This window comes from Myxococcus sp. AM010 (assembly GCF_013372585.1).
In the GTDB taxonomy this organism is placed as follows: Bacteria; Myxococcota; Myxococcia; order Myxococcales; family Myxococcaceae; genus Myxococcus; species Myxococcus vastator.
Genome location: NZ_JABXEO010000066.1, coordinates 1 through 51,897, shown reverse-complemented (window position 1 = coordinate 51,897; position 51,897 = coordinate 1). Strand labels below are relative to the sequence as shown.

Below are 51,897 nucleotides of genomic sequence, written 5' to 3'. Positions count from 1 at the left end.
GCTCGCGCTCGGCCATGCCCGCGCTGGACCTGGGCGCGCCGTCCGTGGCCATTCCCATGCCGCCGCCGCAGCAGCGCCCGCCGCTCCCGCTCCGAAGGGCTCCGAGCTGGACCTGCGCTACCAGAAGTTCGACCCCATCGGCACCGGTCCGCTGGGCACCGTCTTCAAGGGGCGCGTCACCGCGCTGGGCCTGGACATCTGCCTGAAGGAGCTGAAGGACATCTTCGGCTACTTCTCCTTCCTGCAGCGGGGCGAGGTGCTCAAGCGCCTGAAGAAGGAGCTGTGCGCCCAGGCCCAGGTGCGTCACCCGGGCGTGGTCCAGGTGGTGGACCAGAACGTGGACGCCGCCCGGCCGTACTTCGTGTTGGAGCTGATGCAGGGCAGCCTGCGTGAGCGGCTGGACGCGGGCGGTGGCAACGGCGTGCCGGTGTCCTTCGCGCTGCGCGCCTTCCTGCAGCTGGCCTACGGCCTGCGGGCCGCGCACGCCGCGGGGCTCACGCACCACAACATCAAGCCGGAGAACGTGCTCTTCGACACGTACGGCAACGCGAAGCTGGCTGACTTCGGGCTGGGCCGCGTGGTGGAGGTGGACGCCACCAAGGGCATGCCCCAGGTCTTCGTGGGCACGGGCGGCATGGCCTATATGGCGCCGGAGCTGATGAACCGGGGTGGCAAGGAGCCGGGCGCCTCCGCGGACGTCTACGCGCTGGGCATCCTGCTCTACGAGATGCTCACCGGGCAGATTCCGGGCCGCCGCTCGCCGTTGCCCTCCGAGGTCAACCCGGAGGCTCCCAGCGGTCTGGATCAGCTCTTCGACAAGGCCACCCAGGACAAGCGCGAGCAGCGCTACCCGGACGTGGACGCCATGTTGGAGGACTTCTACAAGGCGTACCCGGACAAGGAGTTCCTCTCCAAGGGGGACCTCGTCATCTCCTCGGATACGCCGAAGGAGTGACGGGCAGGCGGCCGGGCCCTGGGCGCACTCGGGGCTCGCCGCGCACGTTGGGGGCTGCCACACTCCGTGGCGCCATGACTCCGCCCCCGTCCGAAAGCGTGCTCATCACCGTCACCGGGAAGGACCATCCCGGAGTCGTCTCGCGCCTCACCGGTCTGCTGGCGGAGGCCGGCGCCGAGCTGCTCGACGTGGAGCAGGTGGTGGTGCAGGGACGCCTCACGCTCTGCCTGCTGGTGCGGCTGTCTCCGGCGAGCGGCACCCTGGAGACGCTGCTGTCCGCCGCGAAGACGCTGGGCGTGACGCTGGACTTCCAGGCGGTGGAGGCACCCGCCGCGCCAGCCGCGTCCTCGCGCCACGTCGTCACCGCCGTGGGCCGCGCCCTGGGCGCGCGGGAGCTCCATTCGCTGACGCAGGTGCTGGCGGAGCATGGCGCCAGCGTGGAGCGAATCACGCGCCTCAGCGAGCCGCACCTGGGCTCGGTGGACCTCCACATCCGCCTGCCGCCGGGCCAGCCGCCCGACGCGCTCAAGCACGCGCTGCTGGAGCTGTCCATGCAGTCGGGTGGATTCGACGTGGCGCTGCAGCGCGAGGGCCTGTTCCGGCGCGGCAAGCGGATGGTCGTCATGGACATGGACTCCACGCTCATCCGCATCGAGGTCATCGACGAGTTGGCGCGCGCGCATGGCGTGGGCGAGCAGGTGTCGCGCATCACCGAGCGCGCCATGCACGGTGAGATGGACTACGACGAGTCGCTGCGTCAGCGCGTGGCGTTGCTGCGGGGCCTGGACGCGTCCGTGGTCCACCAGCTCGCGGCGAACCTGCCGCTGACGGAGGGCGCGGAGACGCTGGTGCGCGTGCTCAAGCGGCTGGGCTACCGCACCGCCGTCATCAGCGGCGGCTTCTCCGTGGCGGCCGAGGCGCTGAAGGCGCGCCTGGGCATCGACTTCGCGTACTCCAACGAGCTGGAGATTCAGGACGGGAAGCTCACCGGCCGCACGGTGGGCCGCGTCGTCAACGCGCGGCGCAAGGCGGAGCTGTTGGAGTCGCTGGCGCGGGAGGAGGGCATCCTGCTGGACCAGGTGGTCGCCGTGGGAGACGGCGCCAACGACTTGTTGATGCTGGAGCGCGCCGGGCTGGGCATCGCCTTCCGGGCGAAGCCCAGGCTGCGCGCCGCGGCCGACACGTCCATCTCCGCAGGCGGCCTGGACAGCATCCTCTACCTGCTGGGACTCACCGGCCGCGAGCTGCTGGAAGCGGGCTGAGGGGCCGGCTGAGGGCGCGCCCTACAGCCGCATCCGCGCCGCCAGTTCGCGCTGCTGGAGCTGGTTCTTCTCCAGCAGCAGCTCGAGCAGCGCGCGCAGAATCTTGGAGCTCTTCTCCTGGTTCTGCTGCACCGTCTGCAGCCGCTTCAGGTCCTCGTCCGTCCACTCGTTGGTGGGCGCGCCACCCGCCAGAATCTCGTCGAGGATGTCCGCGGCGCTGGCGCCAGCGCCTGGCTCAGGGGCGCGCTCCGGCGCGCGAGGCGCGGGCGGAGGCGCCGCGGGCGGCGTGATGTCGGCGATGCGCTTCACCACCGTGTTGCCGCTCATGTCGACGACCTTGAGGTCGTCCTCGTCATCCTGCGCGTCCGAGCTGCTCGGGCGCTTTTCGCCGCCGAAGCGCGTGCTGATGACGGGCTCCTGGCCGCGGTAGTGGCGGAGGATGGCGTGCTCGATTTCACGCTCGCCCGCCACCATGACGACCACGCGGGCGCGGCTCTTCGCCGCGACCTGGTCCAGGGTGCCGAGGTCCGTGGGGTCCGCCATGGCCAGCACCAGCGTCTTGCCGTTGTCCTTGAGCGACACCGGGAAGACGGCCTTCTGCTCGGCGAGGCTCACGTCCACGCGCGAGAGCGCGCCCGCGTCGCGCGTGACGTTGCCCAATTGGATGCGCTGCATTCCCAGGCCCTGGCAGATGGCCTCGGTGATGACGTCGTCGGTGGCCAGCCCCAGGTCCGCGATGATGCGCGACAGCCGTCCGCCCCACTGCTCGTGGGTGGCCAGTGCGCTGCGCAGCTGCAAGTCGTCGATGACGCGTGCCTTGACGAGGATGTCGCCAATGCGATTCCGGGAAGGAGAGGCCATGGCCCGGCATTCTACCGTCTAGATGCGCGGACGCTGCGTCCGTGATGAGGAGGCCCAGCCATGCAGCCCTTCGCGGAAGCCGCTACCCAGCTCTGCCCCTACTGTGGTGAGGAAGTGGAGGTCGCCGTGGACCCCATTGGGGTGGCCTCGGAGACGTACATCGAGGACTGCCCGGTGTGCTGCCGTCCCTGGACGGTGCAGGTGTCCCGCGACGAGGAGCGCTTCGCCGTGCACCTGGGCCGCGACGACGACTGAGGCGGCCTGGAGGGCGGGCAGGCGGGCGTGAAACGCGGCGCCGGCGGAAGCCGCCGGGGCGTTGCTTGACACGCTCCGAAGCATGGTTCTCTTGAGTCTTGTGAGGCGGCGCTGGAGCCCCGGTGGGGGGCACCGCGGCGACCGCGAACCAGAACAACCCAGGCTCATTCATGCCGTGCGTCCGCGAGGACGTCACGAACAGGAGACGACCATGCAGGCTCGCAATCCGTTCAACTCCGCCGTCGTGGTGAACCCGCTGATGCGCGATGTCGACGCGCTCTGCCGCGAGCTGACGCAGCCCATGTGGCGCCAGGCCCCGCGTGAGCGCACGCCGGCCGCGGACATCACCGAATCCGAGAGCGGCCTCACCCTGCAACTGGACATGCCCGGGCTGGACGCGAAGGCCATCCAGGTGACGGTGGAGAAGGACATCCTCACCGTGCAGGCCGAGCGCAAGGCCGAGCCGCGCGCGGAGGGCGTCAACGTGCGCCGCCAGGAACGCGCCTTCGGGACACTCGCCCGCTCCTTCGCGCTGCCTGACACGGTGGACGCAAGCCGGGTGGAGGCCCGCTACGAGCAGGGCGTGTTGACGCTGACCCTGCCTCGGCGCGAGGAGTCCAAGCCCCGCGTCATCGAAGTCAAGGTCCAGGGCTGAAGCCGCGGGCGCACACCGCGGGCCTGGGAGGTCACCTGCCTCCCACTGAAATCCCTGCCCAGGGCTTCCGCGAGCAAGGCGGAAGCCCTGCCTGTCCTACCGCTTGGCGCTGAGCGCCAGCGGAACGCGGAACAGCTCCAGCACCTGCTGCACGTCCAGCGGCTTCGCCATGCACGCCAGCGCGCCGGCCTGCTTCGACTGCTCCACGACCTCGGGCGTATGCGCGGACGTCATGGTGATGAGCCGCACGCCCTCCATCTGCTTGCGCGCGCGGATGCGACGGCAGACTTCCAGGCCGTCGATGTCCGGCATGTTGAGGTCGATGATCATGCCGTGTGGCTTCTGCTCGGACACGAGCAGCAGGGCCTCCACGCCGCTCGTCGTCGTCTGCAGCTCCACCTGGGCCGCGAACGGCTTGAACGCGCGCTTGATGGCGTCCAGCACCGGGCGCTCGTCATCCACCGCGAGCAGGCGCACCGTGCCGCTGCCGAGCTCCTCGGGAACCGGCATCTGATGGGTGATGAGGAACGTGCGCAGGTCCGCCGACCGCACGCGGCGGTGGCCGCCCGGCGTCCTGAACGCCATCAGGATGCCACGGTCAATCCACTTGCTCACCGTGGACGGATCCACCTGAAGCAAACGACTGATGTCGTGCGTCGTGTAGAGCTGGTCCGTCATCGCCGTACTCCCCTCTTGCTGCATCATTCCGCTGCCCATGGAACTATTCACCTACCTTGAACACGGGTTTTCTTCAACCTCACTGAGTACCGCGCCTATCAGACCCTCTCATCAGACCCACTGCGTCGTCCCAGCGGCCACTGGCCTTGAGACACAGCTCCACGAGCTCCCGAGCGGCGCCTCGGCCGCCAGGGCTCTGGGTAACGAAGTGGGCCTCTCGGCGCACCTCGGGGACCGCATCCGCAGGACAAGCGGAAAGAGCCACCATTGAAAGTGGACCCAGGTCGTTGTGGTCGTCACCCATGTAAGCGCAGGCGTCCAGGGGCACGTCCAGCTGGGTGAGCAGCTCTTTGAGCGCGGCCGACTTGTCACGGCGGCCTTGGAACACGGCCGCCAGGCCCAGCTCCTGCCCGCGCTTCTCCACGATGCCGGAGGTGCGGGCGGTGAGGATGGCGGCGGGCAACCCGGACAGCCGGGCCATGACGAGCGCATGGCCGTCCTTGACGTCGAAGCGCTTCATCAGCTCGCCGTCCTGGCCGTAGTAGAGGCCGCCGTCGGTGAGCACCCCGTCCACGTCGAAGACGAGCAGCCGCACGCGCGCAGCACGGGACGCCAGCTCTTCCGTTCCCAGTCTGGAAAGGGCGTCCGTCACCATGGCTTGCTCGACTCCCTTGTTTGCTGACGCATCAACCCGGCTCGTGTCCCAACACCCGGCGGATGCTCAGCACGTTTCGTACCACGTCTTCAAACATCTGTGGATTCAGCGAACAGGGACCGTCACACAGGGCACGATCCGGATCTTCGTGGACTTCCGTGAACAACGCGTCAATCCCGGCGGCCGCGGCGGAGCGGGCCAGCAAGGACACGAAGCGGCGTTCGCCCGCCGTCTCGCCGTTTCCGGCGCTGGGGAGCTGAACGGAGTGGGTGGCGTCGAAGCACACGGCGAGGCCGGCGTCGCGCATCTGCGCGAGGCCGCGCATGTCCACCACCAGGTTGTTGTAGCCGAAGGTCGAACCGCGCTCGGTGACGAGCACGTTGGGGTTGCCGGCCTCGAAGGCCTTGCGCGCCGAGTGGACGATGTCCTTGGGCGCCACGAACTGCCCCTTCTTCAGATTGACGCCCTTGCCAGTCCGCGCCACGGCTTCCACCAGGTCCGTCTGCCGGCACAGGAAGGCCGGTATCTGGATGATATCCACAACTTCCGAGGCTGGCCCGACGTGGCTCGTCTCATGGACGTCCGTGAGAACGGGAACTCCCACTTCATCCCGGATTCTCTTCAGGATTCTCAGGCCTTCCTTGAGACCCGGGCCTCTGAAGGACTTGCCGCTGGTGCGGTTGGCCTTGTCGTAGGAGCACTTGAAGGCGTACGGGACGCCGAGCCGGCCGGTGATTTCCTTCAGGAGGCGGGCATGGCGCAGGGCCATGTCCTCGGACTCGATGCTGTCGGGGCCGGCGATGACGAACAGCTTCTGGCCTTGGCCGACCTTGAAGCCACACAGCTCGATGGGGTTGGGGGCGCTCATGCGGACACCTGGCCGGCCGCCGTGTCCCGCTGGGCGAGCGCCGCGCGGATGAAGCCGGAGAAGAGGGGGTGGGGTGCGAAGGGCTTGCTCTTGAACTCAGGGTGGAACTGGCAGCCGACGAAGTAGGGGTGGTCCGCCAGCTCAATCATCTCCACCAGGTTGAGCTCGGGGTTGGCGCCGGAGATGACCAGCCCCGCCTCCTGCAGCTTGCCCCGGTAGGCGTTGTTCACTTCGTAGCGGTGGCGGTGGCGCTCCTGGATGGTGTCCTGTCCGTAGAGCTGGTGGGCGAGCGAGCCGGGCTTCAGCGCGCAGGCGTAGCTGCCCAGGCGCATGGTGCCGCCCTTGTCCTGCACCTTCACCTGGCTCTCCATGAGCGTCACCACCGGGTGCGGCGTGTGCTCGTTGAACTCCAGGCTGTTGGCGGTGGACAGGCCCAGCACGCCGCGGCTGAACTCCACCACGGCCATCTGCAGGCCCAGGCAGATGCCGAAGAAGGGCACCTTCTTCTCTCGTGCGTAGCGCACGGCGGAAATCTTGCCCTCGGTGCCGCGCACGCCGAAGCCGCCAGGCACCAGGATGGCGTCCACGCCGGCCAGCAGCTTCTCCGCGCCCTGCTCCTCGACGTCCTGGCTGTCGACGAAGTGCAGGTTCACCTTCACGTCGTTGGCGATGCCGCCGTGCAGCAGCGCCTCGTTGAGGCTCTTGTAGCTCTCCGTGAGGTTGACGTACTTGCCCACAATGGCGATGCGGACCTGGCCGCGCGCGGGCTCGTACACCTTGCGGATGATGTTCTCCCAGCGCTCCAGGTGCGGCGCCCGGCTCCAGATGTTGAGGACCTCCGCGAGCCGCTCGTCCAGGCCCTGGCGGTGCAGCTCCAGCGGCAGCTCGTAGATGCTGCGCACGTCCGGCGACGTGAAGACGCTGCGCGTGTCCACGTTGCAGAACATGGCAATCTTGTCCTTCAGCTCGCGGGACACCTCGCGGTCGGTGCGGCACACGAGGAAGTCGGGCTGGATGCCAATCTCCCGCAGCTTCATCACCGAGTGCTGCGTGGGCTTGGTCTTCACCTCGCCGGCCGCGCCGATGTACGGCAAGAGCGTGAGGTGGACGTAGACGACGTTCTCACTGCCCACGTCGTAGCGCATCTGCCGGATGGCCTCGAGGAAGGGCAGCGACTCGATGTCGCCCACGGTGCCGCCGACCTCGACGATGACGACGTCCGCGTCCTGCGCCGCCTGGCGGATGCTGGACTTGATTTCGTCGGTGACGTGCGGAATCACCTGGACCGTCTTGCCCAGGTACTCGCCCCGCCGCTCCTTCATGATGACGGCGTGGTAGATGCGGCCGGACGTGAAGTTGTTGAGCCGGCTCATCCGCGCGTTGGTGAACCGCTCGTAGTGGCCGAGGTCCATGTCCGTCTCACCGCCGTCCTCGGTGACGAACACCTCGCCATGCTGGAACGGGCTCATCGTGCCCGGGTCCACGTTGATGTAGGGGTCCAGCTTGATGAGGGTGACGGCCAGCCCACGGTTCTCCAGCAGGGCGCCAATCGAAGCGGAGGCGAGGCCCTTGCCGAGGGAGCTGACCACTCCGCCCGTCACGAAGATGAACTTGGTTTTCTTGGAGCGCATGTCCCGTTCTGCCAACTGAGGCAGGGATGCGTCAATTATTCTGTTTCCGGTGGACGGCCGCCCGCTGGGGACCGAGGGGCGGCGTCAGTTGCCGTCCCAACCACCCGGCCGGGCGACCGCGAACTCCTGGGCGGTCGGCTGCCCGACGCGAAACTTGCGCAAGTCGCAGTTCCGGCAGCTCCAGCCCTCCCAGCCCCGCTTCACCACCAGGTGCAGGCAGGCGTCGTAGTTGGGGCAGAAGAGGTTGCGCTGCGAGTCCACGGACTCCTCGTCCCGGAGGGCGGTGGGCAGCGGGCTGGGGCATGGGGTGATGGACACGGCGGAAACTCCCGGATGAAACGTGTTGGGTCGGCCTCTCCCCCCGGCGCGCTCCGAACAGGAGGGGGGGGCCGGCATTCCCGAGCCGCCGCAAAAAGGCCCGTCCCCCTCGCGGGAAACGGGCCCGGAACTGCCAGCGTCTGCCACCGCCTCGGCGCCTTCTCAGGCCAGCGAAGCGGAGGTGGACGCCTTGGAGTTGCTGTCGTTCAAGGCATCACCTCCTTTCGGAGCCCCAGACTTAACCGGGAGCCCGCGGGCGCGCCACTGTCGCCAGGTGCGTGGCGAGAGCCGTGTGGGCACCAGGCGTTCAGGCTGCGACAAACTGCCGCTCCACCAGTCGCCGGTACAGGCCCTCCTGGCTCATGAGGGCGGCGTGGGTGCCGCTCTGGATGACGACGCCGCCGTCGAGCACCAGCACCCGGTCCGCGTTGGCCACGGTGGACAGGCGGTGGGCGATGATGAGCGTGGTGCGGCCCTTCATCAGGCGCTCCAGCGCATCCTTCACCAGGTGCTCGCTCTCCGCGTCCAGGGCGCTGGTGGCCTCGTCGAGGATGAGCAGGCGAGGGTCCTTCAGCACCGCCCGGGCAATGGCGACCCGCTGCTTCTGGCCACCGGACAGCTGCACGCCTCGCTCGCCCACCTGGGTGCCGTAGCCTTCCGGAAAGCGCTCGATGTACGCGTGGGCATTGGCGGCGCGGGCGGCCTCCTCCACCTGGGCGTCGGTGGCGCCGGGCCGGCCGTAGCGGATGTTGTCCGCGATGGAGCAGGAGAAGAGCTGGGGCTCCTGCGCCACCATGCCGATGTTGCGGCGCAGCCACTCCGGCTCCAGGGCGGTGAGCGGATGGCCGTCCAGCAGCACCTCGCCGTTCTGCGGGTCGTAGAAGCGCGACAGCAGGGAGGCCAGCGTGGACTTGCCCGCGCCGGAGGGGCCCACCACCGCCACCACCTCTCCCGGCCGCAGCTCCAAGTCCAGGCCCTGGAGCACCGGCACGTCGGGACGGCTGGGGTAGGCGAAGTGCACGCCGCGGAACTGGACGTGCCCGCGCAGGTCGGTCAGTTGCTCGCCGCCGGCGCCGATGGCGGGCTTGCGGTCCAGCAGTTCGAAGACGCGCTCGGCGGCGCCGCTGGCGCGCATGAAGTCCGCCCACAGCTCCGCGATGCCGCTGAACGAGAAGGCCACCAGCATGGTGTAGATGAGGAACGAGGTGAGCTCGCCCACGGAGAGGCCGCCGTCCACCACCAGCCGGCCGCCGTACCAGAGCACCGCGGCGATGGAGCCATACCCCGCGATGGAGGCCACGCCCATGAAGACGGAGGTCTGGAGCGCGCGCTTCTTGGCCAGCGTGAAGGAGCGCTCCACGGCGACGCTGTAGCGCTCCACCTCGTGCCGCTCCGCGGCGAAGGAGCGCACGGTGCGGATGCCGGACAAGTCTTCCTCGGCCACCTCGCCGCTGGCGGCGAGCGCGTCCTGGGCCTGACGGGAAATCACCCGGACCCGGCGCCCGTAGAACACACCGCCAATGGCCACGGGCGGGATGACGGCCAACATCACCAGCGTGAGCTGGACGGACGTGTAGAGCAGCAGGCCCACGCCGCCCAGGGCCGTGACGACGTAGCGCAGCATCATGGACACGTTGGCCGTGACGGTCGTCTGCAGGACGGTGGTGTCCGAGGAGAGCCGGCTGGTGAGCTCGCCCGTGCGGCGCGAGTCGAAGAAGCCCACCTCCTGGGACAGCAGGGCGCCGAAGAGGTCCTTGCGCAGCCGCGACACCACGCGCTCGCCCGCGCTGGTGAAGAGGTAGATGCGCAGCGCCATGGCGAGGCCCTGCACCGTGAACACGGCGAGCATCAGCATCGCGAGCCGGTCCACCACATACCGGTCGCGCGCGGTGAGGGCCTGGTCCACCAGGTCGCCAATGGCGCGGGGGTAGGCCAGCGTGGCGCCGCTGTTGATGAGGAGGAAGAAGGTGCCCGCTGCCAGTGGCAGCAGCTCCGGGCGCGCGAGCTTCAGCAGGCGCCCCAAGGTGACGCCAGGGGAGGCGCTGCTCTTCGAATCGTTCACGGGGGAAGACACCGGCGGAGACTAACGCGAGCGTCCAACCCGCGCACCGGCCGCCTGCGTGTGCGTTGATGCAGTATTAATCCTCTCGAAGCAGGCCATACGCGGAGTCAGGGGGAGTGCCATGGAGCAGCGTCCATTTGGAAGCACACGGGTGTCCGTGCCCGTCCTGGGCCAGGGGACCTGGCAGATGGAGGAGGACGACCGGGCAGGCGCCATCCGCGCCCTTCGCGCCGGGTTGGACCTGGGAATGACACACGTGGACACCGCTGAACTGTACGGCCACGGCAAGGTGGAGGAGTCCATCGTCGCCGAGGCCATCGCGGGCCGGCGTGGCGACGTCTTCCTGGTGTCGAAGGTGATGCCGTCCAACGCTTCCTACGCGGGCACGCTCGCCGCCTGTGAGCGGAGCCTGAAGCGGCTGCGCACGGACCACCTCGACTGCTACCTGCTGCACTGGCCGGGTTCGCACCCCCTGGAGGAGACGGTGCGCGCCTTCGAGAAGCTGGTGGCGGATGGAAAGATTCGCGCCTGGGGCGTGAGCAACTTCGGGGTGGAGGACCTGGAGGAGGCGCTCGCGCTCGCGGGGCCCGGGCGCATCGCCTGCAACCAGGTGCTCTACCACCTGGAGGAGCGCGCCATCGAACACGCCGTCCTGCCCTGGTGCGAAGCCCACGACGTGGCGGTGGTGGGCTACAGCCCCTTCGGCAACGGCCGCTTCCCCCGACCCGACAGCCGGGGTGGGAGGGTGCTGGGCGCCATTGCCCGCGCGCACGGCGTCACGCCGTACCAGGTGGCGCTCCGGTTCCTGGTGCGCGGGCCGTCGCTGTTCGCCATTCCCAAGGCGAGCCGGGAAGCCCACGCGCGCGACAACGCCGCCGCCGCGTCGCTGGCGCTGACCGCCGACGAGCGGGCCCTCCTCGACGCGGCCTTCCCGCTGGGGGCCGAGCCGGCGTCGCTGCCCGTCATTTGATGCCGGCGGCGAAGGCCTTGCGGAAGGCGGACACGGTGGGCTCACCCGGGCCCACCGTCACCGTGCCCGTTTCGCCCTCCACGGTGGCGCGGGTGCCCTGGCCCTTGAGGAAGCGCACGGAGGTGATGCGGCGCAGCACCTCGCGGCCCTGCTCCTGGGCCAGGGCGCGCAAGGCATGGCTGGTGACATTCACGGCGGACTCCAGCGCGCGGCGGCCCGGCTCGTCATCCAGGCCCACCCACTCCACCTCGAAGCGCAGGGGCTTGCCGCCCAGGGACGCCTCGCCCGGCCAGAACTGCTCGGTGAGGGCGTGGGGCAGCTTCTCCAGCAGCGTCACTACGTCCTGCCGCGTGGGGTTGGGCCGCACGAGCTGCGTCAGCTCCAGCAGCTTCTCCGCGTTGCCCACCGCCACCGCCACCACCGTGGACAGGTCCACGTAGGCCACCGACTCCGAGCGGCGCAGCCCTTCCTTGCTCAGGGCCATCAGCACCGATTCGCGGGGCACGTAGTCCACCACCTCGCCCGTCATCGAATGGCCGTGCGCCAGGTGGAGCGTGACGGTGATGGTGGGGACTTCCTCGCCCGAGCGCGCCCGCGTGGCGAGCGTCCCCAGCTGCTCCAGCACCCGCTCCACCTTGCGCGACACCAGCCGCTGAACGCCCTCCATGTCCTCGTCCTCCTGCTGCTGCCTGCGGGTCTCTTGCGCGCGCTGTGGTTTCGGAGGCGCGGGTGGTTTCGGTGGCGCGGGCTCCCTGGCGACGGTGGGGGGCGCCGTGGGGGCCTGGGTGGCCGCTTCAAGGGTGGGGGACGCCGCGTCCGCCTTCGCCTCACCACCGCCAAAGACGTTCTTGAGGAAGCCCATGGTCAGCCCTCCCTCGCGCGCATGAGCGCTTCCACCTTCTCCACGTCACCGGGGAGGTCGACGGCCACCGTGTGCGAGGTGACCTTCGCGCAGCGGATGGGGATGCCGTGCTCCAGCGCGCGGAGCTGCTCCAGCTTCTCCGCCTCCTCCAGCGGCGTGGGCGCCAGCTTCGCCAGCGACAGCAGCACGTCGCGCCGGTAGCCGTAGAGGCCGATGTGGCCCCAGCGCTGGACGGGCGTGCCCGGCTCGCGGGCGTGGGGCACCAGGCCGCGGCTGAAGTAGAGCGCGTCGCCGTTGAGGGCGAGCACCGCCTTCACCACGTGCGGGCTGGCGGCTTCGTCCGCTTCGAGCGGGCGGACCAGGGTGCCCATCCGCACGGACGCGTCCTGGAAGAGTCCCGCCAGCCGCTGGAGCGCGGCGGGGTCCACCAGGGGCTCGTCTCCCTGGACGTTCACCCAGATGTCGATGTCTGGACGGCCGAGCGCCACCTCGGCGACCCGATCCGTCCCCGTGGCGCAGGCGGGGCTGGTCATCACCGCCTTGCCGCCGAAGCGCTCCACCGCGGCGCGAATGCGGTCGTCATCGGTGGCAACCCACACCTCGTCGAAGGCCTGGGCCTCCTGACAGCGGCGCCAGACGTGCTCAATCATTGTTCGGCCGGCGATGTTCGCCAGCGGCTTGCCCGGGAAGCGGGTGCTGGCATGTCGGGCGGGAATGACTGCAACGGTCCGGCAAGATTGCATGACCCCTCCGTCTATCAGGTTCGCGACGAACGCCTGCCCCCGGGATTGGACATTCGCATCATGGGACACTGGCCAGCGCGGCTCCAGTGCCTAGCTTTGGTCGCAACATGAAGAAGGTCATTCATATCGTTGGGGCGCGTCCGAACTTCATGAAGGTCGCGCCCATCTATCGCGCCATCGCCGAGCGTACTCCCCTGGAGCAAATCCTTGTCCACACGGGGCAACACTACGACGCCAAGATGAGCGACGTGTTCTTCTCCGACCTCGGCCTGCCTGCCCCGGACGTCCATCTGGGCATCGGGTCGGGCAGCCATGCGCAGCAGACGGCGCGGATGATGGTGGAGCTGGAAAAGGTCTTCCTGGCCCACCCTCCGGCGCTCGTCTCCGTGGTGGGCGACGTGAACAGCACCATCGCCGCGGCGCTGGTGACGTCGAAGCTGGGCATCCCCCTGGCACACGTCGAAGCGGGGCTGCGGAGCTACTCGCCTCACCAACCGGAGGAGATCAACCGCCTCGTCACCGACCGCCTGTCGGACCTGCTGCTGACGCCGTCCCGTGACGCGGACGCCAACCTGCTCAAGGAAGGCACCGACCCGGCCCGCATCCACTTCGTGGGCAACGTGATGATCGACTCGCTCTTCGCCTCGCGCGAGAAGGCCGACAAGCTGCCGCTGCTCAAGGACCTGGGGCTCATCCCCCACGGCTACGCGGTGTGCACGCTGCACCGGCCCTCCAACGTGGACGACCCCAAGATTCTGGGTGGCCTCTTGTCCGCGGTGGCCCACGTCGCCACGCGCCTGCCGGTCATCTTCCCGGTGCACCCGCGCACGCGGAAGGTGATTTCGGAGCAGGGCCTGGGCACGTGGTTCGAGCGCACGCCGAACCTGCGGCCCGTGGAGCCCATGGGCTACCTGGACTTCCTGGCGCTCACGTCGAAGGCGCGCCTGGTGCTCACCGACTCCGGCGGCCTCCAGGAGGAGACGACGGCCATGGGCATCCCGTGCCTCACCCTGCGCGAGCAGACCGAGCGCCCCATCACCGTGGAGGAGGGCTCCAACGAGGTGGTGGGCACCGACCCGGTCCGCATCCGGCTGGCCGCGGACCGCGTGCTGGATGGTGAAGGCAAGCAGGGCCGCGTCCCCGAGTACTGGGACGGCCGCGCCGCCGAGCGCATCGCGGACCTGTTCGCGAGCTTCCTCGGCGTCGAGGACCAGCCGATTCAGGCGGCGTCGGCCTGAGGGCGATGGGCGGGTGGGGGGCCTTGGCACTTGCGTGGGCCCACCCGCGCGTCCGTCCCCACCTGTGCAGGAGGGCCCGCCGTGGTAGAGCGCTGGCAGGCCCATGCACCGCGCACCGCAGGAAGAAGCCCCGGAGGGCTATGTCGACATCCGCTACGTCGTCGAGCCGAACTACGCGGGGTGGCGGCTGGATGCGTACCTGGGCGAGAAGCTCCGCCGGATGACGCGGGAGCGGCTCCAGGGCGTCATCCTGAGGGGCGTCATCTGCGAGGAGCGGCGCCTGAAGCCGTCCACGCCGGTGTACCCGGGGCTGGCCTTCCGCATCCGGCGCCGCGCCAGCGAGGAGCCCGACACGCCCACGGAGTTGCCCGTGGTGTTCCAGGACGACTGGCTGCTGGTGCTGGACAAGCCCGCGGGGCTGCCCATCCACCCCACGGCGCGCTACCACAAGGGCACCCTCGTCACGCTGCTGCGAGAGCGCTTCGGTGAGCGCTTCGCCGAGCCCGCGCACCGGTTGGACCGGGAGACCAGCGGGCTGGTCGTCTGCGGGCGCACCACGGCGTCATGCCGGGCGCTGGGGCGGCTGTTCGTCTCGCGTGACGTACATAAGGAGTACCTGGCGCTCTGCGAGGGGCACCCGCCCGAGGACGCGTTCACCGTGGACGCGCCCATCGCGGAGGGCACCGAGCTCATCCGCATCGCCGTGCGCATCGACCCGGTGGAGGGCAAGGAGAGCCGCACGCGCTTCCAGGTGCTCCAGCGCTTCACGCGAGACGGCGCGCCCTTCGCGCTGCTGCGCTGCTTCCCGGAGACGGGGCGCCAGCACCAGATTCGCATCCACCTGCACCACGCGGGCTTCCCGCTCGTGGGCGACAAGATGTACGGGCCGGATCCGGGCTACTTCGACCGCTTCAGCAAGCACTGCCTGGAGCCCGAGGCGTGGCCGCGGCTGCGCCTGCCCCGCCATGCGCTGCACGCCGCGCGCATCGCCTTCCCACACCCGGGCTCCGGTCAGGCGGTGGTGTTCGAGGCGCCCCTGCCCGCGGACCTCACGGCCTTCATCGAAGGCCCCCGGCCCGGAATGGAGCGGGCAGGGGGCCAGGGGCGTGAAGCCGGTGGTGACGTCAGGCGGTGAGCTTGCTGGGCTCGGCGCGCTGCTCGGCGAAGTCGCCGATGAGGTACTTGCCGGAGAAGCAGGCGGTGCAGAAGCTGCCGCGCTCCGGGTCGCCTACCGCGCGACCCAGGCCCTCCTGGGAGATGTAGCCGAGCGAGTCCGCCGTCACGTACGTGGCAATCTCCTCCACGCTGTGCGTCGCGGCGATGAGCTCCTGGCGGCTCGGCGTGTCGATGCCGTAGTAGCAGGGCCACTTCGTGGGCGGCGAGGAGATGCGCAGGTGCACCTCCAGCGCGCCCGCCGCCTTGATCATCTTCACGATTTTGCGGCTCGTGGTGCCACGGACGATGGAGTCGTCCACCACCACCACGCGCTTGCCCTTGAGCACCTGCCGCACCGCGGAGAGCTTCAGCTTCACGCCGAAGTGGCGGATGGACTGCTGCGGCTCGATGAAGGTGCGGCCCACGTAGTGGCTGCGGATGAGGCCCACGTCGTAGGGGATGCCGCTGGCCTGCGCGAAGCCGATGGCCGCTGGGACGCCGGAGTCCGGCACCGCGATGACCAGGTCCGCGGCGGGCGCGGGCTGCTCCTTCGCGAGCTGACGGCCCATCTCCTTGCGCACCTCGTACACGTTGCTGCCGAACAGCGTGGAGTCCGGCCGCGCGAAGTACACTTGCTCGAAGATGCAGCGCGCCTGCCGCGGCGGCTCCGCGAAGGGCTTGCTGGTGCGCAGCAGCCCGTTCTCGATGACGAGCAGCTCGCCCGCGTCCAGCTCGCGCACGATATCCGCCTCGATGAGGTCCAGCGCGGTCGACTCGCTGGCCAGCACGTAGGCGCCCTCCTTCATCCGCCCCAGCACCAGCGGCCGGATGCCGTGCGGGTCCCTCACCGCGACGAGCTTGTTCTCCGTGAGCACCAGGAGGCTGTAGGCGCCCGTCACCTTGCGCAGCGCCTCCACGAGCTTCTGCTCGAAGGTCGCCTGCTTGGAGCGCGCCAGCAGGTGCAGGATGACCTCCGTGTCCGCGTCCGACTGGAAGATGGCGCCGTCGGCCTCGAGCTGCTGCTTCAGCTCGGCCGCGTTCACCAGGTTGCCGTTGTGCGCGATGGCGCACTGCCCGCCCGCGTACTGCACGAAGAGCGGCTGGGCATTCTTGAGCCCGCTGCCTCCAGCGGTGGAGTAGCGCACATGGCCGATGGCCGCCTGCCCGGGCAGGGTGGCGAGCACCGGCGCGTCGAAGATGTCGGCGACGAGTCCCAGCTGCCGGTGAGCGCGCAGCCCCATCCCGTCAGAGGCGACGATGCCCGCGGACTCCTGCCCCCGGTGCTGGAGGGCGTGCAGTCCCAGGTACGTCAGGTTGGAGGCCTCGGCGTGCCCCACGATTCCGAAGATGCCGCACATGGCGCGCTGCCTTACTCCTTTCAAGCGGTGAGCGGAACAGGAACGCATGCCCCTCTGGTGGGTATTCCACCCGACGCCAGAGTCGTTTCATGTGGGCAGTCAGGCGTCCCAAAGCCCCGGCCCAGCGGTTAGTCTGGCTCGCGCATGGCATCCTCGCGCGCGGCCCGCTGGCGTTCCCTGTTTCCCCTGGTATTGCTCACCGTTGGCGCCGCGTATTCGCTGGCGTCCTGGAACTGGTGTGGCAGTTGGGCCGAGCGCGCGCCACTCCTTGTGTCACAGGTTCATGGCGAAGGGCCGCTGCGCGCGGGCGCGGCGAAGGTGACGCTCGCGCCGCCTTTCCCGGTGGTGGTGGCCGGTTATACGCCGCCACGGCCCGAGGCGGACCAGGCCGACGTGCCGCTCTTCGCGCGCGCGGTGGTGCTGGAGGCAGGCGGGTCACGGGTGGGGCTGGTGTCGTTGGACCTGCTCCTGGTTCCGGACGTGCTGGTCACGCGGGTGCGTGAGCGCGCGCGGGCCTCGGGGCTGGAGGACGTGCTGGTCCTGGCCACGCACACGCATTCGTCGTTGGGCGGGTATGACTCGCGGTTGGTGGCGCAGTTGTCCGGCACCGGGCGCTACCGGGAGGACGTGGTGGACGTCATCACCTCGGCGGCGGGGGGCGCGCTGGCCCAGGCGGCGGCGGCGCTCGCCCCGGTGTCGTTGGAGGTCGGCGAGGCGCGGAAGCAGGACTTCGTCGTATCGCGCAGTGGCGGCGCGAAGCCGGATGGCGTCCTGACGCGCGCCGTGTTCCGGGGGCAGGAGGGGCCGGTGGCGGAGCTGCTGCTCTTCGCCGGGCACCCGACAATGGTGCCGCGTCACCGCGCCTACGTGGACCCGGACTACCCCGGCCGGCTCAGCGCGCTGCGCGAGGAGGAGGGAAGCGGCGTGACGCTGGTGCTGCAGGGCGCGGGAGGCAATGCGAAGGTGGCGTACTCGGAAGGGCAGGGGCTGGAGCGCGTGTCGGGCTTCGCGCGGGCGCTGGCGGAGCTGGCTGGCGACGTGCCCTTGTCACCCGTGGGAGAGACGGTGCGGCTGTCCCTGGCGCGCGCCGACGCGGCGATGCCACGTCCGGACGCGTCGCGGTTGGTGCCGGCGCTGACGCGGGCGGCGGGGGACAACCTGCTGTGTGACTCCGCGCCGCGTCTGGCGGAGGTGGGCGCGCTGGTGCTGGGGCCGCTGAAGCTGGTGGCGGTGCCGGGTGAGCCCAGCGTGGCCGCGGGCGTGGAGCTGCTGCAACGGACCGGCGCCACGGGCGTGCTGAGCCTGGCGGATGGCTACGTGGGCTACGTGGAGACGGCGGCGAACGTGCAGGGTGGACTGGGTGAGTCCAGGCGCCAGTACTTCGGGCCCGCGCTGCTGGAGCGGCTGACCGTGGCGGCGGAGCTCGTGGCCGGGGCGGCGGGCTTCACGCCGTGAAGCGGCCGGGCGCCGCGGATGCGTCTCCGCGGCGCGGCCGGCTTGAGGCTGGCTAGAGCTTCTCGAACTTGGAGTCCTTCTTGCGCTTCTTGAACACGAGCGCGGTGCGGCCCAGAAGCTGCGCGAGCTCCGCCTGGGCGCCCTCGGCGATGCGCGCCGCGGCTTCCTGGCGCGTCTCCGGGCCCTCGTTGATCTTCACCTTGATGAGCTCGTGGTCCTGCAGCGCCTGCTCGATGGCGGCGATGACACCTTCGGTGACGCCGGCCTGACCGACGATGACCACCGGCTCCAGGTGGTGTCCTAGCGCGCGCAGATGGCGGCGTTGCTTCCCAGTGAGCGGCACGTTCCTTCTCTCCTTCGTGATTTCGGGTAAGGGGGGCGCACCCTACTTCTTCTGCGACGCCATGCGGATCTCTCGCTGCGCGTCGATGTGGTCCGGCTGCAGCTCCACGGTGCGCTTGAAGTGCTTGAGCGAGCCCGGCGCGTCACCACTCAGCTTGGCGATGACGCCCAGGAAGTAGTGTGCGGGGGCGCAGCGCTCGTTGCGTTTGATGGCGTTCTGGATTTCCCGGAAGGCCTCGGGCTGGGCGGCCTTCTTGTCCGCCGCCGTGAAGAAGCGCGCGTAGCCACGCCACGCGTAGAACTCCGCTTCCTCCGGGTTCAGCTTGATGGCCTCGTCCAGCATCTTCACGGCGTCCGGGAACTTGCGCGCCTTCACCAGGATGCAGGACTTCTGGAACAGCTCCTCCGCCATGAGGATGCCGTTGATGTCCACCCCGTCTCCGCTGCCGCCGCTCTTGAGCTCCTCGATGTAGCTGGCGCGGCTGTTGTCGTCGGAGAGGGTGCGGTAGGCGTCGCCGATATACGCGAAGACCTCCGCCTTCAGCTTCTCCAGCTCCGGCGGCGCCCCCTGCGGGAGCGTGTCCGGGTGGTACAGCTTGGCCAGCCGGAAGTACGCGATCTTCACCGCGCTGGCGTTCGTCTGCTCCGTCAGCCCGAGCCGCTGGAAGTGGTTCTGCTGCTTCATCGCCATCGTGAGCTGGCGCAGGGCGGGAATCTCTTCAGCGCCCGGTGCATTCGCGGGCGTCGCCGTGGCAGCGGGTGCGGCGGGACGCTGCGCGCCTTGTGCGGACAGGGACGGCGGCGGACGGGGCTGGGCGGCGCCGGGCCCGGCGACTGGAGGACGCGCGGCGGTGGCACCGGGGCCGGCGGTTGGGGCCGTGCCCGCGGGGCGCGTGGCACCTGGGCCTGCCGCGGGCGTTGCTCCTGCCACGGGGCGTTGGGGCACGGCGCCGGCGGCTTGCGCCCCCCTGGCGGGCTGCGGACCTCCCGCGACATTCGGAGCGGCTCCAGCGGGACGCTGTTGCGCGGAGGCGTGCGTGGCGCTCGCGGGCTGCGGACGTCCCGCGACGTTCGGAGCGGCTCCGGCGGGACGCGGCGCACCAGCGGCTTGCTGGCCCACGGCGACATTCGCCGCCTGCGCACCGGTGGAGGGCTGGGCACCTCCGGCCCCTGGCGCTCGTGGGCCCACGTCCTGCGCCGTCCTGGCCTGGCCGGCGAACGACACCGCGTCCAGCTCCTTGAGCAGGAACGCGAGCCGCAGCAGGTGGTCCGAGTCCTGCGCGAAGTCCGTCAGCAACTGCGCGACCGAGCGCACACCGTCGATGACCGTGAGCGCGCGGACCTCGTGCGGCGTGAGGCGCAGCTCGCTCGCGGCCACGACGCCACCGGACTTCATGATGGGAAGCTGGAGCACCGGGGTCAGCCGGCGCTTGAGGTCCGCGGAGGGAATCCGGCGCACCGTGTCGCTCAGCACCGCCCAGCGGTGGCCCAGCGGCATCGCCTTGTGCGAGGGCAGGTCCTTCAGCTCGAAGGTGAACGTCCCGGCTTCAGCCCGTAGGCCCCTGGACAGGATGCCGCCCGCGCGCTGCGCCAGGATGGCGAAGGCGGTGGCCGGTTGGAGCAGTCCCAGACCGAAGAGCGCGGTGAGCAGGTCTCCGCCAAAGCGCTCCAGCGCGGGCTCGGCCTGCTGAAGCTGCGCGGGCGTGAGCAGCCGCGCCGCGACCAGCGATGGCCCGAGCGCTTCTTCGGGATGAGACGAGTCGACGAACTCCGGGTTGCCCTTGCGGAAGTGAATCTGGACGACACGGTCGGCCAGCGTCAGCGACAGCAGCCCCGTCTGCTCTCGCGCGGCGACGCGGCCATACAGGCGGAAGGGGGAGAGCTGCTCGAGCTGGCCGAGCGCCGGAATCTCCGGTGCGGCGTCATCGCCCTCCACCGCGGGCACCGCTACGGGCGCGGACGCCGGAGCCGGGCTCGCAGGGGGCGCGCTCGGCGGACGCGCGGCTCCCGCTACGGGCGGCGGTGGCACCGCTCCGGGAGGACGGGCATGCGGGGCAGGCGCCGCGGGACGCCGCGAGGGGGCCTCAGGGGGCCGAGCGCCGGGACCCGCCATGGGTGCGGCACCCGGGCCCGCCATGGGCCGGACACCGGGTCCCGCGATGGGGGCACCCGGGCTCGCCATGGGCCGGACACCGGGTCCCGCGATGGGGGCACCCGGGCCCGCCATGGGCCGGACACCGGGACCTGCGATGGGCGCCGCACCCGGACCCGCACTCGGCGCGACACCCGGGCCCGCTACGGGCCGGACACCGGGACCCGCGATGGGCGCCGCTCCCGGGCCCGCGCCTGGCGCGACACCGGGGCCTGCCGCGGGCCGGGCACCTGGACCCGTCACGACGGGCGCTCCGGAGACCACACCCACGGGAGCGGCCTGCTCCGCGGCGGAGGCGGCCGGTGCGCCCGGGCCCCACAGCTCTCGGGGGACGACGTCGCGCGCTTCCGGGAAGCGCCAGGGAAAGGCGAAGTTGAGCCCGTCCTCGGACATCTGGAGCCGGCCCTGGATGGAGCCGCTTTCGATGAGCAGTTCAATGGTCGGCAGGGTGAGGGGCCCCCACATGGTGCCCCTGTCGTTGCGGACCCAGTACTGCCGGACCTCACCCTCCGCCATGCGCGGCCTTGCTCCTTCGTCCTGCGAGAAAAGCGAACCCTACCGCTGTCCTCCGCCGCATCAAAGCAGAGCGCCGGAGCGCGAGCCCCTTACTTCGACTCAGGGCGCCGCGCCATCCAGCGCCGCGAGCCCGAGCGCCGCCAGACACGCCGCGTCCGCTTTCTGTTCAGCGGGCGGATCGAAGCAGTACACCTCGCTGTCGAAGACCTTGCACAGCCCGTCCGGGGTGGACGCACAGGCGGACTTCGAGAAGGCGGTGGTGCAGTTGTACCCACACACCGGGCCCGCCTCGGTGTTCTTGCACTGCGGCGCGGGCAGCTCGCGCTTCCAGGCGCACAGCGCGGCGGGGGAGGGGTCGAAGCAGCGGAGGTTGCCGCCGGCCAGCTTGCACACGCCCGCGGGCGTCCGGGCGCAGCGCACCCCCTCCGGGGCGTTGATGCAGCCATAGCCGCACGTCAACTCCATGGCGTTGCTGTGGCACTGGGCGGTGGGCGTGTCCTTGCCGTACACGGCGAACACCACGGCCGGAGGGTCGAAGCACTCCACCTCGCCGCTCCGGCCCCGGCAGACGCCCGCGGGGGTCTGCGCGCACTTCACCCGGCCGGGCTGCGTCGCGCAGTTGTAGCCACACGCCACCACCCCATCGATGCTCTGACACCCCGGCTTCGGCAGCGCCGCGCCATAGGCCTTCTGCACGTAGGCCGGCGGGTCGAAGCAGACCGCCTGCCCGTCAATCACCTGGCAGTGGCCCTGCGGCGTCTGCGCGCAACGCACCCGCTGTCCGTCTGACATGCACCCGTAGCCGCAGGACACCTTGCCGTCGATGGCGCGGCACGTCGGCTTGGACGGGTCCTGCGGAAGCGGAACCGAGCCCAGGGTGAGCGCCAGCACGGTGAGGAAGGAAGCGAGCACGGGGACCTCGGCGGGGGAGCAAAGTCGCCCCGTCATTGACGCCCAAGGTGCGCGGTGACGCAAGAAGCGGGCGGTCATGGGCGGCGGGCCGGGCCCGTGGTACCCAGGCGCCGCCCGCGAGGAGGCTCACCCCGGTGGACGTGGACGTCAGTGCGCTGCACCTCATCCTGCTGTGTCTCGCCGCGCTGATTGCCGGCCTGGTGGATGCCATCGCGGGAGGCGGCGGGCTCATCTCCCTCCCCGCGCTGCTGGCCGCGGGACTTCCGCCCCACGTGGCGCTGGGCACCAACAAGGGGCAGTCCGTCTTCGGCGCGTTCGCCGCGCTGGTGCGCTTCTCCCGCGCGGGGCTGGTGGATGGGCGCCTGGCGCGGGTGACGTTCCCCTTCGGCCTGGGTGGGGCCTTCGCGGGCGTGGCGCTGGTGCTGCTGGTGAAGCCAGAGGTGCTCAAGCCGCTGGTGCTGGTGCTGCTCATCGCGGTGGCGGTGTTCCTCGCCTTCCGCAAGTCGCCGCGTCCAGGGGACACGCCAGAGCCCGGGCCGCCCGCGCGCGCACGCGCCATTGGCGCGCTCATCGCGCTGGTCATCGGCACCTACGACGGCTTCTTCGGACCGGGGACGGGGACGTTCCTCATCGTGGCCTTCTCGTCCCTGCTGGGACACGGCCTGGCGCGCGCGTCCGCGGACGCGAAGGTGGTGAACTTCGCCTCCAACCTCGCCTCCGTCGCGTTGTTCGCCTTCAAGGGCGTGGTGCTGTGGAAGGTGGCGCTGCCCATGGCCGGCGCCCAGTTCGTGGGCGCCTGGCTGGGCGCGCACCTGGCGGTGAAGGGCGGCGACACGCTGGTGCGCAAGGTGGTGCTGGGCGTGGTGCTGGCCCTGGTGCTCAAGCTGGGGCACGACGTGGTGACGGCCTGAGGAGCCCGTCACCCGCCGTCAGCCGATGTGCACCAGCAGCGCCTCACGGCGCTTCGCCACGGTGGCCATGAACTTCTGGAGCTCCTCGAAGTAGGAGAGCAGCTCCTCCAGTGGGTCCACCTCGGCCTCGGGCTCGTCCCACGTCCCGGGGTAGATGTCCTGGGCCTGCATGGCGGACGCGTCGTAGCGCGCGCGCAGCGTCTTCTCCGTCACCTGCTGGAGCGCCGTGGCCAGGGCCTGGACCTCGGCGGGCGTGAAGACGCGCGCGGTGCCTTCCTCGGAGGGGATGTCGCCCACGTCCTCGCCGCCACGCACCAGGAAGTCCAGCGGCGCGCTGCCTTCCCACGGCGTTCCGGTCAGCAGGTACTGGAGGCCGTGCCACGCCTCGCCGATGTCCAGCTCCAGGAACGCCGAGCCCTTCGGGTCACCGAAGTCCTCATCATCGTCGACGAAGTCCTCCAGCCGTTCGGGGAACTGGAGCAGGGCGACGCGCTGGGGCTCGGTGGCGCTGCGCAGGGTGCAGAGCATCTCCATGGCGCTATTCCACCACCACCAGCCTGGCGTTGTTCTCCACGGCGGTGCCTTCCTTGGCGAACAGCTCCGTCACCTTGCCCGCCTTGGGGCTCTTGAGCTCGTTCTCCATCTTCATGGCCTCCACCACCACGAGCCCCTGGCCCTCCGTCACCTCGTCGCCCACCTTCACCAGCACCTTCACCACCTTGCCCGGCATGGGCGCGGTGACCAGCTGCTTGCCTTCAACGGAGAAGGCCGCGTTGGCCGCGCGCAGCCGCAGCCGGCGCTCATCCGCCACGTCGATGCGGTTCACCTGGCCGCGCAGGAGCACGCCAAGCTCGTCGCCGTTCTCCTCGAACTCGACGCTGTACGACTGGCCGTCCACCAGCATGGACAGCGTGCCGTGCTCCAGCGCCAGCGCGTCCACCTGGTACGTGGTGGCGCCCACCGTGATTTTGTACTGGTCGTTCCCCAGGGGCTCCAGGTCCACGGGAACGGCTTCCTTCTGGCCCTGCTGCTTCGTGAAGTAACGCATGGAAGTCCTTCCGAGCTTTGGGGGTTAGCGGCGCGTGCGCAGCGCCAGCTTCCACGGGGAGACGCCGCCGTTGCCACCGCCCTGGCCGCCACTGGCGGCAGGCAGTGTCTTCGCGCGCTTCTGGTCCTTCTGGTACGTGTGCACCACGCTGGCCAGCAGCGCCATCTCGCTCAGCTTCGCGTCCTCCGCGCCCAGCAGCGCGTCGTGCTGGCGGGTGAGGAAGCTGGTGTCGTAGTCGCCCTCGATGAACTCGGGGTGCGCCAGGATGGCCTTCAGGTAGCGGATGTTGGTGGTGATGCCCTTCACCACGTACTCGGACAGCGCGCGCTGCGTGCGGGCGATGGCCTCGCGCCGCGTGGGGGCCCACACGGACAGCTTGGAAATCATCGGGTCGTAGACGTTGGGCACCGTGTACCCGGGGAACACGCCCGAATCGTCCCGCACGTTCGGCCCACCCGGCACGCGCAGGTACGTAATCTTGCCCGGGCTGGGCATGAAGTTGCGGCTCGGGTCCTCCGCGTACACGCGGACTTCAATGGAGTGACCGCGCGGCGTGGGGGCCTCGGTGAGGCCGAGCTTCTCGCCCTCGGCGGCCTTGATTTGCATGGCCACCAGGTCCAGGCCCGTCACCCACTCCGTCACCGGGTGCTCCACCTGGAGGCGGGTGTTCATCTCCAGGAAGTAGAAGTTGCGGTGCACGTCCACCAGGAACTCCACCGTCCCGGCGCCCACGTAGTTGACGGCCTTGGCCGCCTTCACCGCGACCTCGCCCATCTTCGCGCGCAGCTCCGGCGAGAGGATGGGGCTGGGCGTCTCCTCCACCACCTTCTGGTGCCGGCGCTGCGCGGAGCACTCGCGCTCGTTCAGGTGGATGGTGTTGCCGAACTGGTCCGCGAAGACCTGGATCTCCACGTGGTGTGGCTTCTCCAGGTACTTCTCGATGTAGACGGCGTCGTTGCCGAAGGCGTTGAGGGCCTCGCTCTTGGCGGCGCGCCATGAGGATTCAAAGTCCTCCATGCGCTCCACCTTGCGCATGCCCTTGCCACCACCACCGCCCGCGGCCTTGAGCATGACGGGGAGGCCAATCTTCTCCACGTAGGCGCGCGCGTCTTCCACGGAGGCGACGGGCTCGGTGGTGCCGGGCACCACGGGCACGCCCGCCTTGATCATGTTCGCGCGGGCACGCGTCTTCTCGCCCATGGCGTCCATGGCGGACGCCGGCGGGCCAATGAACGTCAGCCCCGCGGCGTCACACGCGCGGACGAAGGCGGCGTTCTCTGAGAGGAAGCCATAGCCGGGGTGGATGGCATCGGCGCCAGCCTGCTTCGCGGCGTCGAGGATGCGCTGCTGCACCAGGTAGCTCTCACGCGAAGGCGGGGGCCCCACGAAGATGGCCTGGTCAGCCGTGCGCACATGCAGGGCGGAGCGGTCCGCCTCCGAGTACACCGCCACCGTGGCGATGCCGAGCTCCTTGCACGTGCGCATCACCCGGATGGCGATCTCGCCGCGATTGGCGACGAGCACTTTGCGGATCTTGGGCATGGGGCCCGTCTAGCACGGGGCGCCCCTGTTTGCCGCCTCTACTTCCGGGTGTTCAGGTACTGCTCCATGTAAGCGCGAGCCTGCGTCAGCTTGGCCTCCACGAAGCGGTCGTCCTCGTCCGGCTCCGGCGGCTTCGGCGGACCCGACCGTCCAGGTTCGTTGCCGAAGTCGACCGCGGCAGCCAACAGGTTGCGTGCCGCGTTGCCGCCGCCGAAGAGGCGGGCCAGCATGCCCGTCTCCACGTCCAGCCAGCGCGCCGCCTGCCGGATGACGTCCAGAACCTCACCTTCCACGGCCTTGGACGGGCGCCCCGGGCCGCTGATGCAGGAGCGCGCGTAGCTGTGCTCGCGGTCCACGAAGAGGCCCAGCGCCCGGTCCCGGAAGTCCTGCGCCAGGGCCTGACTCATGGCGTCGAGCTGCTCTTCCAGGAAGGGCTGCTCGGACTTGCGTGCCTTGCGGCCAGGGGCGGGCGGGAGCTCCAGCTCGACGGCGTGCCAGCCCGCATCGGCCAGCCCCTCTGGCGGAGGCTCCACCCACTTCACCTCGGGCGTGGCCAGGTCCACCGCTTCGCACACGCGCTTGAGCGTCTGCCGCAGGGCGGTGAGGTTTCCTTCGACGTCGGAGAGAAAGAGGATGAGGCGACGGTGGGACAAGTTGAGATTCCTTTCCTGGCCCCTGTAAGCCCGTTCGTCATCCCCAAATTTCCCCTCCGCGCGCGCCTGCCTGCCCTGCTGGCGAGAGAGGGCGGGCAGGCGAGGGCTGGAAGAGACCTAGAGCGGGATGTTGCCGTGCTTGCGGGGGAGGTTCTCCTGGCGCTTGTCCTTCAGCAGCTCCAGGGCGCGGATGAGCTTGGCGCGCGTCTCCTCCGGACGGATGATTTCGTCGATGTAGCCCAGCTCCGCCGCCTTGAACGGGGTGGCGAACTTCTCGCGGTAGTCCGCCGTCAGCTTTGCCCGTTCGGCGGCGGTGTCCGTGGCCTTGAGCAGCTCGTTGCGGAAGATGATGTTGACCGCGCCCTCGGGGCCCATGACGGCGATTTCGGCGGTGGGCCAGGCGAAGTTCATGTCCGCGCGGATGTGCTTGGACGCCATGACGTCGTAGGCGCCGCCGTAGGCCTTGCGGGTGATGACGGTGACCTTGGGGACGGTGGCCTCGGCGTAGGCGTACAGCAGCTTGGCGCCGTGGGTGATGATGCCGCCCCACTCCTGGTCGGTGCCGGGGAGGAAGCCGGGCACGTCCACCAGCGTGACGAGCGGGATGTTGAAGCAGTCGCAGAAGCGCACGAAGCGCGCGGCCTTGATGCTGGCGTCGATGTCCAGCACGCCGGCGAGCACCGCGGGCTGGTTGGCGACGACGCCCACGCTGCGCCCGTTCATGCGCGCGAAGCCGATGACGATGTTCTTCGCGAAGTGCTCCTGCACCTCGAAGAAGTGCTTGTCGTCGACGATGGCCTTGATGACTTCCTTGATGTCGTAGGGCTTGTTGGGGTTCGCCGGGACAATCGTCTTGAGCGACTCCTCGGCCCGGAACGCGTCGTCCTCGCACGGCTGGACGGGCGCCTCTTCCTGGTTGTTGGAGGGCAGGAAGGAGAGCAGCTCGCGCGTCATCACGATGGCGGCCTGCTCGTTCTCCGCCGCGAAGTGGGCCACGCCGGACTTCTGGTTGTGCGTGACGGCGCCGCCCAGCGCCTCCTTCGACACCTCCTCGTGCGTCACCGTCTTGATGACGTCCGGGCCGGTGATGAACATGTACGAGGTGTCCTTCACCATCATGATGAAGTCGGTGATGGCCGGCGAGTACACCGCGCCGCCCGCGCACGGGCCCATGATGAGCGAAATCTGGGGCACCACGCCGGAGGCCAGGGTGTTGCGCACGAAGATGTCCGCGTAGCCGGCCAGGCTCTCCACGCCCTCCTGGATGCGCGCGCCGCCCGAGTCATTCAGGCCGATGACGGGCGCGCCCACGCGGGTGGCCAGGTCCATGATCTTGCAGATCTTCTGCGCGTAGGCGCCCGACAGCGAGCCGCCGAAGACGGTGAAGTCCTGGGCGAAGACGAAGACCTTGCGGCCTTCCACGGTGCCGTAGCCGGTGACGACGCCGTCGCCGGGAATCTTCTTGTCGCCCATGCCGAACTCGCTCGAGCGGTGGGTGACGAACTTGTCCAGCTCGCAGAAGGAGCCGGGGTCGAGGAGCAGGTCGATGCGCTCGCGGGCCGTGAGCTTGCCGGCTTCGTGCTGCTTGGCGATGCGGTCTGCGCCGCCACCCAGCTCGGCCTGCTTCTCCATCTTCTCGAGACGCGCGCGGAGGGGTCCTTCTCGGGAGTCTGGTCCATGGGGCGCGTCTAGCATGATTGGGGCGCAGACGCGCTGCCTGGATTCCGGACTTCCATGTCTACCGCCGCCAGGTCCAGGCCGTAGCGCTGGCGGACCTCCACCAGGGGCGACTCCCACATCTGACACCACGGCGCCCCGAAGAGGGGCCGGGCGCGCTGTCCCAGCAGCCAGCCCCGGACGATGGCGCGCATGCGCTCCTCGTGCTGGGAGAACGCGTAGAGGAGGGTGTTCGTCAGGCCGCCCGCGAGGATGCCCAGCGCGAAGGGGCTGCCCACCTGGGCCAGGCTGAAGGCCTGGAGGCCCAGCTCGCCCGTCACGCTCGTCGGAAAGCCCGTGAGGACGTGCCAGACGTCATGGGATTCGAGCAGGTGCGCGCGCACGTACTCCTCGTCGGTCCGCGCCTCCAGGGAGGGCAGGGCGCGCGGGTCCACCTGGTTCGCTTCCAGGTGGTCGACGAAGGCACGTCCCAGGGTGTGCTCGGGCAGGGCGCGCAGCGTGGCCAGTGGGAGCGGGCCCATGCGCGGGCGTTCAATGAAGGCCTGGGCCGCGGGGGCGTGGCGCATCAGCCGCTCCACCAGCCGCCGCATCGCCATGGGGGGCGCGAGCACCGGGGCCAGACCCAGGACGTCCTGGAGTTTCTCCGGGTGGCGGAGGGCCCGAGCCATCCGCCATGCCGTCCACGCATACGCGACAGGATTCCTCATGGTGCCTCCAAGGTGGGGGCCGCTGGGGCCAACGCGTCCAGCGTAGGCGGGAGGCGCCAGGGCGGGGCGGGGTGACCGCGGCCGTGCTCGCGGGCGGACAGCTCAAAGGCCGAGGAGCGGACACTCAGGGGGCGGGCGGCCGACCGGGCCGCCTCCAGGTCCGTGCGCGCCGGGTGGAGGGGACGGAGGTTGAAGCCATGGGAGGGCTGCCATGCGTGCCGCGCGAGGTTCCATTCAAATCGGCTCGTTCCGCGGCATTCCCGTCCGCGTCCACTTCTCCCTGTTGCTCGTCCTGCCGCTGCTGGCGTTCCTGTTCGGCGGCGCCTTCCGGCGCGCGGCGGAGGTAGCCGAAGTCCCACCGGAGCGCCTGGGCGGCTCGCCCGCGCTGTGGGGGCTGGTGGTGGCGGTGGGCCTGTTCGCGTCCGTGTTCGTCCACGAACTGGCGCACACCGTGTACGCGCTGCGCCGCGGCGGGAAGGTGCGCTCGATTACGTTGATGATGGTGGGCGGTGTGTCGGAGCTGACGGAGGCGCCGCCGCGTCCCCGGGACGAAGCGCTGATGGCCGCGGTGGGGCCGCTGACGAGCATCCTGCTGGCGGCGCTGCTCGGCGGCGCGACGTGGCTGCTCCAGGAGACGCGCTCGTTCAACGTCCAGTTCGCGTTCTTCTACATGGCCAGCCTGAACCTGTTCCTGGGCGTGTTCAACCTGCTGCCCGCGTTCCCCATGGATGGTGGGCGCATCGTCCGCGCGTCGCTGGCGGGGCGGCTGGGGATGGTGCGCGCGACGCAGGTGGCGTCCTGGCTGGGGCGCGGGTTCGCGGTGCTGTTCGGCGTGGGGGCGGTGCTGTCGTTCAACCCGTTCCTGGCCGTCATCGCGTTCTTCATCTTCATGGGCGCGCAGGGTGAGGCACAGCAGGTGCGGATGAAGGCGACGCTGGAGCGTGTGCCGGTGGCCGACCTGATGACGCCGCGACGGGTGGGCGTGGACGCGGGGGCGTCGTTGGAGCAGACGCTGTGGGACTTGCGACGTGAGCGGCTGTTGCTGCTGCCGGTGACGGAGGACGGCCGGCCGGTGGGGCAGGTGTCGCTGGAGACGGTGCGGGCCGTGCCGGATTCGGAGCGGATGACGCGCAGCGCGCGCGAGGTGATGGTGCCCGCCGTGGTGGCGCGGCTGGATGAGGATGGCTGGACGGCCCTGCGGCGCATGGCGGAGGAGGAGATGCCCCAGCTCGTCGTGGTGGAGGCGGATGGGGCGCTGGCGGGGACGCTCGACGTGAATGACGTGCAGCGCGGTCTGTCGCTGTATCAGGCGCGCGAGGAGCGCAGTGGTCAGCAGGAGCGGCGGTGGCGGCAGGAGCGCCCGGCGTGACGGGGCTCATGTGGGCTTGAGGTGCTGGCCCGTGTCGATGGGCCGACAGCGGGAGTCCGGCGGCGTTCGTGAGCGCACGTGGCCGCCAGGCGCGTGTCCAGGCCGCGGCGATTGAATCTGGGGGAGGTCCCGCACCACCGGAACAGTCCACTCAGCCAATGTGTTACATCGTCCTTCGGCACCAGGCAGGCGATGGCCGCGGCGGGATCCTCCCAGCGCGACTCCAGGTTCTTCCGGCGGTGACCCTGGCGGCTTGAGAGCGGGTGGACGTTGTCGCAAGCAACGAAGGCGAAGTTTCTCGAGTCGGGGCCTTTCCACCAGGACCTCAAGGCGCGGGTGGAGGTCTACCTGGGAGCGAGCGGGCGCTCGCCTCGTGACCTCCCGCGCATGTACGCGAAGACGGTGGTCATCCTGGGGTGGCTCGCGGCCTCCTATGTCTGGCTCCTCGTGGGCGCTTCGGGGCCGTGGGGTGCGGTCGCCGGGTGCGTGTCCCTGGGGCTGGCCGTGGCGGGGGTGGGGTTCAGCGTCCAGCACGACGCCAACCACGGAAGCTACTCGGAGCATCGGGGCATCAACCGGATTCTCGGGTGGACGCTCGACGCCGTCGGTGGCTCGTCCTACGTGTGGAACTGGAAGCACAACATCTTCCATCACAGCCACACGAACGTGGTCGGCCTCGATGCGGACATCGACATCCAGCCGCTGTGCCGTCTGGCGCCTGGGCAGCGGCAGCACACGGCGCATCGCTTCCAGCATGCCTATATCTGGGGGCTCTACGCGCTGCTCCCCGTGAAGTGGCACTTCGTCGATGACTTCAAGGACCTGGTCACCGGACGCGTGGGGCGGCAGAAGATGCCGCGCCCTGGCGGGCTGAAGCTGGCCGGGGCCCTGGGCGGGAAGCTGCTGTTCTATGGCTGGACCATCGCGCTGCCGTTGTTCTTCCGCCCGCTCTGGCAGGTCGCGCTGGGGTATGCGCTCGCCTCGTTCGTGCTCGGGCTGACGCTGGCCACCGTGTTCCAGTTGGCGCACTGCGTGGAGGAGGCGGACTTCTCCCTGCAGCCAGATGCCAACCGCCCCTTCCCCCGCGACTGGGCCGCGCATCAGGTCGCGTCGACCGTGGACTTCGCCCGAGGCAATCGGCTGGTGAGCTGGTACCTGGGAGGGCTGAACTTCCAGGTGGAGCACCACCTCTTCCCGCGGGTGTGTCACCTGCACTACCCGGCGCTTTCGCGCATTGTCGAGGACACCTGCCGGGAGCACGGCGTTCGCTACCGGGCGAATGAGAGCGTCGGTGCGGCATTGAAGAGCCACGTGCGGTGGCTCAAGCGGATGGGGCAGCCAGCCATCGAGAGGGCGGCATGAGTGACGAGAAGGTTCGGTACGGGCGGGCGCAGAAGTTCCGGCTCTCGGTCAAGGGCACGGAGGCCGTGGCCTCCTATTCGGCCATGATTGAGGCGGCCAAGGCCGGCAGCGGCCGCGCCCAGTTCGACGCGGCTCGCGCCAGGTGGGGCGCGTCGCTCGGGCTCGCCGCGGAGGACGGGCTCTACCTGGTGGAGTTCGAGGCGGGCGGGCGCACCGTCTCCGAGGCGGCACGCAACCTCGAGAGCTGCGACGCGCCCGCGAAGGCGGTCAAGGACGCCGTCGAGCGGTTGTTGAAGTGCGGCATGCTGGAGCCCCTGCCCGCGCCTCCGCCGCCCGCCGCGCCTCCCCGCCGCCACTGGTAGGCGTGCGACACCGACGCTGACGCGCTCGCCCCAGGGGGCCTTGAGCGCGTCAGCGAGGGCGGCCTCCACGCACACCCGGCCCGCGCCATCCCGCCTGCCTGATGCACGTCCCACGCGCTGGGAGGGGCCGCGGCGGTCCGGCAGTCCCTCGAGGCGCGGGCTGTTCCCCTTGTCTCCCACCCACGCGCCTCGGCTTCTCCCCGCGGACGTCGGACAGGCGCCGCGCGAGGGAGCGGCAACCCGGCACGGTGAGTCCCTGCTTGTGCTGCCTACCTGATACGTTGCATAGGGGACGTGCATGGCGGCATCCAGGACGCGCTCAGGTGGGGCGGACGTCAGGGCGGCATCGCGGGCTCGCGCCGTGGCGATGGGCCCTGGAGCGCGGACGTGCGCCGCGGCTTCGGAGGCTTGCCGTGGGCGCGCCCGGAGGCTGGCGGCGTGAAAGGAGGGTTGTTCATGCATGAAGCGCGTGTAAGCTGCTATTCATGGAAAACGAGCCATCCTTGCATTGCTGTGCGATGTGGGGCCCGCTGGCAGCCGTTGCTCTTTCGGCGCTGGGGTGTGGCGGGAGCGCTCATTCCACCGCGGTTCGTCAGCCCGTGTACCTGGCCCAGGCGCAATGCGGCCCCATGGATTCGACGGTGAGCTGCTGCGTGAAGACGCACCCGGCCACGCCCGAGCGGTGCGGGCTGACGGCCTCGGAGGTGAGCAAGTACCTGGCGCCGATGAAGGCCGTCGAGTCCGCGTCCGAGGCCAGTGAAGAAGCCATCCCCGGGTGGAAGCAGGTGTGCATCGACGCCTACGCCCAGTGTCAGGAGGAGGCCTGGTCAGGCTCTTGTTACGACTGCTTCCGGTATTGCGAAGGGCAACACGAATGGCCCGTGGACAAGTGCCGCCGTCGCAAGGGAGGCGAGTGAGTCCATGGCCGAGTCGATTGATTGGGACCCGGTGCGTGAACTGGCGCGGCGCGTGGAGGCCGGCGAGCCGCTGTCGCTGACGTCCGAGGTGCGCGCCTTGCTCCTCCGTTCGGCGCGGGAGGTGGGCATCCCTGAAGAGGAGGCACAGGCCGCCGTCGCGGGTGTTGCCACGGCGACTGCGCTGCTTCACGAGACTCGCCGCCGCATTCGTGACGGCTCGCAACGCCTCATGCGCGCGCTGACGGGGGCCCGTCGGCTTCGGGACGCGGGCGACGCCGTGGGCGCGCGCACGCTGCTGGAAGACGTGCTCGCGGTGGAGCAGGTGCCTCTCTATCGCGAGCAGGCCGAGCTGGCGCTGGACGACCTGTGAACGGGTTACTGCGAACCGCCTGACGTGTAGTGTCCCATGGGGTACCAGATGCCCCGGCGGACGGGCTCGTGGATGTTCGGGCGAATGTGGCCGGCGTCCAAGGTGGTGATGTCCACGTCCTCGATGATTCGGGCCAAGGGGGGCAGGGGCTCGTCTTTGAACAGGGACTCGCGGACGAGCCGTAGGGCGTCCTCGACCGTGAAGGCGGTGACGCCGCAGCCCCCCAGGAGCATCATCCATCGGCTCGACGGCGGCCAGTTGTCTACGCGGCGGTCGAACTCCAGCCAGTAGCGATGGAGGAGTGGATTCTTCACGGGTGTCATGGCCGGCCTCGAAAGTGAGTTCAGCGATGCGAGCACCGGCCTCATCGCGCAGCGCAGATGAACTGAGCGACGGCGCCGCCGCAGTGGGCGTGTCCTCCGCGGCGTGTCGTCCATGGGCTGCGCGAGCGCCAGGCAGGGCAGGAGGAGCGACAGCAAGATGGAGCGGTTCGCGTGGGAGTGCATGCGCGCGGGGCACCTCGTCATCGCACGGCGCGCGCGGATGCCATGCCATCACCTCCGTGCCGGACTTCATGCTGAACGGACCACGCGGCCACCCAGGGGCCCCCTCGCGGCGGGGGGGGCCGGAGTCACTCCCGTAGCTCGCTGTTCGGAAATGTCGGGGGTTTTGACGCCACAAAAGTCCCGACATTTCCGAACAGCTATCCACCGGGCTGCGCGCCCGACCCACAGGCATGAGACGCGGTAGCCTGCTCGTGGCGTAGGCACAGAGGTCGGCGCGTCATGGGTGCAGGTGAGCCCGTCGAACCGTTGGCCCCGGAGCCTGGTGAGCACCCCGAATCGTCGCCATCGCGCACCCAGCGGTGCGCCAAGAGCACGCATTGGGCCACAGCCGCCGGCTGCTCGCTTCATCCGCACGCCGCTATCAGGCCGCCGCCGCGCTCACGCCGTAGAAGTGTTGGCTCAGCTCCGCCTCGCTGTTGAAGCGAGGGTACTGCCCCTGTTTCAGGGCAGATGCGTCCGGAAGCGCGTTGGCGCTGGTTCGCTCCAGCATGTCCGCGAGGAACCGGGAATAGGCCTCACGTGGCGCCACGCCTGGATAGAAGTGGTTCAGCGCGAGCCCCGCGACATTCACCCGCAGCACCCGTGGACCCTCGTTGGCGCTGCCCCAGGAGAGCACGAGGTCCGTGAGGACGGTCTGTCGCGGCGGCGTCCCCGGAGGCCCTGCGACGGGCAACATGCCCACGGCAATCGCCAGCACTTCCGTCATGGCCATCGTCCTGCGTTGGCCATTGGCGGCCTCCACGGTGAGGGCCATGTCCGTCATGCTCACGATGCGGCAGGGAAAGATGCGCGGCGGGGCGGGAGGCGCGTCCACGGCGGGTGTTGGCGCGGCGTCCGGCTTCTTCCAGGCGTTCTCTTCCAGCACTCGCGTGACTTCGGCGTCCAGCTCCCGAACCCGGTCACCTGCCGCCGCGGCTTCTCCCGTCAGCAGCGGCCTGGCGCGCGCGAGGTAGCCCGCTGCCCGCTCGAAATCCTTGTCGTGCGCCATCCGCAGTTCCGTGGCGCGGATGAGTGCTCGCACCGCGATGAAGCCCGCGCCCCCGCCCGCGACGCTGTACAGGGCTTCCGTCGTCTCCAGGGAGGCCGGCGGCGCGTCTTCCGTGTCCAGCGCCTGCGCCAGCTTCCACGCGGAGGCGGGCCGCAGCGCGTTGATGGGCAGTAGCGAGACCAGTGGCTCCATCGCGAACCACAGCGCGTCCGTGGACGCACGCCCCGCGAGCGTATGGAGCGCCCGCTCCACCCGCGCCGTGCCGGCCCGCGTCTCGCCGTCCTCCAGCTCGATGCGGCCCAGCGCCAGCATCGCGTCGGTGTGGTCCGGCTGGGTCTTCAGCAAGCGCTGGAAGCCCGCCCGCGCGGCCGTGCGGTCGCCCTGGTCGAGCGCCGCCTGGGCCTCCGCCAGCCGCGGGTCGACCACCCAGCCGCCCTGCTTCGCGGCGAGCGCGGGCGCCACCACCCGTTCCTCCAACTGCGTGACGCGGAGCAGCGACGCGCCCGCGAAGCCGAAGACGAAACCGCCGATGTGGGCCATCACCGCCACGCCCGTGTTGTTGCCCAGGAGGTAGTAGTTCAACACCTCGTTGCCGAACCACAGGCCGCCCCAGACCCAACCAGGAACGGGGAAGGTGCCGCGGAAGATTTTCAGCACCCAGACGAAGTAGCCGATGCGGACCCGTCGCTGGGCGAAGCGCAGACAGAAGGCCCCCATGCACGCGGCCACGGCGCCGGAGGCACCCACCATCACCGACTCTGATGAGGGGTCGATTGCATAGTGGGCCACGCCCGCCACCAGCCCGCCCACGACGTAGAAGCCCGCGAACAGCGGCCGGCCCCAAGCGTCCTCGAGCAGCAGGCTGGTCACATAGAAGAACAGCAGGTTCCCCAGCAGGTGCATCCACCCGAGGTGGAGGAACATGTACGTGAGCCAGCCGGGCTGGACGAGTCCCCGCGCGGGCACCAGGGAGAAGCGCGCGAGCAGGCTCGACTCGTGCTGGGCGATGAGCTCCTCGCAGCGCTCATTCAGCCCCTGCTGCCGGTTCGTCACGCGCTCCGCTCCGTCGGATTCCGCGACGCGTTGGTGCAGGTTGCGCACCAGCCTCCGGCCCGAATCGGACAGCAGCCGCTCCGCGCACGCGGGAGGGAACTCCAGGTCCGGGTGCTCGAGCGACTGCTCCAGCAGGGAGCGCAGCTCGTTTTCACCCACGCCCATGGGGGCGGACGGAATGACCCAGGAGATGAAGAAGGCCACGATGCAGATGGCCGCGATGGTGATGGACACACGAGGCAACCGCTCCAGCTCGGTGTCGTCCACCCCCAGGGGCAGGAACAGCATCATGGTGTGGCTCCCCCCTCGTGCGTTGAGGGCCTGACATACCACGGCGGAGGCTCGCTATGGCGCGTCACCCCGTGCCGCCGCTGCAGGAACGAGCGCCTACTGCGGAGGCAGCGGCCAGGTCAGGGACACGCGGTGGGCTCCGCCCGGGGCGGCGTCCATCCACCCGGTGATGCGCTCACTGCGCGCCAGCAGCGGCCCCAGCTCGGAGCTGGCCGCGAAGAGGGCCGCGAGCAGTTCGTCTGTCAGGATGTCCGTCAGCGAAATCTGCGCGAGGCCTCGCGCCACCCGCTTGGGGTCCAACGCGAAGTCCACCGGGTGCTCCGTCTTCGAGCCTGTCTCCGTCAGCGCCGCCAGCGTGGCCTGGGTCACCGACTCTTCATTGCCCAGGACGAGCTGCTTGCCTTTGAAACGCACGAACACGTTGCCGCCCTTGAGCGGGAGCTTCCAGCCGTCCTCCAGCACGAGCACGTCCGGGAACTTGCCCAGCGGGGCCAGCGCGGCCTTCACCGCCGCCACGTCCTTCACCTCGGCGGCCACGGCCTGGCGCACCGCGAAGAAGCGCGTCGACAGCGCGCGCAGCGAGCCGCGCACCTGGACGTGGTCCATGTTCACCAACAGGTGGCCGGTGAGCTGCTTCGTCACGGCCTTCGCCATGGACAGCAGCTGCTCCTTCGGACACGTAGGGCACACGACCTGGAGCGTGGAGCGCATCGTGTCCACCGACTGCGTCACCCCCGTGGGAGAGACGGACGCGCGCGAGTAGAGCAGGCCCTCCGCCTTCATCGCCGCGTAGGGGCTGGTGCCACGCGTCTGGAACGCAGGGAGCCGCAGCTTCGTCGTCACGCCTTCCACCTGGAGCGCGTTGGCCGTGCCGTCCAGGCCCACCACCGTGTTGCCTGACACGACGAACGCCACGCCCGGCACCTTGCCCAGGCGGGCATCCCGCGCGGGCGTCTTGCCCACCAGCCGGACGGATTCCTTGAGCAGGTCCGCGCCGCCGCGCTCGATGGCGCCGAACGCGCAGACCTCCTTGCCCTTCATCGCGTAGCCCATGCTGCCGCCCATGTCGCGGTCGACATGCACCGTCGTCACACCTCCGCGCGTGGTGGGCTTTGCTTCGGCGCCGCCCGCGGCGGTGATGGCTTCGGCGGCCCTTGCCTGGAACACCTTGGCGTCGGCCACCCGCATGCAGGACACGCGGCCGTCCTTGCGCATGGACACGGTGGCCGGCCCGGCCGGGTCCAGGCCCAGCTCGGCCAGGGACTGGGGCCTCGTGGGGTCGACGGTGAGGAAGGGATGCAGCTCCGTCCGCCACGCCGAGGGGCGCAGCAGCGCGGCGTGCTGGCCCGCGCGCTCCAGGAACGCGGCCAGCCCCGTCAACGCATCCACCCGCGGCACATGGATGATCGTCTGCGCCGAAGCGGCGGCGCGGGGAGCAGGGGCCGCTGCCAGGGTGGCGGCCAGGACGAGCGAGGAGAGCATGTCTCTGTGAGAACAGCCGGGCTCCCACGCTGTCAAGGAGGACGCGGTTCCGCCCGGCGGCGGCCCAGGGCGGGGCGTGTCGGAGGCCCCCGCCTTCAAGAGGCGCCTGCCCGCTTGGGCTCCCGCCTACAACCGACCCGCGTTGGCCCACTCAATCATCCGCTCCGCCAGGTCCTCGGCGTCGCGGCGCAGGTGCGCCAGTTGGAGCACGTGGTCATCCGTGCACGCCAGCGCCATGCGCAGCACGAGCGTGTCGGCGAAGCGCAGCACCTGCGCGATGCTGATGCAGTCGCGGTCCTCGCTGGCCCCCGCGAAGCGCGCCGCGTCCGCGTCCATCGTCAGGCCCTCCGCCAGCAGCGCCTGCACCAGCGCGGCACGCGCCACCGGGCGCTCGTACTCCGCCGCGTCGCGCAACTGGCGGCGCCACGGCTGCGACTCCCAACGCACCAGCGACGCGTCCTTGGCGCGCTTCACCGGCTGTGTGCGCTGCTTCTTCCAGAATCCCCCAGCAAGCACCGGCCTCGAGACGTTCATCTCCATCACTGCCCCCTCTCCACTACGGGGTCCATCCACAGGCATGAGCGACATGGATGCTGCTCCGTCGGTACCGCGCGTGCTGCTCCCGAGGCCGCCCTGGCGCGGTGGCGGGTGGCCTCGTTGCTGCTGCCATTTATTACGGCGAGTCGGCATTTCCTTGACTCACCCCTGGGCGCCAAAGGGTTTCATCCGGGCGCCATCCCGGCGTTGACAGGGGGCGGGGGGCTCGGGACAGTCCACGCGCCATGCCGACCTACCCCTCCACACCCCGTGAGGCGTTTCACCTGCTGCGCGCACTGTCCGAGGACCTGTCCCATGCGGACAGGCGCCCGCGCGCGCTGGCCGAGCTGCGCGAGCTGGCGGAGCTGTCCCGCCACCAGCCCGAAGCGGCGCCGCTGCGGCTGGTGACGGTGACGGTGACGGTGGGCGCTTCACAGGAGCGGCTGGAGTTGTTCCTGCTGCCGTCCATCTTCGCGCCGGAGGCGTGGGCCTACACCTTCCTGGAGGGACTGCTCAGCGTCCCGCTGGATGAGTATTCGGGAAAGCGGCTGGTGGAGGTCGGCGCGGGCTCGGGGTGGATTTGCATCGCGCTGGCGAAGTTCACCCGGCTGGCGCACGTGCATGGCGCGGACCTCAACCCGCATTCGCCCGTGGTGGCGCGCTGCAACGCGTGGCTCAACGGAGACGAGGCGCTGGCCTCGCGCCTGTCCTTCGGGGAGAGCGACCTGTTGCGCGGGATACCTTCGGAGGCCCCATGGGACTTCGTGGTGGGCTGCATTCCGCAGGTCCTCCGGGGCGAGGAGGACTTGCCCTCCGAGCTGTCCCAGGCGGACGAGCAGGCGCTCTATGACTTGTCCAACTACTGCACGCTGCAGAACGTCTACGAGGACCACTTCGGGCTCGGGCTCATCGCGCGATTGCTGGACGAAGCGCCGGAGCGGTTGTCACCCACCGGACGGTTGCTGCTCAACCTCGCGGGCAGGCCAGGGCGCGTCATCATCGAGCGGATGTTCACTCGCCGTGGCTTCGACACGCGCGTGCGGGTGGCCCGCCGGGTGATGCAGGCGGCGGACACGGACATCCGTCCGTTGGTGGCGCTGGAGCAGCGCACCGGCCGCGAGTTCGAGTTCTTCATGGAGGCGCGCAGCCCGGAGCCGCTGCGGGCGGCCACCGCGCTGGGCTGGCTCCAGGCGGGGAACCCGGTGTGGCACGAGGTGGCGGTGTGGGAGGCGCGGCTGGCGCTGCCTCGCGAGACGCTGGCGCTGCGGGCCGCCCTGCGCGAGCTGGGCGCGTCGGCGTTGCAGGAGGAGCTGGACCTGGGCGCGGCGTCAGCGGAGCAGCTGGGCTTCGTGGCCGACCTGGCGGCGCGGCTTGCGCGGGGGCCGCTGATGCCCTACGCGCACGAGGCGGGCGACGCGTCCTTCCGCCGGCAGGTGGTGCGCTACCTGGACCGGTACTTCGGGCTGCGGCTGGCGGAGGAGGAGGTCTTCGTCGCGCCCGAGCGCGAGCAGGCGGTGTACTCGCTGCTGATGGCCACCTGCGACGCGGGCGACGAGGTGCTGGTGTCCCGCAACCTCCACCCGCTCTACGCCCGTGCGCTGGAGAAGGCGGGGGTGCGCGCCACGGTGACGCACACCTCGCTGGAGGAGATTCGCCGGCTGCTCTCCGCGTTCGACGTGAAGATGGTGCTGCTCACGGTGGAGAAGGGGGAGCGCACCAACCTGTCCGTGCTGCGCGACATCGTCGCGGAGGCGGCGCGGCGAGGCATCTGGGTGGTGTTGGACGAAAGCGCCTTCTTCAACATCACCGGCGGCGTGGAGCCGCACACGCTCTTCGAGTTCCTGGCCCGTGAGGCCCACGCCCCCAACCTGGTGGTGCTCTATGGCCTCATCAAGAACGCGGTGTGGCCGGACCTGGAGCTGACGCTGCTCATGCCGGTGCCGCAGCCGCTGCGGGGCGACCTGGAGGCCGCGGCGGAGGTCAGCTACTCGCGCATCAGCACCCTGGCGCAGGCGTTCTACGAGCGCACCTTCTCTGACCTGCTGTCGTTCCGCATCTCCTTCGCGGAGCCGGAAGCGCCCGCGCCGCGCAGGCCCCCGGTGGTGACGCTGCCCCGCTCGCGGCGGATGGCGCGGCTGATGTCCTTCCCCGCGTTCGCGCCCAAGGTGTTCCGCGAGGACGACGCGGAGCTGGTGCGTCTGGACTACGGGGAGAATGAAGGGCCGCTGCCGCCTCCCTTGGTGGAGGGCCTCATCGCCGCCGGAGTCGCGCCGCGCGAGCCCGCACCGCAGACGGGATTGGCGGAGGCGGTGTCGGCCTTCCTGCTGGAGTCGCGCGCGGTGCGCTACGCGCAAGACGAGCTGGCGGTGGCGCCGGGCGTGTGGCCGCTCATCCACCACCTGGGCGTGGCGCTGCGCCAGCGGCTGGGACGCACGCCGCGCGTCTATGTGGCGACGCCGTGCTACGGCGTGCTGCCGCCCACCTTCGTCTCCGCGGGGTGTGACGTGGAGCAGGGGCCGCTGTCGGGGCTGTTGGCGCGGCGGGGGCAGGGCGGCGGCGGCGTGCCGGATGCCATCGTCGTGTCGCAGCCGTCGAACCCCTCCGGTGTCTACCTGGCCCGCGAGGAGCTGGTGGCGCTGGCCACCTATGTGGTGGAGCAGCGCTGTCTGCTGGTGTCGGATGAAATCTTCGGACTGGTGAACCTCACCAGCCCCACGGCGGAGACAGTGCCCAGCCCCGTGACGCTGGAGGGCGCGGTGCCGGGCATCGGCGCACGCACGGTGCTGCTGGGCGGACTGTCCAAGGAGTTCGCGGCCGGTGGGCTCCGCGTGGGGTGGCTCGCCACGAAGGACCGGGCGCTGGCCGCGGCGGTGCGCGACAGTGGCCCTGGGGTGCTCCACCTGATGACGGCGCGCGCGGCGGCGTACCTGTATGCGGCGTATGCCCGCAGTCCGGATGGCCAGCTGCTGTACCCCACACGGCACCGCACCCTGCGGTCCTTCCTGGTGAAGATGCGGCGGGAGCTGGCGGAGAAGCGCGAGCTGCTGGCCGGAGCGCTGCCAGGGGATGGGCGCTCGGACGCGGGGGACGCGGGCGGACTCTTCCTGTCGCCCCGGATGACGGCCTGGCTGGGGCAGGAGGTGGACGGGGTGCGGCTCACGCCGGAGAACCTGCCTCGCGTGGTGTACGAGCACACGCACGTCGTGCTGAATGGTGGCCCGTGGTGTGGGGATTCGGAGCGGGTGCGCGCCGTGTTCTCGATTCCCCGGGACGCGCTGCTGCGGGCGCGTGAGCAGCTCTTGCGCTTCGGCGCGAAGCTGCGCGGCGGGCCGTCCGAGTCCTGAGGCGCGAGCCCCGCACGGACTCTGTCCGGGGCCCATCGCTTGCCTCCGACTGGAAGGCGGGTCGCGAGCGGCTGGGGACGGCCGTCACAATTCCGCCTCCGGGCAGCGGTGCCGGTATCGTGGGGGCGTGGGATGGCCGAGCCGGCGCAGCGCAATGCCATCGAGCTGATGAACGTCCACAAGTCCTTCGGCGCCCAGCACGTGCTGCGGGGCGTGGACCTGGCGGTGCCCACGGGCACCACGTGCGTGCTGCTGGGCGTGTCGGGCTCCGGGAAGACGGTGCTGATGAAGCACCTGGACGGGCTGCTGCGTCCGGACCGCGGCACGGTGCGCGTGGACGGCGAGGACCTGGCCTGGCTGGATGCCGCGGGGCTGGAGCGCGTGCGCCGTAAAATGGGCATCCTCTTCCAGGGCGGCGCGCTCTTCGACTCGCTCACCGTCGAGGACAACGTCGCCTTCCCGCTGCGCGAGCGCCTCCATCTGGTGGAGCGCGAGGTGCGCGAGCGCGTGCAGCGCGTGCTGGCGCTGGTGGGCCTGGAGGACGCGGCGAAGCAGCGCCCGGGCGAGCTGTCCGGCGGCATGCTCAAGCGCGCCGCCTTTGCCCGCGCCGTGGTGCTGGAGCCGAAAATCCTCCTCTATGACGACCCCACCGCGGGGTTGGACCCGCTGAGGACCCAGTCCGTGGTGGACGTCATCCTCACCGGCAAGCACCGGCTCCACGCCTCGGCGCTCGTCATCACCCCGGACGTGGCCTCCGCCTTCCAGGTGGGCGACAGCCTGGCGCTGCTTCATGAAGGACGCATCATCGAACACGCCCCGCCCGAGGCCTTCCGCCAGTCCCAACACCCCGCGGTCCAGGCCTTCCTCCATGACTGGCTGTCACGCCGTGCGCGCGCCTCCGGGCACCCGCCACCGCCGCTGCCTTGAGCGCGAGCCTGTTCACCGGGGGACACTCATCCCGTCCTGTCGCTGGATGGTGCTGAAGCTGTAAGTCCAGCATGCTCAGGAATCCCGGTGCCTGTGTCATGCCGGGAAGGCCGAACGAAGGACCCACGCATCCGGGGGGATGCCACATGCCCAATCTGCTCGACATGCCTCGCCAGGCGTTGATGGACCTGCGTTCACGGCTCAGCCATTCGACGCTGGTGTCCCAGTTGCCGCGCAACGTGGTGCCGGACAGCCTGTCCCTGTCCAGTCCGGCGCCGCAGGACTTCGCGCTCGCGGACCCGGAGCGGGTGGAGGCCTGGCGGCGGGCCTGCGAGCGGTATGTGCGGCCGGGACAGGTCGTCATGGATGCGTGCACCGGCACGGGCCTGCGGACCTTCCTGGCCGCCAGCCGTCAGCCGAAGAAGCTGTACGCGGTGGATGGCTCGCGGCTGCTGGACACGGCGCAGTGGGTGGCGCGCCGCAACGGGCTGGAGCGCATCGACTTCGTGCGCGCGCATCCCTGGCAGTACCAGTTGCCGGAGAAGGTGGACGTCCTGCTGCATGAGCTGCTGGGCGACGCCCTCTTCGACGCGGGGCTGGTGCCGCGCATCCTGGACCTGCGCAACCGGGTGTTGAAGCCCGGAGGCCGCATCCTCCCCAACCGCTTCGAGGTCTTCGTGGAGCCGGTGCAGCTGCGGGACGAGGCGTGCATCCCCTTCATCTGGAGCCAGCGCTTCCCCAGCGTGGACTACAGCTGCCTGCAGACGCTGCGCGAGGCGATGAACCCGTCCTACTTCACGCGCGTCATCCGCTCCTACGAGGTGGACCACCTGCTGTGCGACCCGGAGCCCGCCTTCGCCTTCGACCTGGAGACGATGGTGGCCGACGGGCTGCCGCACCGCGTGCGCTTCTCTCGGCCGGTGGTGGAGGAGGGCCGCGTGGACGGCTTCTGCCTCTTCTACAAGGTGGCCTTCGACGCGGAGCTGTCCTTCAACGTGTCGCCGCTGCGGGGACAGAACCACGCGGGGATGATGCTCTTGCGCGTGGACTCGCAGGAGTTCGAGCGCTTCGACACGCTGTCCTTCGAACTGGAGATGGTGGAGCCCGCCGACGTGCGCACCTGGCGCTGGCAGTTCACCTGAGCGCAGAGTCCCCGCCCGCAGTGCTGGCGGGTGGACAGCTCCCGCGGCCGGAGGGTCCGCGGGAGCCGAGGGCGTGGCTAGCTTGCGCCGAGGCATGCCCTCTTCCCGACTCCTCCCTGTCCTGCTCCTGGCGCTGGGCGCCGCGCTCCCCGCCGTGGCCCAGACGTCCTCATCGCAGCGCGCGCGCACGGTGGCCGGCGTGTGCGGCGCCACCAACTGGGCCTGCGTGGCCGAGTGCATCGACGCAGAGTGCGTCGACACCTGCATGCGCCAGGACTGTGAGCAGGCGCTGGAGCGGCTCAAGGCGTGTACCCAGAGGGCGGGCTGCGCGCCGAACGATGCCGAGTGCGGGCCCAGGGCCTGCCTGCCCATCTGCCAGCGCTCCTTCGAGCCCGCCCCGCCCAGCCCCGAGAAGGAAGTCCCCGCGCCATGTGAGGGTGTGAAGGCGCGGGGGGCGGCGCCTCCCAGGGCGCTGGTAGGGACCTGGACGCTGGTGGCCGCCAGCCTGCCAGAAGACGAGACCGTGCGGGAGGAGCGCATCGAAGCCCAGCCGCGCTCGGACTACGCGCGCTCGTTGCAGGTGACGCCGTCGGGCTGCTTCGTGCTGCGGACCTCGTTGGAGGCCGCGACGCTGGGGCAGGGCAACTCGCTGGTGGTCCGCGCCTGGGGCACGCTGGACGTGTCGGGCGAGGACCGGGTGCGGCTGCGCACGCGGGACGGCCAGGCCGTGGGCCCGGTGTGTGGCGACAAGCGCGTGATTCCCCTGACGGGGCCGAAGCTCAAGTTCCGCGGCAGCGCCTATGTCTGGGACCTGGAGGAGGGGGTCCTCACGCTGATGGTGGACGACGAGACGAAGCAGACCTTCCAGTTCGAACGTGCGACCCCGGAGCGTGGAAAGCAGTAGAACGGCCTTCACCCGGAGGTCGTGCGACATGGCGGCGCAGGAGCGGATGTCGAGCGTGGACGCGCTGTGGTTCCACATGGAGGAACCCGCCAACCTGATGATGATTACCGCCGTGCTCTGGTTCGAGGGCCGGCTGGATTTCGAGCGGCTGAAGCGCGTGGTGCGGGAGCGGCTGGTGGAGCGCTACCCCCGCTTCCGCCAGCGCGCGGTGGCGGGACTCGTGGGGCTGCCTCAATGGGAGGACGTCCCGGAGCTCGACCTGGACGCGCACCTGTCGCGGCTCGACGTGCCTCCGCCCGGGGACCGCGCGGTGTTGGAGTCCCTGGTGGGGCAGTGGATGAGCACGCCCCTGGAGCGCTCCCGGCCGCTGTGGCAGTTCCACGTCATGTCGGCCGCGGACGGGCGGGACGTGCTGCTGGCGCGGCTGCACCACTGCCTCGCGGACGGCATGGCCCTGGCCCGGGTGCTGCTGGCGCTCACGGAGGGGGCGGAGGCGGAGGCGGCCTCCGAGGCGCCCGAGCCCGCGTCGAGGACTTCAACCGGTGGGCTCGCGGGCTGGGTGCGTGGCGCTCGGGCGGTGGCGGGGACGGCGCGCGCGGTGTGGCGCAAGGGCGCGGAGCTGGCGGCGGAGCCGATTCTCGCCGGGGACCTGCTGGTGAAGGGCGCGCGCGGCGCAGCGGCCATGGGCAAGTTGTTGGTGATTCCGCCGGACCCGCGCACGTCGCTGCGAGGACCGCTGGGGACGCAGAAGCGCGCCGCCTGGTCGGACCCGGTGCCGTTGGAGCGGGTGAAGGCCCTGGGCCAGGCGCTGGGCGGCACGGTGAACGACGTGCTGCTGGCGGCGGTGACGGGCGCGCTGCGGCGCTACCTGGAGTCGCTGGGGGAGCCCCCCGAGGACCTGCACGCGCTGGTGCCGGTGAACCTCCGACCCCTGGATGAGCCCGTGCCTCGCGAGCTGGGCAACCATTTCGGCGTCGTCTTCCTCCGGCTTCCCGTGCACCTGGGCACGCCCACGCGCCGGTTGCAGGAGCTGGCCCGGCGGATGGAGCGGCTGAAGCGCTCACCTGAGGCGGTGCTGACCTTCGGCGCGTTGGAGTTGCTGGGGTACACGCCCGCGGCCCTGGAGCGGTGGGTGGTGGATACCTTCGGCTCCAAAGCGTCGCTGATTGCCACCAACGTGCCCGGCCCACGCGCGGCGGTGTCCCTGGCGGGGAGCCAGTTGGAGGGCCTGACGTTCTGGGTTCCCCAGACGGGGCACCTGGGTCTGGGCCTGAGCCTCTTCAGTTATGCCGGGCAGGTGACGGTGGGCGTGGCGGCGGACGCGGGCCGGGTGCCGGACCCGCATGCGCTCATCCAGGGCTTCCACGAGGAACTGGATGCGCTCGCGGACGAGCGGGACTGAGTCCGGGGCTCCGCCGCGGCGCCGTCAGAAGGCCGTTGCTCTCGCGGAACGCTCGGTGCGGTCGACGTCCGCCGCGATGAGCGCCAGCTTCTGCCGAATCCCGTCCACCGCGTCCCCGCCGAGCGGCAGGCGCAGCGGAGCGTCGGGGCTCGCGGGCCGTGTGACTTCGTTGACGATGGCGCGCGCGCCCTTGTGGGGGTCACCCATCTGCTGGCCCGCGGTCTGCGTCACCCACGCGCGCACGACGCCAGACGTCTGGGCGTAGGCCGGGTGTTCGGGCATGCGGCGAAACGCGTCGCCGAACAGCGAGGTGCGGAAGACGCCGGGCTCGACAATCAGCACACGCACCCCATGGGGACGCAGTTCGTGGGCCAGGCACTCGGAGTGTCCTTCGAGCGCGTGCTTGGCGGCGCAGTACGCGCCGAAGCCCGGCGAGGTGCTGAGGCCGGCCATGCTGGTGATTTGCACGAGCGTGCCCGTGCCACGCTCGCGCATGTGGGGCACCACCTCGCGCGTGAGCCGCACGGCGCCGAAGAACATCAGCTCCAGGGTGTCGCGCAGGGCTTCCTCGCTCGTCTCCTCGACGGCGCCGATGATGCTGAACCCCGCGTTGTTGACGAGCACGTCGATGCGTCCGAAGCGCGCGAGCGCCGCCGCCACGGCGACCTGGGGCTCGGTGGGGTGGGTGACGTCAAGGCCGAGCGCGAACACCCGGTCGGGCGCGAGCACGACGAGGTCAGCGAGGGATTCGGGCTTCCGGGCCGTCGCGACGACAGCGTCGCCGCGGGCAATGGCCTCGCGGACCAGGGCGCGCCCGAAGCCGGACGAGGCACCCGTGATGAACCAGACCTTGGTGGAGTCGGAGAGGGAAGAGGCGTGAATGTTCATGGCTCGGAAACTAAACGCTCGGTGCCGCGCGGATTAGAGCTCGGCTTCGCCATGAAGTTGTTAGGCGTGCTAACAAATCGCCCATGCGTGAGGGCTTCGCCGGCTTACGAGAACTCCTCCTGGTCGCGGAGAAGCGCAGCTTCACGGCGGCCGCGGCGGAGCTTCGGGTGACGCCCTCCGCAGTGAGTCAGGCGATAGGCGCGCTCGAGGAGCGGCTGCACGCCCGGTTGGTCCAGCGCACGACACGCAGCGTGAGCCTGACGGAGGCAGGGGAGCGTTTCGTCGCCGAGCTTCGTCCCGCCATGGAGGGCATTCGCGGTGCCTTCGCGACGCTCGAAAACGCGAGGGGCCGTCCCACCGGCACGCTGCGCCTCAATGTCCCGCGATTGGCGTTCGGCCCGGTCATCAAGCCGATGCTCGCGCGCTTCCTCACCGCGCACCCCGAGTTGCGCATCGACGTCACGCTCGACGATGGCCTGCGCGACATCGTCGCGGAGGGCGATGACGCCGGCATTCGCCTGGGAGAGCGCGTCGACCGTGACATGGTCGCCGTGCCCGTCACCGGTGACATGCGCATGGCCGTGGTGGGCTCACCCGCCTACTTCGAGACGCACCCGAAGCCCCGGCATCCGAGAGACCTCGGGGCCCACGACTGCGTCAACTACCGGCACGCCACGAGCCGCAACATCGCCCGATGGGAGTTCGAGGTGGACGGCCGCGAGCTCACCGTCGCCGTCAACGGGCGCGTCATCACCAACGACAACGAGGTGATGGTGCTCGCGGCGCTCGACGGGCAGGGGCTCGCGTACGTCATGGAGCACACCGTGACGGAGCACCTCGCCGCGAAGCGGCTCGTCCGGGTGCTCACGCGCTACTGCCCGAGCTTCCCGGGCCTCTACCTCTACTATCCCAACCGGAAGAACCTGGCGCTCAAGCTGCGCGCGCTCATCGACTTCCTTCGCGTGCGTCCTTGAGGGGCCGGCCCTACAGCAGGCCGTACTCCTCCAGCTTGTTGTAGAGGGTGCGCCGGCTGATGCCGAGCAGCCGCGCCGCCAGCGTCCGGTTGTCGCCCGCGCGGCGCAGCGCGTCCGTCATGGCCTGGCGCTCCATCTCCTTGCGCTGGGACTCCAGCGTCCGGGCCGAGTCCGCGGTGGGCGCGGCCTGGAGTTCGGAGGAGGGGCTCGCCGCGCTCACGGGCAGGGTCGACGTGGGCGCGGGGGACAGGCCCGGCTGGCGCGCCAGCTCTTGAAGGACTTCCTGCCCGCCAATCACCTGCGTGTCGGAGAGCACCACCAGCCGCTCCAGGAAGTTCTGGAGCTGCCGCACGTTGCCAGGCCACGGCTGGGCCCGCAGCGCCTCGAGCCCGTCGGGCGTGAGGGTGAACGGCGGGCGCCCGTTCGTCTTCGCGTGGACCTCCAGGAAGTGCAGGGCCAGCGGCTCGACGTCGTCCGGGCGCTCGCGCAGGGCCGGTATCCACACGGGCACCACGTTGAGGCGGTAGAAGAGGTCCTCGCGGAAGCGGCCCTCCTTCACGCGCTCTTCCAGGGGTTGGTGCGTGGCCGCCACGAAGCGGACGTCCACCTTCACCGTCTGCGTGCCGCCCAGCCGCTCCAGCTCGCGCTCCTGGATGACCCGCAGCAGCTTCACCTGGACGGCGGGGGAGATGTCGCCCACCTCGTCGAGGAACAGCGTGCCGCCGTGGGCCAGCTCCACGCGTCCGGGCTTGCGCGTGGCGGCGCCCGTGAAGGCGCCCTTCTCATAGCCGAACAGCTCGCTCTCCAGCAGGGTGTCCGGCAGCGCCGCGCAGTGCAGCTTCACGAAGGGCCCCTCCCGCCGGGGGCTGCCGTCGTGGACGGCCTTGGCCGCCAGCTCCTTGCCCGTGCCGGACTCGCCGCGTAGCAACACCGTGGCCGTGCCGGCGGCCGCCTTCGCCAGCACGGCCTGCACGTCCGCCATGGGCCGGCTCCGGCCGATGAAGCCGCCCGTGGGCCGCGCCTGCTGGCGCGCCTCCTCGCCCTGCGCGCGCAGCAGCGCCTTGCGGACGGTGAAGAGAATCTCCTCCCGGTCGAAGGGCTTGAGGACGAAGTCCGCGGCGCCCGCCTTCATCGCCTCCACCGCCAGGGGCACCGTGCCGTGCGCGGTGAGGAGGATGACGGGCACGTCCGGCCAGCCGCGCGACACCTCCGCGAGCACCTGCAGGCCATCCATGCCCGGCATGCGCACGTCGCTCACCACCACGTCCACCGGCTTGCTCGCCAGCAGCGCCAGGGCCTCCTGCCCGTCGCGCGCCGCGTGAGTCGTCAGGCCCGCTTGCGTCAGCAGGGCGCCCAGCACCTTGGCCACGGCGGGGTCGTCGTCGACCAGCAGCACCGTGCCCTTCAATGACTCGTTCACGCGGCTTCTCCCACGTCCGCGCCGCCCAGGCTCGCGTCCGTGGCGGGCAGGCGCATCCGGACCACCGTACCGCGCCCCTCCCGGCTTGTCAGGAGCACCTCGCCGCCGTGCGCCTCCACCACGCGCCGGACGAAGGCCAGCCCCAGGCCGCTGCCCGAGGCCTTGGTGGTGAAGAAGTCGTCGAAGGCCCGCTCGCGCGTCCGGGCGTCCATGCCCTCGCCGGTGTCCTCCACCTCCAGGGCCGTGCCGGCCCCGTCACGCAGCGCGCGCACGGTGAGGGTGCCACCTTCCGGCATCGCCTCGCAGGCGTTGCGCACCAGGTTCTCCAGGGCGTTGGCCAGCAGGTCCTGGTCTCCCGCGCACCGTGGAAGGCCAGGGGTCAGCTCCCGGACGATGACGACCTTGCCCGGGCTGGCGAAGGCCTGGAGCGACAGCACGCCCTCCACCAACCGGCGCAAGTCCACTGGCTGCGGGAGGGGCTCCACGCGCGCCAGCCGCTGGTACGTGTCCACCACCCGGTCCAGGCGCTCCACCTGCTCCAGCAGCAGGTCCAGGAACTCGCCTTGCCCGTCCCACGGCCGCCCGCGCGCGTGCTCCTCCTTGAGGTACTGCGCGGCGCCCTTCATCGCGGCGATGGGGTTCTTGAGGTCGTGCGCCATCTGCGCGGAGAAGCGCCCCAGCGTGGCCAGCCGCTCCAGCCGCTCGCTCCGGCTGACGTAGGCGGTGACGCCCCGGCGCGTCGCCGCCACCAGGGCGAACGTCACCGCCGTGGTGCACACGATGAGCGTGCCCGCCTGCGCGACGAAGAGCCTCACCACGGCCAGGTAGGCCAGCACCCCCAGCCCCGCGATGCCCGCCGCGTGCAGCGCGAGCCGGGGCGCGCCCGGGTCGTCCCCGAAGAGGCCGAAGCGCAGCGCCGCGGTGGCCATCACCGGCAAGCCCAGGAGCGTGCCCACGTGGCCCAGCCGCACCACCTCCAGCCCCAGCTCCGCCGCCAGCTCCGTCATCAGCAGGGCCACCACCAGCGTGAGCCCCAGCAGCACCAGCCCCGCGCGGGCGCGCTCGTCCGGGTGCCGCGCGCGCAGCACGTGGAGGCCCAAAAGCGCGAAGCCCCCGCCGAGGATGGGAATGGCCAGCGCGGAGACAGTCAACCCGAAGCGCAGCGTGAGCAGGTGCGCCTCCAGGGAGGGGGCGCCCAGCGCCACCAGCATGGCGAGCGCCAGGACGCCGAAGACGACATAGGCGGCGTACATGGCCCCGGCGAGGCTCCGCCGCCGCCCCACGAAGGACAGGATGAAGTGCAGCGCGCAGGGCACCGTCATCAGGCCCGCGGCGAAGCCCACCAGCCGCCAGCCGTCCTCGTCCGCGCGCACCAGCGCGAAGCCGGAGAAGTTCCAGGTCGACAGGGCGATGGACAGCAGGGACAGCGGCAGCGCCAGCGGGCTCTTGCCCACGCGCGCCAGGGCCAGCCCCGCCAGGGCGAGCTGGCCCGCGCAGGCCAGGAGGCTGATCCACATCCCACCCGTCATGGGGCGCTCCGAGGCAGGGGACTACAACATGCCCAGCCGGCGCGCGTTGGCCGGCTCCACCGCCGCGGCCTCCCAGCGGCGCACCGCCTGCTCGCGCTCGGCTTCGGGGGCATCCGCGTAGTAGCCCAGCGTGTCGTGCAGCGCGCGGCTCAGCTCCTCGATGGCCGCCAGCCTCACGTCCAGCTCCCGGTGGCGCAGCGCGGAGACGAGCCAGTCCGCCCTGCGGCGGCTGCGATTCTCCGCCCACCACGCCGACCATTGACGCGGGTTCAGCCCCAGCGTGGCGCGCGTCACCTCCCGCAGCGCCTCCGCCGCGGCCTGGGCGCACATCTCGTCGTCGCCGCCCGTGAGGGGGATGAGGCCCTCAATCGCTTCGCGGTCGTGCAGCGTGCCCAGGGCGCGCGCGGCCAGCGAGCGGCGCAGCGGGTCTCGGCTGTTCAGCTCGTGGCGCAGGTCGCGCAGGGCGGCGTCCAGCCGGGGCAGTTGCTTGAGCGCGGCGGCGGCCACGCGCGCGGCGCTGGAGATGTCCGGCTCCAGGTCGAACAGTCCGCGCAGCACGCCGTCCACCAGCTCCACGTAAGGCAGGCTGCCGGCGGTGAGCAGCGCGAAGTAGCGCGTGTCCGCGTCCTGGGAGTCCAGCAGCGGCGACACGGCCTGCGCGGCGGGGCGGCCCAGCCGGGACAGCGCGCCGGGGATGGGACCCAGCTCGTCCGCCTCGGGCAGCTCCACCACGGGCAGCCGGCTCCAGGCCGTGGGACCGGGGAAGTGCTGGGCCAGCACGCGGGCGCTGGCCTCGGGCGAGCGCGCCAGCTCCGCCATGGCGTTGGCGCGCTGCGCGGCGTCCGGACCGGTGAGGCGGCGCAGCAGCGGCGCGAAGTCCGGCGGCGGGCGCTCCTCTTGCGACTGCGCGCGCGGCGGCAGCGCGGCGGCGCGGCCCATGTTGCCGGTGGCGCCACGGCCGAAGAAGGGGCTCCAGCCCAGGCCGGCGACCACCGCGGGGGCCGGCGCGGGCGCGGTGGCCACGGGCAGGTCCACGTCGATGGTGAGCTCCATCTCGTCCGGCGCGCGCAGCTCCGACACGCGCTGCTTGCGGAAGAGGATGAGCTCCTGGAAGGCCGCCGGCAGGTCCTGGCAGAACAGGATGTAGTCGGACAGGCGGCGCTGGCTGATGGGCCGCTGGCCGCAGTCACCGTAGAGGATGGCCACCAGCCGGCCCTTCACCTCCACCGGGTACAGGAAGACGGTGCGCGGCGTCTGGCGTCCGAACAGCTCCAGGTAGTGCCGCGTGAGCGCGTCCGGAGGCAGCGGGCCCGCGTAGCTCCCGCGCGTGACGGCCACCGTGCGGAAGACGCTGCTGGCGTCCAGCGGGATGGACACCTGCGTGAGCTGCTCTCCCGCCATGCCCTCGCCGCGCGCCTCCAGGCCCGTGGCGCCGCCCCGCAGCACGGCGAAGGACGCGACGTAGTCGAAGGTCCTGCGGCCGAAGCGCAGCGCGACGTCGATGAGGCGGTCGCGGTCCTTGGTGGCTTCCTTCAGCGCCGCGCGCGCCTGGGCCAGCGTCCAGTCCGGCACGTCCTGGCTCGCGGGCGGCGCCGGGGGGCGGCTCTCCAACGCGGCGGGCTTGGGGCG

At 70.6% G+C, this 51,897-nt stretch carries 46 protein-coding genes and 1 pseudogene; 20 read left to right on the top strand and 27 right to left on the bottom strand.

Going from position 1 to position 51,897, the window contains the following annotated elements:
- Both HV826_RS26195 and serB read left to right on the top strand, forming a co-directional pair.
- A partial coding sequence (locus HV826_RS26195; RefSeq protein ID WP_255217419.1) for a serine/threonine-protein kinase occupies positions 1-955 on the top strand: 955 nt, incomplete at its 5' end.
- Positions 956-1,029: 74 nt separating this feature from the next.
- Positions 1,030-2,217, top strand: coding sequence for a phosphoserine phosphatase SerB (gene serB, locus HV826_RS26190; RefSeq protein ID WP_176419705.1), 1,188 nt, complete (start codon positions 1,030-1,032; stop codon positions 2,215-2,217).
- A 21-nt stretch (positions 2,218-2,238) separates the two neighbouring features.
- Here the strand turns inward: serB and HV826_RS26185 are convergent, their stop codons facing one another.
- Positions 2,239-3,078: a general secretion pathway protein GspE gene (locus tag HV826_RS26185; protein WP_176419704.1), complete on the bottom strand. Its 840-nt coding sequence runs from the start codon at positions 3,076-3,078 to the stop codon at positions 2,239-2,241.
- 60 nt (positions 3,079-3,138) lie between these two features.
- On the opposite strand from HV826_RS26185, the gene HV826_RS26180 reads away from it, so the two are divergent.
- Together HV826_RS26180 and HV826_RS26175 are read left to right on the top strand one after the other, a co-directional pair.
- Complete coding sequence (locus HV826_RS26180) at positions 3,139-3,333, top strand: CPXCG motif-containing cysteine-rich protein (RefSeq protein WP_176419703.1); 195 nt, start codon at positions 3,139-3,141, stop codon at positions 3,331-3,333.
- A 211-nt stretch (positions 3,334-3,544) separates the two neighbouring features.
- Positions 3,545-3,988, top strand: a complete 444-nt coding sequence (locus HV826_RS26175; protein WP_176419702.1) for an Hsp20/alpha crystallin family protein — start codon at positions 3,545-3,547, stop codon at positions 3,986-3,988.
- Between the two features lie 96 nt (positions 3,989-4,084).
- On the opposite strand, the gene HV826_RS26170 is transcribed toward HV826_RS26175, so the two are convergent.
- From HV826_RS26170 to HV826_RS26145, 6 genes are all read right to left on the bottom strand, one after another.
- A complete protein-coding gene (locus tag HV826_RS26170; RefSeq protein WP_141255404.1) occupies positions 4,085-4,705 on the bottom strand; it encodes a response regulator in 621 nt (206 codons plus the stop codon).
- Positions 4,706-4,745: 40 nt separating this feature from the next.
- Positions 4,746-5,321 carry an HAD family hydrolase gene (locus tag HV826_RS26165; RefSeq protein ID WP_176419701.1) on the bottom strand — a complete coding sequence of 192 codons (576 nt, stop codon included), beginning with the start codon at positions 5,319-5,321 and terminating at the stop codon, positions 4,746-4,748.
- A gap of 31 nt (positions 5,322-5,352) precedes the next feature.
- Entirely contained in the window at positions 5,353-6,189 is an 837-nt protein-coding gene (gene kdsA / locus HV826_RS26160; protein WP_176419700.1) for a 3-deoxy-8-phosphooctulonate synthase, read from the bottom strand.
- Positions 6,186-7,820: a CTP synthase gene (locus HV826_RS26155; RefSeq protein WP_176419699.1), complete on the bottom strand. Its 1,635-nt coding sequence runs from the start codon at positions 7,818-7,820 to the stop codon at positions 6,186-6,188. The genes kdsA and HV826_RS26155 overlap by 4 nt, the downstream gene beginning before the upstream one ends.
- An 84-nt stretch (positions 7,821-7,904) precedes the next feature.
- The gene (locus HV826_RS26150) at positions 7,905-8,138 is read right to left on the bottom strand and encodes a hypothetical protein (RefSeq protein ID WP_013935727.1); all 234 of its coding nucleotides are present in this window, start codon (positions 8,136-8,138) and stop codon (positions 7,905-7,907) included.
- 307 nt (positions 8,139-8,445) lie between these two features.
- On the bottom strand, positions 8,446-10,212 hold the full coding sequence (locus HV826_RS26145) for an ABC transporter transmembrane domain-containing protein (RefSeq protein WP_176419698.1): 1,767 nt from the start codon (positions 10,210-10,212) through the stop codon (positions 8,446-8,448).
- 109 nt (positions 10,213-10,321) lie between these two features.
- Here HV826_RS26145 and HV826_RS26140 point away from each other — a divergent pair, with 109 nt between their 5' ends.
- On the top strand, positions 10,322-11,170 hold the full coding sequence (locus HV826_RS26140) for an aldo/keto reductase (RefSeq protein ID WP_176419697.1): 849 nt from the start codon (positions 10,322-10,324) through the stop codon (positions 11,168-11,170).
- On the opposite strand, the gene HV826_RS26135 is transcribed toward HV826_RS26140, so the two are convergent.
- Together HV826_RS26135 and kdsB are read right to left on the bottom strand one after the other, a co-directional pair.
- A complete protein-coding gene (locus HV826_RS26135; protein ID WP_176419696.1) occupies positions 11,163-12,032 on the bottom strand; it encodes a hypothetical protein in 870 nt (289 codons plus the stop codon). The two genes, HV826_RS26140 and HV826_RS26135, sit on opposite strands and share 8 nt — an antisense overlap.
- Before the next feature lie 2 nt (positions 12,033-12,034).
- Positions 12,035-12,775 (bottom strand): 3-deoxy-manno-octulosonate cytidylyltransferase, encoded by a 741-nt coding sequence (kdsB, locus tag HV826_RS26130; protein ID WP_176419695.1) that lies wholly within the window; start codon positions 12,773-12,775, stop codon positions 12,035-12,037.
- Between the two features lie 107 nt (positions 12,776-12,882).
- On the opposite strand from kdsB, the gene wecB reads away from it, so the two are divergent.
- Together wecB and HV826_RS26120 are read left to right on the top strand one after the other, a co-directional pair.
- Entirely contained in the window at positions 12,883-14,013 is a 1,131-nt protein-coding gene (wecB, locus tag HV826_RS26125; RefSeq protein WP_176419694.1) for a non-hydrolyzing UDP-N-acetylglucosamine 2-epimerase, read from the top strand.
- Positions 14,014-14,116: 103 nt separating this feature from the next.
- Positions 14,117-15,148 carry an RluA family pseudouridine synthase gene (locus HV826_RS26120; RefSeq protein ID WP_176419693.1) on the top strand — a complete coding sequence of 344 codons (1,032 nt, stop codon included), beginning with the start codon at positions 14,117-14,119 and terminating at the stop codon, positions 15,146-15,148.
- Here the strand turns inward: HV826_RS26120 and purF are convergent.
- Positions 15,138-16,526 carry an amidophosphoribosyltransferase gene (gene purF / locus HV826_RS26115; protein WP_217918783.1) on the bottom strand — a complete coding sequence of 463 codons (1,389 nt, stop codon included), beginning with the start codon at positions 16,524-16,526 and terminating at the stop codon, positions 15,138-15,140. The two genes, HV826_RS26120 and purF, sit on opposite strands and share 11 nt — an antisense overlap.
- Before the next feature lie 144 nt (positions 16,527-16,670).
- Here purF and HV826_RS26110 point away from each other — a divergent pair, with 144 nt between their 5' ends.
- Positions 16,671-17,981, top strand: coding sequence for a neutral/alkaline non-lysosomal ceramidase N-terminal domain-containing protein (locus HV826_RS26110; protein WP_176419691.1), 1,311 nt, complete (start codon positions 16,671-16,673; stop codon positions 17,979-17,981).
- A gap of 52 nt (positions 17,982-18,033) precedes the next feature.
- On the opposite strand, the gene yhbY is transcribed toward HV826_RS26110, so the two are convergent.
- From yhbY to HV826_RS26095, 3 genes are all read right to left on the bottom strand, one after another.
- On the bottom strand, positions 18,034-18,324 hold the full coding sequence (yhbY, locus tag HV826_RS26105; protein ID WP_176419690.1) for a ribosome assembly RNA-binding protein YhbY: 291 nt from the start codon (positions 18,322-18,324) through the stop codon (positions 18,034-18,036).
- 42 nt (positions 18,325-18,366) lie between these two features.
- Entirely contained in the window at positions 18,367-20,991 is a 2,625-nt protein-coding gene (locus tag HV826_RS26100; protein ID WP_176419689.1) for a DnaJ domain-containing protein, read from the bottom strand.
- Between the two features lie 99 nt (positions 20,992-21,090).
- The gene (locus tag HV826_RS26095) at positions 21,091-21,903 is read right to left on the bottom strand and encodes a hypothetical protein (protein ID WP_176419688.1); all 813 of its coding nucleotides are present in this window, start codon (positions 21,901-21,903) and stop codon (positions 21,091-21,093) included.
- A gap of 134 nt (positions 21,904-22,037) precedes the next feature.
- On the opposite strand from HV826_RS26095, the gene HV826_RS26090 reads away from it, so the two are divergent.
- Positions 22,038-22,814 (top strand): TSUP family transporter, encoded by a 777-nt coding sequence (locus tag HV826_RS26090; protein ID WP_176419687.1) that lies wholly within the window; start codon positions 22,038-22,040, stop codon positions 22,812-22,814.
- Between the two features lie 18 nt (positions 22,815-22,832).
- Here HV826_RS26090 and HV826_RS26085 read toward each other — a convergent pair whose 3' ends face one another.
- The 6 genes from HV826_RS26085 to HV826_RS26060 form a co-directional block, all read right to left on the bottom strand.
- Positions 22,833-23,348, bottom strand: a complete 516-nt coding sequence (locus tag HV826_RS26085) for a YfbM family protein (protein ID WP_176419686.1) — start codon at positions 23,346-23,348, stop codon at positions 22,833-22,835.
- Between the two features lie 4 nt (positions 23,349-23,352).
- The gene (locus tag HV826_RS26080; RefSeq protein ID WP_176419685.1) at positions 23,353-23,862 is read right to left on the bottom strand and encodes a biotin/lipoyl-containing protein; all 510 of its coding nucleotides are present in this window, start codon (positions 23,860-23,862) and stop codon (positions 23,353-23,355) included.
- A gap of 24 nt (positions 23,863-23,886) precedes the next feature.
- Positions 23,887-25,404 carry an acetyl/propionyl/methylcrotonyl-CoA carboxylase subunit alpha gene (locus tag HV826_RS26075; protein WP_176419684.1) on the bottom strand — a complete coding sequence of 506 codons (1,518 nt, stop codon included), beginning with the start codon at positions 25,402-25,404 and terminating at the stop codon, positions 23,887-23,889.
- A gap of 38 nt (positions 25,405-25,442) precedes the next feature.
- Positions 25,443-26,057 (bottom strand): hypothetical protein, encoded by a 615-nt coding sequence (locus HV826_RS26070; protein WP_176419683.1) that lies wholly within the window; start codon positions 26,055-26,057, stop codon positions 25,443-25,445.
- A 117-nt stretch (positions 26,058-26,174) separates the two neighbouring features.
- Positions 26,175-27,752 carry an acyl-CoA carboxylase subunit beta gene (locus tag HV826_RS26065; RefSeq protein WP_176419682.1) on the bottom strand — a complete coding sequence of 526 codons (1,578 nt, stop codon included), beginning with the start codon at positions 27,750-27,752 and terminating at the stop codon, positions 26,175-26,177.
- Positions 27,746-28,441, bottom strand: a complete 696-nt coding sequence (locus HV826_RS26060; protein ID WP_176419681.1) for a Coq4 family protein — start codon at positions 28,439-28,441, stop codon at positions 27,746-27,748. The genes HV826_RS26065 and HV826_RS26060 overlap by 7 nt, the downstream gene beginning before the upstream one ends.
- A 211-nt stretch (positions 28,442-28,652) precedes the next feature.
- Here HV826_RS26060 and HV826_RS26055 point away from each other — a divergent pair, with 211 nt between their 5' ends.
- From HV826_RS26055 to HV826_RS26035, 5 genes are all read left to right on the top strand, one after another.
- Positions 28,653-29,810 (top strand): site-2 protease family protein, encoded by a 1,158-nt coding sequence (locus HV826_RS26055; RefSeq protein WP_176419680.1) that lies wholly within the window; start codon positions 28,653-28,655, stop codon positions 29,808-29,810.
- Between the two features lie 270 nt (positions 29,811-30,080).
- Positions 30,081-31,172, top strand: a complete 1,092-nt coding sequence (locus tag HV826_RS26050) for an acyl-CoA desaturase (RefSeq protein WP_217917782.1) — start codon at positions 30,081-30,083, stop codon at positions 31,170-31,172.
- Positions 31,169-31,534, top strand: coding sequence for a hypothetical protein (locus HV826_RS26045; protein ID WP_176419679.1), 366 nt, complete (start codon positions 31,169-31,171; stop codon positions 31,532-31,534). The genes HV826_RS26050 and HV826_RS26045 overlap by 4 nt, the downstream gene beginning before the upstream one ends.
- A 629-nt stretch (positions 31,535-32,163) precedes the next feature.
- Positions 32,164-32,451 carry a hypothetical protein gene (locus HV826_RS26040; RefSeq protein WP_255208366.1) on the top strand — a complete coding sequence of 96 codons (288 nt, stop codon included), beginning with the start codon at positions 32,164-32,166 and terminating at the stop codon, positions 32,449-32,451.
- Between the two features lie 4 nt (positions 32,452-32,455).
- A complete protein-coding gene (locus tag HV826_RS26035; RefSeq protein WP_176419677.1) occupies positions 32,456-32,821 on the top strand; it encodes a DUSAM domain-containing protein in 366 nt (121 codons plus the stop codon).
- 5 nt (positions 32,822-32,826) lie between these two features.
- Here HV826_RS26035 and HV826_RS26030 read toward each other — a convergent pair whose 3' ends face one another.
- The 4 genes from HV826_RS26030 to HV826_RS26015 all read right to left on the bottom strand — a co-directional run bounded on the left by HV826_RS26030 (position 32,827) and on the right by HV826_RS26015 (position 37,741).
- The gene (locus HV826_RS26030) at positions 32,827-33,144 is read right to left on the bottom strand and encodes a hypothetical protein (RefSeq protein WP_176419676.1); all 318 of its coding nucleotides are present in this window, start codon (positions 33,142-33,144) and stop codon (positions 32,827-32,829) included.
- A 604-nt stretch (positions 33,145-33,748) separates the two neighbouring features.
- Positions 33,749-35,719 carry a rhomboid family intramembrane serine protease gene (locus tag HV826_RS26025; RefSeq protein WP_176419675.1) on the bottom strand — a complete coding sequence of 657 codons (1,971 nt, stop codon included), beginning with the start codon at positions 35,717-35,719 and terminating at the stop codon, positions 33,749-33,751.
- A 96-nt stretch (positions 35,720-35,815) separates the two neighbouring features.
- Complete coding sequence (locus HV826_RS26020) at positions 35,816-37,201, bottom strand: hypothetical protein (RefSeq protein WP_255217417.1); 1,386 nt, start codon at positions 37,199-37,201, stop codon at positions 35,816-35,818.
- A 126-nt stretch (positions 37,202-37,327) separates the two neighbouring features.
- Positions 37,328-37,741, bottom strand: a complete 414-nt coding sequence (locus tag HV826_RS26015) for a hypothetical protein (protein WP_255217416.1) — start codon at positions 37,739-37,741, stop codon at positions 37,328-37,330.
- Positions 37,742-37,983: 242 nt separating this feature from the next.
- On the opposite strand from HV826_RS26015, the gene HV826_RS26010 reads away from it, so the two are divergent.
- The 5 genes from HV826_RS26010 (at position 37,984) to HV826_RS25990 (ending at position 45,457) form a co-directional block, all read left to right on the top strand.
- Positions 37,984-41,082, top strand: coding sequence for an aminotransferase class I/II-fold pyridoxal phosphate-dependent enzyme (locus tag HV826_RS26010; protein WP_176419672.1), 3,099 nt, complete (start codon positions 37,984-37,986; stop codon positions 41,080-41,082).
- Positions 41,083-41,214: 132 nt separating this feature from the next.
- The gene (locus HV826_RS26005; protein ID WP_176419671.1) at positions 41,215-42,009 is read left to right on the top strand and encodes an ABC transporter ATP-binding protein; all 795 of its coding nucleotides are present in this window, start codon (positions 41,215-41,217) and stop codon (positions 42,007-42,009) included.
- Between the two features lie 146 nt (positions 42,010-42,155).
- Positions 42,156-43,151, top strand: a complete 996-nt coding sequence (locus HV826_RS26000; protein ID WP_176419670.1) for a class I SAM-dependent methyltransferase — start codon at positions 42,156-42,158, stop codon at positions 43,149-43,151.
- 94 nt (positions 43,152-43,245) lie between these two features.
- Positions 43,246-44,055 (top strand): hypothetical protein, encoded by an 810-nt coding sequence (locus HV826_RS25995; RefSeq protein ID WP_176419669.1) that lies wholly within the window; start codon positions 43,246-43,248, stop codon positions 44,053-44,055.
- Positions 44,056-44,083: 28 nt separating this feature from the next.
- Positions 44,084-45,457, top strand: coding sequence for a wax ester/triacylglycerol synthase family O-acyltransferase (locus HV826_RS25990; RefSeq protein WP_176419668.1), 1,374 nt, complete (start codon positions 44,084-44,086; stop codon positions 45,455-45,457).
- 24 nt (positions 45,458-45,481) lie between these two features.
- Here the strand turns inward: HV826_RS25990 and HV826_RS25985 are convergent, their stop codons facing one another.
- Positions 45,482-46,345: an SDR family NAD(P)-dependent oxidoreductase gene (locus HV826_RS25985; RefSeq protein ID WP_176419667.1), complete on the bottom strand. Its 864-nt coding sequence runs from the start codon at positions 46,343-46,345 to the stop codon at positions 45,482-45,484.
- An 83-nt stretch (positions 46,346-46,428) separates the two neighbouring features.
- Here HV826_RS25985 and HV826_RS25980 point away from each other — a divergent pair, with 83 nt between their 5' ends.
- Positions 46,429-47,319 (top strand): LysR family transcriptional regulator, encoded by an 891-nt coding sequence (locus HV826_RS25980; protein ID WP_176419666.1) that lies wholly within the window; start codon positions 46,429-46,431, stop codon positions 47,317-47,319.
- Positions 47,320-47,329: 10 nt separating this feature from the next.
- On the opposite strand, the gene HV826_RS25975 is transcribed toward HV826_RS25980, so the two are convergent.
- The 3 genes and pseudogenes from HV826_RS25975 to HV826_RS25965 all read right to left on the bottom strand — a co-directional run.
- Positions 47,330-48,739: a sigma-54 dependent transcriptional regulator gene (locus HV826_RS25975; RefSeq protein ID WP_176419665.1), complete on the bottom strand. Its 1,410-nt coding sequence runs from the start codon at positions 48,737-48,739 to the stop codon at positions 47,330-47,332.
- Complete coding sequence (locus tag HV826_RS25970) at positions 48,736-50,268, bottom strand: ATP-binding protein (protein WP_176419664.1); 1,533 nt, start codon at positions 50,266-50,268, stop codon at positions 48,736-48,738. Before HV826_RS25970 ends, HV826_RS25975 begins: the two co-directional genes overlap by 4 nt.
- A 21-nt stretch (positions 50,269-50,289) precedes the next feature.
- A pseudogene (locus tag HV826_RS25965) lies at positions 50,290-51,897 on the bottom strand (HEAT repeat domain-containing protein); the annotation flags it as partial.

Excerpts from the sequence above, each read along its gene's own strand:
- serB (WP_176419705.1), top strand. The coding sequence starts at position 1,030 with ATGACTCCGCCCCCGTCCGAAAGCGTGCTCATCACCGTCACCGGGAAG.
- HV826_RS26185 (WP_176419704.1), bottom strand. The coding sequence starts at position 3,078 with ATGGCCTCTCCTTCCCGGAATCGCATTGGCGACATCCTCGTCAAGGCA.
- HV826_RS26180 (WP_176419703.1), top strand. The coding sequence starts at position 3,139 with ATGCAGCCCTTCGCGGAAGCCGCTACCCAGCTCTGCCCCTACTGTGGT.
- HV826_RS26175 (WP_176419702.1), top strand. The coding sequence starts at position 3,545 with ATGCAGGCTCGCAATCCGTTCAACTCCGCCGTCGTGGTGAACCCGCTG.
- HV826_RS26170 (WP_141255404.1), bottom strand. The coding sequence starts at position 4,705 with ATGGGCAGCGGAATGATGCAGCAAGAGGGGAGTACGGCGATGACGGAC.
- HV826_RS26165 (WP_176419701.1), bottom strand. The coding sequence starts at position 5,321 with ATGGTGACGGACGCCCTTTCCAGACTGGGAACGGAAGAGCTGGCGTCC.
- kdsA (WP_176419700.1), bottom strand. The coding sequence starts at position 6,189 with ATGAGCGCCCCCAACCCCATCGAGCTGTGTGGCTTCAAGGTCGGCCAA.
- HV826_RS26155 (WP_176419699.1), bottom strand. The coding sequence starts at position 7,820 with ATGCGCTCCAAGAAAACCAAGTTCATCTTCGTGACGGGCGGAGTGGTC.
- HV826_RS26140 (WP_176419697.1), top strand. The coding sequence starts at position 10,322 with ATGGAGCAGCGTCCATTTGGAAGCACACGGGTGTCCGTGCCCGTCCTG.
- HV826_RS26135 (WP_176419696.1), bottom strand. The coding sequence starts at position 12,032 with ATGGGCTTCCTCAAGAACGTCTTTGGCGGTGGTGAGGCGAAGGCGGAC.
- kdsB (WP_176419695.1), bottom strand. The coding sequence starts at position 12,775 with ATGCAATCTTGCCGGACCGTTGCAGTCATTCCCGCCCGACATGCCAGC.
- wecB (WP_176419694.1), top strand. The coding sequence starts at position 12,883 with ATGAAGAAGGTCATTCATATCGTTGGGGCGCGTCCGAACTTCATGAAG.
- HV826_RS26120 (WP_176419693.1), top strand. The coding sequence starts at position 14,117 with ATGCACCGCGCACCGCAGGAAGAAGCCCCGGAGGGCTATGTCGACATC.
- purF (WP_217918783.1), bottom strand. The coding sequence starts at position 16,526 with ATGTGCGGCATCTTCGGAATCGTGGGGCACGCCGAGGCCTCCAACCTG.
- HV826_RS26110 (WP_176419691.1), top strand. The coding sequence starts at position 16,671 with ATGGCATCCTCGCGCGCGGCCCGCTGGCGTTCCCTGTTTCCCCTGGTA.
- HV826_RS26100 (WP_176419689.1), bottom strand. The coding sequence starts at position 20,991 with ATGGCGGAGGGTGAGGTCCGGCAGTACTGGGTCCGCAACGACAGGGGC.
- HV826_RS26085 (WP_176419686.1), bottom strand. The coding sequence starts at position 23,348 with ATGGAGATGCTCTGCACCCTGCGCAGCGCCACCGAGCCCCAGCGCGTC.
- HV826_RS26080 (WP_176419685.1), bottom strand. The coding sequence starts at position 23,862 with ATGCGTTACTTCACGAAGCAGCAGGGCCAGAAGGAAGCCGTTCCCGTG.
- HV826_RS26075 (WP_176419684.1), bottom strand. The coding sequence starts at position 25,404 with ATGCCCAAGATCCGCAAAGTGCTCGTCGCCAATCGCGGCGAGATCGCC.
- HV826_RS26065 (WP_176419682.1), bottom strand. The coding sequence starts at position 27,752 with ATGCTAGACGCGCCCCATGGACCAGACTCCCGAGAAGGACCCCTCCGC.
- HV826_RS26060 (WP_176419681.1), bottom strand. The coding sequence starts at position 28,441 with ATGAGGAATCCTGTCGCGTATGCGTGGACGGCATGGCGGATGGCTCGG.
- HV826_RS26055 (WP_176419680.1), top strand. The coding sequence starts at position 28,653 with ATGCGTGCCGCGCGAGGTTCCATTCAAATCGGCTCGTTCCGCGGCATT.
- HV826_RS26045 (WP_176419679.1), top strand. The coding sequence starts at position 31,169 with ATGAGTGACGAGAAGGTTCGGTACGGGCGGGCGCAGAAGTTCCGGCTC.
- HV826_RS26040 (WP_255208366.1), top strand. The coding sequence starts at position 32,164 with ATGGATTCGACGGTGAGCTGCTGCGTGAAGACGCACCCGGCCACGCCC.
- HV826_RS26035 (WP_176419677.1), top strand. The coding sequence starts at position 32,456 with ATGGCCGAGTCGATTGATTGGGACCCGGTGCGTGAACTGGCGCGGCGC.
- HV826_RS26030 (WP_176419676.1), bottom strand. The coding sequence starts at position 33,144 with ATGACACCCGTGAAGAATCCACTCCTCCATCGCTACTGGCTGGAGTTC.
- HV826_RS26025 (WP_176419675.1), bottom strand. The coding sequence starts at position 35,719 with ATGATGCTGTTCCTGCCCCTGGGGGTGGACGACACCGAGCTGGAGCGG.
- HV826_RS26020 (WP_255217417.1), bottom strand. The coding sequence starts at position 37,201 with ATGCTCTCCTCGCTCGTCCTGGCCGCCACCCTGGCAGCGGCCCCTGCT.
- HV826_RS26015 (WP_255217416.1), bottom strand. The coding sequence starts at position 37,741 with ATGGAGATGAACGTCTCGAGGCCGGTGCTTGCTGGGGGATTCTGGAAG.
- HV826_RS26010 (WP_176419672.1), top strand. The coding sequence starts at position 37,984 with ATGCCGACCTACCCCTCCACACCCCGTGAGGCGTTTCACCTGCTGCGC.
- HV826_RS26005 (WP_176419671.1), top strand. The coding sequence starts at position 41,215 with ATGGCCGAGCCGGCGCAGCGCAATGCCATCGAGCTGATGAACGTCCAC.
- HV826_RS26000 (WP_176419670.1), top strand. The coding sequence starts at position 42,156 with ATGCCCAATCTGCTCGACATGCCTCGCCAGGCGTTGATGGACCTGCGT.
- HV826_RS25995 (WP_176419669.1), top strand. The coding sequence starts at position 43,246 with ATGCCCTCTTCCCGACTCCTCCCTGTCCTGCTCCTGGCGCTGGGCGCC.
- HV826_RS25990 (WP_176419668.1), top strand. The coding sequence starts at position 44,084 with ATGGCGGCGCAGGAGCGGATGTCGAGCGTGGACGCGCTGTGGTTCCAC.
- HV826_RS25985 (WP_176419667.1), bottom strand. The coding sequence starts at position 46,345 with ATGAACATTCACGCCTCTTCCCTCTCCGACTCCACCAAGGTCTGGTTC.
- HV826_RS25980 (WP_176419666.1), top strand. The coding sequence starts at position 46,429 with ATGCGTGAGGGCTTCGCCGGCTTACGAGAACTCCTCCTGGTCGCGGAG.
- HV826_RS25970 (WP_176419664.1), bottom strand. The coding sequence starts at position 50,268 with ATGACGGGTGGGATGTGGATCAGCCTCCTGGCCTGCGCGGGCCAGCTC.